General features: G+C 27.3%; 51 protein-coding genes and 1 pseudogene (1 of these 52 only partly in view). 35 read left to right on the forward strand and 17 right to left on the reverse strand.

Annotated features, from left to right (window positions below; genetic code table 11):
* Positions 1 to 510 carry the 5' portion of an ABC transporter substrate-binding protein gene (locus tag BFL38_RS10105; RefSeq protein ID WP_069726923.1) on the reverse strand. It extends 474 nt beyond the left edge of the window, so the window shows 510 of its 984 coding nt (coding positions 1-510); its start codon is at positions 508 to 510; its stop codon lies beyond the left edge, outside the window.
* Between the two features lie 177 nt (positions 511 to 687).
* On the opposite strand from BFL38_RS10105, the gene BFL38_RS10110 reads away from it, so the two are divergent.
* The 7 genes from BFL38_RS10110 (at position 688) to pta (ending at position 8669) form a co-directional block, all read left to right on the forward strand.
* Complete coding sequence (locus tag BFL38_RS10110; RefSeq protein WP_069726924.1) at positions 688 to 1731, forward strand: glycosyltransferase family 9 protein; 1044 nt, start codon at positions 688 to 690, stop codon at positions 1729 to 1731.
* 45 nt (positions 1732 to 1776) lie between these two features.
* On the forward strand, positions 1777 to 2535 hold the full coding sequence (locus tag BFL38_RS10115; protein ID WP_069726925.1) for an MBL fold metallo-hydrolase: 759 nt from the start codon (positions 1777 to 1779) through the stop codon (positions 2533 to 2535).
* A 79-nt stretch (positions 2536 to 2614) separates the two neighbouring features.
* Positions 2615 to 3283, forward strand: a complete 669-nt coding sequence (locus BFL38_RS10120; protein ID WP_069726926.1) for a hypothetical protein — start codon at positions 2615 to 2617, stop codon at positions 3281 to 3283.
* Between the two features lie 50 nt (positions 3284 to 3333).
* A complete protein-coding gene (gene mgtE, locus BFL38_RS10125) occupies positions 3334 to 4692 on the forward strand; it encodes a magnesium transporter (protein WP_069726927.1) in 1359 nt (452 codons plus the stop codon).
* A 104-nt stretch (positions 4693 to 4796) separates the two neighbouring features.
* Positions 4797 to 6434 (forward strand): ankyrin repeat domain-containing protein, encoded by a 1638-nt coding sequence (locus BFL38_RS10130; protein WP_069726928.1) that lies wholly within the window; start codon positions 4797 to 4799, stop codon positions 6432 to 6434.
* An 82-nt stretch (positions 6435 to 6516) separates the two neighbouring features.
* Positions 6517 to 7395 (forward strand): DMT family transporter, encoded by an 879-nt coding sequence (locus BFL38_RS10135; protein WP_069726929.1) that lies wholly within the window; start codon positions 6517 to 6519, stop codon positions 7393 to 7395.
* 266 nt (positions 7396 to 7661) lie between these two features.
* Positions 7662 to 8669, forward strand: coding sequence for a phosphate acetyltransferase (gene pta / locus BFL38_RS10140; RefSeq protein WP_069726930.1), 1008 nt, complete (start codon positions 7662 to 7664; stop codon positions 8667 to 8669).
* A gap of 100 nt (positions 8670 to 8769) precedes the next feature.
* On the opposite strand, the gene BFL38_RS10145 is transcribed toward pta, so the two are convergent.
* A complete protein-coding gene (locus BFL38_RS10145) occupies positions 8770 to 9792 on the reverse strand; it encodes a diguanylate cyclase (RefSeq protein ID WP_069726931.1) in 1023 nt (340 codons plus the stop codon).
* A gap of 181 nt (positions 9793 to 9973) precedes the next feature.
* On the opposite strand from BFL38_RS10145, the gene BFL38_RS10150 reads away from it, so the two are divergent.
* The 5 genes from BFL38_RS10150 to BFL38_RS10170 are packed head-to-tail and all read left to right on the forward strand — an operon-like array spanning position 9974 to position 15341.
* Positions 9974 to 10858: a toxin A gene (locus tag BFL38_RS10150; protein ID WP_069726932.1), complete on the forward strand. Its 885-nt coding sequence runs from the start codon at positions 9974 to 9976 to the stop codon at positions 10856 to 10858.
* A 16-nt stretch (positions 10859 to 10874) separates the two neighbouring features.
* Positions 10875 to 11969, forward strand: coding sequence for an FtsW/RodA/SpoVE family cell cycle protein (locus tag BFL38_RS10155; RefSeq protein ID WP_069726933.1), 1095 nt, complete (start codon positions 10875 to 10877; stop codon positions 11967 to 11969).
* Positions 11966 to 13039: a UDP-N-acetylglucosamine--N-acetylmuramyl-(pentapeptide) pyrophosphoryl-undecaprenol N-acetylglucosamine transferase gene (locus BFL38_RS10160; RefSeq protein ID WP_069726934.1), complete on the forward strand. Its 1074-nt coding sequence runs from the start codon at positions 11966 to 11968 to the stop codon at positions 13037 to 13039. Before BFL38_RS10155 ends, BFL38_RS10160 begins: the two co-directional genes overlap by 4 nt.
* 18 nt (positions 13040 to 13057) lie before the next feature.
* Entirely contained in the window at positions 13058 to 14446 is a 1389-nt protein-coding gene (gene murC / locus BFL38_RS10165) for a UDP-N-acetylmuramate--L-alanine ligase (RefSeq protein ID WP_069726935.1), read from the forward strand.
* The gene (locus tag BFL38_RS10170; protein ID WP_069726936.1) at positions 14415 to 15341 is read left to right on the forward strand and encodes a UDP-N-acetylmuramate dehydrogenase; all 927 of its coding nucleotides are present in this window, start codon (positions 14415 to 14417) and stop codon (positions 15339 to 15341) included. Before murC ends, BFL38_RS10170 begins: the two co-directional genes overlap by 32 nt.
* A gap of 226 nt (positions 15342 to 15567) precedes the next feature.
* Here the strand turns inward: BFL38_RS10170 and BFL38_RS10175 are convergent, their stop codons facing one another.
* Positions 15568 to 15894, reverse strand: coding sequence for a hypothetical protein (locus tag BFL38_RS10175; protein WP_368664528.1), 327 nt, complete (start codon positions 15892 to 15894; stop codon positions 15568 to 15570).
* A gap of 2 nt (positions 15895 to 15896) precedes the next feature.
* Positions 15897 to 17303 carry an HD-GYP domain-containing protein gene (locus BFL38_RS10180; protein WP_069726937.1) on the reverse strand — a complete coding sequence of 469 codons (1407 nt, stop codon included), beginning with the start codon at positions 17301 to 17303 and terminating at the stop codon, positions 15897 to 15899.
* A gap of 139 nt (positions 17304 to 17442) precedes the next feature.
* On the opposite strand from BFL38_RS10180, the gene BFL38_RS10185 reads away from it, so the two are divergent.
* On the forward strand, positions 17443 to 18117 hold the full coding sequence (locus BFL38_RS10185; protein WP_069726938.1) for a helix-turn-helix domain-containing protein: 675 nt from the start codon (positions 17443 to 17445) through the stop codon (positions 18115 to 18117).
* 23 nt (positions 18118 to 18140) lie between these two features.
* Here BFL38_RS10185 and BFL38_RS10190 read toward each other — a convergent pair whose 3' ends face one another.
* Positions 18141 to 19070: a tyrosine-type recombinase/integrase gene (locus tag BFL38_RS10190; protein WP_069726939.1), complete on the reverse strand. Its 930-nt coding sequence runs from the start codon at positions 19068 to 19070 to the stop codon at positions 18141 to 18143.
* Positions 19071 to 19434: 364 nt separating this feature from the next.
* Between BFL38_RS10190 and BFL38_RS10195 the strand changes: the two genes are divergently transcribed.
* The 9 genes from BFL38_RS10195 to BFL38_RS10235 all read left to right on the forward strand — a co-directional run bounded on the left by BFL38_RS10195 (position 19435) and on the right by BFL38_RS10235 (position 28881).
* Positions 19435 to 20523, forward strand: a complete 1089-nt coding sequence (locus tag BFL38_RS10195; protein WP_069726940.1) for a sialidase family protein — start codon at positions 19435 to 19437, stop codon at positions 20521 to 20523.
* A gap of 22 nt (positions 20524 to 20545) precedes the next feature.
* Positions 20546 to 21523, forward strand: coding sequence for an ABC transporter substrate-binding protein (locus tag BFL38_RS10200; protein WP_069726941.1), 978 nt, complete (start codon positions 20546 to 20548; stop codon positions 21521 to 21523).
* Between the two features lie 93 nt (positions 21524 to 21616).
* Positions 21617 to 22387, forward strand: coding sequence for an ABC transporter permease (locus BFL38_RS10205; RefSeq protein ID WP_069726942.1), 771 nt, complete (start codon positions 21617 to 21619; stop codon positions 22385 to 22387).
* Positions 22388 to 22425: 38 nt separating this feature from the next.
* Positions 22426 to 23211 carry an ABC transporter ATP-binding protein gene (locus BFL38_RS10210; protein ID WP_008725596.1) on the forward strand — a complete coding sequence of 262 codons (786 nt, stop codon included), beginning with the start codon at positions 22426 to 22428 and terminating at the stop codon, positions 23209 to 23211.
* 14 nt (positions 23212 to 23225) lie between these two features.
* Positions 23226 to 24173, forward strand: coding sequence for a DUF7916 family protein (locus tag BFL38_RS10215; RefSeq protein WP_069726943.1), 948 nt, complete (start codon positions 23226 to 23228; stop codon positions 24171 to 24173).
* A gap of 80 nt (positions 24174 to 24253) precedes the next feature.
* Positions 24254 to 25261 (forward strand): ABC transporter substrate-binding protein, encoded by a 1008-nt coding sequence (locus BFL38_RS10220; protein WP_069726944.1) that lies wholly within the window; start codon positions 24254 to 24256, stop codon positions 25259 to 25261.
* A gap of 109 nt (positions 25262 to 25370) precedes the next feature.
* The gene (locus BFL38_RS10225; RefSeq protein WP_069726945.1) at positions 25371 to 26564 is read left to right on the forward strand and encodes an ROK family protein; all 1194 of its coding nucleotides are present in this window, start codon (positions 25371 to 25373) and stop codon (positions 26562 to 26564) included.
* A gap of 79 nt (positions 26565 to 26643) precedes the next feature.
* Positions 26644 to 28356, forward strand: coding sequence for a DNA adenine methylase (locus BFL38_RS10230; protein ID WP_069726946.1), 1713 nt, complete (start codon positions 26644 to 26646; stop codon positions 28354 to 28356).
* Positions 28357 to 28428: 72 nt separating this feature from the next.
* Positions 28429 to 28881: a CAP domain-containing protein gene (locus tag BFL38_RS10235; protein WP_069726947.1), complete on the forward strand. Its 453-nt coding sequence runs from the start codon at positions 28429 to 28431 to the stop codon at positions 28879 to 28881.
* A gap of 1 nt (position 28882) precedes the next feature.
* Here BFL38_RS10235 and hflX read toward each other — a convergent pair whose 3' ends face one another.
* From hflX to BFL38_RS10250, 3 genes are all read right to left on the reverse strand, one after another.
* A complete protein-coding gene (gene hflX / locus BFL38_RS10240) occupies positions 28883 to 29995 on the reverse strand; it encodes a GTPase HflX (protein ID WP_069726948.1) in 1113 nt (370 codons plus the stop codon).
* Positions 29996 to 30016: 21 nt separating this feature from the next.
* Positions 30017 to 30586, reverse strand: a complete 570-nt coding sequence (yqeK, locus tag BFL38_RS10245) for a bis(5'-nucleosyl)-tetraphosphatase (symmetrical) YqeK (protein ID WP_069726949.1) — start codon at positions 30584 to 30586, stop codon at positions 30017 to 30019.
* A gap of 68 nt (positions 30587 to 30654) precedes the next feature.
* Positions 30655 to 31650 carry an ABC transporter ATP-binding protein gene (locus tag BFL38_RS10250; protein ID WP_069726950.1) on the reverse strand — a complete coding sequence of 332 codons (996 nt, stop codon included), beginning with the start codon at positions 31648 to 31650 and terminating at the stop codon, positions 30655 to 30657.
* Positions 31651 to 31802: 152 nt separating this feature from the next.
* Here BFL38_RS10250 and BFL38_RS10255 point away from each other — a divergent pair, with 152 nt between their 5' ends.
* The 4 genes and pseudogenes from BFL38_RS10255 to BFL38_RS10275 all read left to right on the forward strand — a co-directional run bounded on the left by BFL38_RS10255 (position 31803) and on the right by BFL38_RS10275 (position 35102).
* Positions 31803 to 31982, forward strand: a complete 180-nt coding sequence (locus BFL38_RS10255) for a hypothetical protein (protein ID WP_069726951.1) — start codon at positions 31803 to 31805, stop codon at positions 31980 to 31982.
* 539 nt (positions 31983 to 32521) lie between these two features.
* A pseudogene (locus BFL38_RS10265) lies at positions 32522 to 32872 on the forward strand (ankyrin repeat domain-containing protein); the annotation flags it as partial.
* Positions 32873 to 33288: 416 nt separating this feature from the next.
* Positions 33289 to 34218: a 1-phosphofructokinase gene (pfkB, locus tag BFL38_RS10270; protein ID WP_069726953.1), complete on the forward strand. Its 930-nt coding sequence runs from the start codon at positions 33289 to 33291 to the stop codon at positions 34216 to 34218.
* A 191-nt stretch (positions 34219 to 34409) separates the two neighbouring features.
* Positions 34410 to 35102: a hypothetical protein gene (locus tag BFL38_RS10275; protein ID WP_069726954.1), complete on the forward strand. Its 693-nt coding sequence runs from the start codon at positions 34410 to 34412 to the stop codon at positions 35100 to 35102.
* On the opposite strand, the gene ruvC is transcribed toward BFL38_RS10275, so the two are convergent.
* Both ruvC and BFL38_RS10285 read right to left on the reverse strand, forming a co-directional pair.
* Complete coding sequence (gene ruvC / locus BFL38_RS10280; protein ID WP_069726955.1) at positions 35095 to 35577, reverse strand: crossover junction endodeoxyribonuclease RuvC; 483 nt, start codon at positions 35575 to 35577, stop codon at positions 35095 to 35097. The genes BFL38_RS10275 and ruvC overlap by 8 nt on opposite strands.
* A 41-nt stretch (positions 35578 to 35618) precedes the next feature.
* Positions 35619 to 36362 (reverse strand): YebC/PmpR family DNA-binding transcriptional regulator, encoded by a 744-nt coding sequence (locus tag BFL38_RS10285; protein ID WP_008723281.1) that lies wholly within the window; start codon positions 36360 to 36362, stop codon positions 35619 to 35621.
* A 1104-nt stretch (positions 36363 to 37466) separates the two neighbouring features.
* Between BFL38_RS10285 and BFL38_RS10290 the strand changes: the two genes are divergently transcribed.
* The 6 genes from BFL38_RS10290 to BFL38_RS10315 all read left to right on the forward strand — a co-directional run bounded on the left by BFL38_RS10290 (position 37467) and on the right by BFL38_RS10315 (position 43731).
* A complete protein-coding gene (locus tag BFL38_RS10290) occupies positions 37467 to 38735 on the forward strand; it encodes an alcohol acetyltransferase (protein WP_069726956.1) in 1269 nt (422 codons plus the stop codon).
* A 5-nt stretch (positions 38736 to 38740) separates the two neighbouring features.
* A complete protein-coding gene (locus BFL38_RS10295; RefSeq protein ID WP_069726957.1) occupies positions 38741 to 39409 on the forward strand; it encodes a DUF6320 domain-containing protein in 669 nt (222 codons plus the stop codon).
* A gap of 34 nt (positions 39410 to 39443) precedes the next feature.
* Positions 39444 to 40400: an alpha/beta hydrolase gene (locus tag BFL38_RS10300; RefSeq protein WP_069726958.1), complete on the forward strand. Its 957-nt coding sequence runs from the start codon at positions 39444 to 39446 to the stop codon at positions 40398 to 40400.
* 110 nt (positions 40401 to 40510) lie between these two features.
* On the forward strand, positions 40511 to 41086 hold the full coding sequence (locus BFL38_RS10305) for a hypothetical protein (RefSeq protein WP_069726959.1): 576 nt from the start codon (positions 40511 to 40513) through the stop codon (positions 41084 to 41086).
* 337 nt (positions 41087 to 41423) lie between these two features.
* Positions 41424 to 42842 carry a cysteine--tRNA ligase gene (gene cysS / locus BFL38_RS10310; RefSeq protein ID WP_069726960.1) on the forward strand — a complete coding sequence of 473 codons (1419 nt, stop codon included), beginning with the start codon at positions 41424 to 41426 and terminating at the stop codon, positions 42840 to 42842.
* A 25-nt stretch (positions 42843 to 42867) separates the two neighbouring features.
* The gene (locus BFL38_RS10315) at positions 42868 to 43731 is read left to right on the forward strand and encodes a ribonuclease H-like domain-containing protein (protein ID WP_069726961.1); all 864 of its coding nucleotides are present in this window, start codon (positions 42868 to 42870) and stop codon (positions 43729 to 43731) included.
* On the opposite strand, the gene BFL38_RS10320 is transcribed toward BFL38_RS10315, so the two are convergent.
* Both BFL38_RS10320 and BFL38_RS10325 read right to left on the reverse strand, forming a co-directional pair.
* Positions 43728 to 44879 carry an iron-containing alcohol dehydrogenase gene (locus BFL38_RS10320; RefSeq protein ID WP_069726962.1) on the reverse strand — a complete coding sequence of 384 codons (1152 nt, stop codon included), beginning with the start codon at positions 44877 to 44879 and terminating at the stop codon, positions 43728 to 43730. The two genes, BFL38_RS10315 and BFL38_RS10320, sit on opposite strands and share 4 nt — an antisense overlap.
* Positions 44880 to 45327: 448 nt before the next feature.
* Positions 45328 to 46563, reverse strand: coding sequence for an RsiV family protein (locus tag BFL38_RS10325; RefSeq protein ID WP_069726963.1), 1236 nt, complete (start codon positions 46561 to 46563; stop codon positions 45328 to 45330).
* 165 nt (positions 46564 to 46728) lie between these two features.
* Between BFL38_RS10325 and BFL38_RS10330 the strand changes: the two genes are divergently transcribed.
* Positions 46729 to 48336 (forward strand): peptide ABC transporter substrate-binding protein, encoded by a 1608-nt coding sequence (locus tag BFL38_RS10330; RefSeq protein ID WP_069726964.1) that lies wholly within the window; start codon positions 46729 to 46731, stop codon positions 48334 to 48336.
* A gap of 18 nt (positions 48337 to 48354) precedes the next feature.
* Positions 48355 to 49956: a peptide ABC transporter substrate-binding protein gene (locus BFL38_RS10335; RefSeq protein WP_069726965.1), complete on the forward strand. Its 1602-nt coding sequence runs from the start codon at positions 48355 to 48357 to the stop codon at positions 49954 to 49956.
* A gap of 193 nt (positions 49957 to 50149) precedes the next feature.
* Here the strand turns inward: BFL38_RS10335 and BFL38_RS10340 are convergent, their stop codons facing one another.
* A complete protein-coding gene (locus BFL38_RS10340; protein ID WP_069726966.1) occupies positions 50150 to 51454 on the reverse strand; it encodes a Na+/H+ antiporter NhaC family protein in 1305 nt (434 codons plus the stop codon).
* A gap of 220 nt (positions 51455 to 51674) precedes the next feature.
* Between BFL38_RS10340 and BFL38_RS10345 the strand changes: the two genes are divergently transcribed.
* The gene (locus BFL38_RS10345; RefSeq protein WP_069726967.1) at positions 51675 to 53267 is read left to right on the forward strand and encodes a peptide ABC transporter substrate-binding protein; all 1593 of its coding nucleotides are present in this window, start codon (positions 51675 to 51677) and stop codon (positions 53265 to 53267) included.
* 74 nt (positions 53268 to 53341) lie between these two features.
* Here BFL38_RS10345 and BFL38_RS10350 read toward each other — a convergent pair whose 3' ends face one another.
* From BFL38_RS10350 to BFL38_RS10365, 4 genes are all read right to left on the reverse strand, one after another.
* Positions 53342 to 53662, reverse strand: a complete 321-nt coding sequence (locus tag BFL38_RS10350; protein ID WP_069726968.1) for a rhodanese-like domain-containing protein — start codon at positions 53660 to 53662, stop codon at positions 53342 to 53344.
* An 84-nt stretch (positions 53663 to 53746) separates the two neighbouring features.
* Complete coding sequence (locus tag BFL38_RS10355) at positions 53747 to 55639, reverse strand: GerMN domain-containing protein (protein WP_069726969.1); 1893 nt, start codon at positions 55637 to 55639, stop codon at positions 53747 to 53749.
* 172 nt (positions 55640 to 55811) lie between these two features.
* Positions 55812 to 57113, reverse strand: a complete 1302-nt coding sequence (locus BFL38_RS10360) for a tetratricopeptide repeat protein (RefSeq protein WP_069726970.1) — start codon at positions 57111 to 57113, stop codon at positions 55812 to 55814.
* A 22-nt stretch (positions 57114 to 57135) separates the two neighbouring features.
* Positions 57136 to 57420, reverse strand: a complete 285-nt coding sequence (locus BFL38_RS10365) for a hypothetical protein (RefSeq protein ID WP_069726971.1) — start codon at positions 57418 to 57420, stop codon at positions 57136 to 57138.
* Positions 57421 to 57671 lie beyond the last annotated feature (251 nt).

Below are 57671 nucleotides of genomic sequence, written 5' to 3' on the forward strand. Positions count from 1 at the left end.
TTTAGCATTTGGTAATAGTGTATGCATTAGTTCTATCTGTTTTTCTATAGGAGGGAGATTTATAACACCTGTTACATTTACATTCGGTTTATTTAAATTCGTTACTAGCTTTGCCCCTATAGGATCTCCTATGCCTGAAACTATTATTGGTATATCCTTCGTTAAATTAACAGCCGATTGTGCTGAAGGTGTGCCTATTGCTATTATTATGTCTTTTTTATCATTAACGAACTTTTGTGCTATTGTATTGCAGTTCGCCTGTTCTCCCTGAGCATTTTTATAATCTATATTTATCTTTTTATTGCTGTCTTTGTAATATTTATTTAATTCATATGTTATACCTTTATATATTAAATCTAATGCATCATGCTCTATCATCTGACTTATTCCTATTGTTATAACTTCATCAGTTTCGGTTTTTGGATATAAATACTTTTTACTTATAGTAAATGATGATGCCAATACAAATATTATTATCAATGTAAAAATTATAGTTTTATTTTTTTTCATTTTTCAATCCTTTTATATTTAATTTTGTTATTAATTACTTTATATAGTAATATTACTATATAAAGTAATTTTGTCAATACTGTTTATAGTATTTTTTATATATTTTTATTATTTTTTATTGATTATTATAAAAAAATATATATGATTGTATTATTATCTAATAAGGGCATTGCTATAATGAAGATACTTTTAATAAAACAAACATCGTTGGGAGATGTTTTGCATATTACTCCGGTTATAAGGGCATTAAAAAAATGGAAGCCGGATTGCACTATAGATATTGTTACAGATAAGAGAGCTTTAGGAATATTAGAAAATAATCCTTATATAAATAAATTGTATGTTTTGGATATATACAGATATGAAACTGAGATATTTAAATCTCCTTTATTATTTTTTTCTACTATAAGAGAGTTTTTTTCACATATAAAAGATGTAAGGAAAGAGCATTATGATATAGCTATGGATTTGCAGGGACTTGAAAGGAGCATTATATTTTTGTATTTATGTCATTCAAAAAAGAAATATGCCAAAGGTAAATGGTTAGGAGTAAAAAGCAATTACTATAAAGATATAAATGCTATAGTAGGGTTATTATCTTTTTTGAAGTTTATAGACTGTCCAGATGATGGTACAGATTTAGACTATTTTTTACCTAAGAACATAGATATAGATTTTGCTGAAAGGATAGAAAAGATAAAGTATTCTATAAACAGTAATTTTAATATAAATAGTGAATATATAGTTCTTTCTCCATTTTCAAGATGGGATACTAAAGACTTGTCTGTTAATAAATCAAGGGAAATAATAAAAGAAATACAAAAATTAAAAGATATACAAATAATAGTTTCAGCCACATCCGATTATAATGAAAAATGTTCTGATATAGTTAAGGGTTTTGATAATGTAGTTAATACTTCAGGGCTTTTTAATTTGTCTGAATTGGCTTATTTGATAAGAAATTCTAAAGGAATGATTACAGTTGATTCTTTTCCCATGCATACAGGATGTGCATTTCAAAAACCTCTTATAGCAATATTTGGTCCTACAAGCGAAGTGAGGGTAGGTCCAATAGCAAAAAATTCTGAAACTATAAGAGTAGAAGGATTAGAATGTGCAAGATGCTACAAAAGAAAGAACTGTCCCAATAATCATATATGTATGGAAAATATAGATGCTGCATTTTTAGCAAAAAGATTTATAGAAAAGATTAAGTATTGATATAAAAAATATAAATTATATAATATTATAAAGAGGAGGTATATCATGAAAATAACTTTTTTGGGTACAGGTACTTCTGACGGCGTTCCTATGATTGGATGCAAATGTAAAGTATGCAAAAGCAAAGATAAAAGAGATAAGAGAACAAGATCATCAATACTGATAAGACATAATGATAAAAATTATATAGTAGATACTTCAGCTGATTTTAGAGCTCAGATGTTAAGAGAAAAAGTTGATAGACTTGAAGCTGTATTTTATACACATTCGCATGCAGATCATACTTCCGGTATAGTTGATTTGAGATCATTAAATTTTATAATGCATTCAGCAATAGATTGTTATGGTAATAAAGAGACTATGGATAATTTGAGAGAGAAGTATGATTTCTTTTTTAATCCCGTTCAAGTAGGAGGCGGACTTCCTCAGGTAGTTTTTCATCATATAGAAAATGAAATGATTTTTGATGATATTAAAGTTATTCCTATTGCTGTAAAGCATGGGGTTCTCAATATACTTGGTTATAGATTTAATAATTTTACATATATAACAGATGCAAGCCATATAAGCGATGAGAGTTTGAAATTGATTGAAGGAACTGAAGTTTTAGTTTTAAATGGATTAAGATACAGGCAGCATCATACTCATTTATCTTTGCAGGAATCTGTAAATATAGCTGATAAATTAGGGGTGAAAAAAGCTTATTTTACTCATATGACGCATGATGTTTTGCATAGACATTTGGAAAAAGAGCTGCCTAAAAATATGTATCCTGCTTATGATGGGCTTAGTATAGAAATTTAATTATTTGACATTATATTTATTTTTTTATATTATAATTATAAAACATATATTATAAATAAGAAATTTGAGAGAGAACATTATGAAAAAATTAACAGCATCATTATTTTTTATTGTATTTTTTAGTATCAATGCATTTTCTCAGCATGGAGGCGGTGTTGCTTTATTTGTTCCATTAACAGGAAGTTTTGCATTTGCTGATTTGAGAGGATTAGATAACAGTAAAATTGACATACTAAAAGGAAGCAGTTCATTTGATTTCGGAGTATTAGTTCAGCCGGGATATTTTTATGATTTCGGCGGATTATTGGGTTTTGATGTTTTAGCTGATATAGGATATTATAGAAGTTCTTATAAATATATAAACTCTCAAGATGCCGGAATAGTTTCTTATACATTTGATACTTTAAATACAGGTGCTATGTTTAGAGTTACTTTTTTAGTTCTTTCTTTAGGTATAGGAGCAGGGGCAAAAATACCATTGGCTGCTGATTTGCAGGATGGGGATTATAATTCTAAATTAAATGCTGATGAAATAAAAAAGTCATTTACATCTGCTGTTATACCATATCTCAAGTTTACTATAGATTTTAAATATAATTTAAGCAGTTTTGCCGCTATTGCAGCGGGTTTATACTTTAATTATGATTTTGCTATGAATTACAAAAATCCTAATTATTCAAGATATAATATACATTCATTTGATTTTGGGGTACAAATAGGTACTTATTTGGTTGGAACTAGTTATTAATTTATTATCATACTTATTTTTTATATTATTAATAAATAGGATAAAAAAATATGCTTAAAGAACTTTTACAGCCGGAAATTGAGGACCTAATAGAAGAAAAAGAATGGGAAGCATTAAGAGATATACTTACTTTATGGCAGGAAGTAGAAACTGCCAATCTAATTACTTCTCTAAAAAATGATGATAAATATAAAGTTTTTAGTATATTGCCCAAAGATTATTATTATAAAGTATTTCCTGAACTTGCCCCTATAGATCAGCAGAGAATCATAGAGGATATGCAGGAATCAGATATTAAAGACTTGCTTGAAAATATTAATCCTGATGACAGAACATATTTTTTGGCATCTATTCCTGAAACTATGTCTGAAAATATACTAAAACTTTTAGGAAGTGAAGAGCGGGAAATAGCTTCATGGCTTTTAGCATATCCTGAAGGAAGCATAGGGCGTTTGATGACCCCTGAATATATAAGTATTAAACCAGATTGGACAGTAAATGAAGCATTTGAATATGTGAGAAGTAATATAGAGGAATCAGAAACATATACTACTTTGTATGTCATAGATGCAAAAAGAACATTGATTGGCTCTATTGCTTTGAGAAAATTATTTTTTACAGATAAAGACATATTAATATCAGAAATAACTGATAACTGTCCTTATATATCAGCCTATGAAGATCAGGAGAATGCTATTGATATAATAAAAAAATATAATCTTCATTCTCTTGCCGTTGTTGATGACAGACATTCTATGATCGGAATAGTTACTGTAGATGATATAATGGATATAGCAGAAGAAGAATATACAGATGATTTTCATAAAATGGCAGGAATAACTTCAAGTGAGGATCAGTTTGATGATAATTTGAAAATTACACCTATATCAACTCTTTATAAGCAGAGGATATTATGGCTTTTAATATTAGTATTTATTAATATATTTTCAGGCGGTGTTATAGGTATATTTCAAAATACTCTTCAAAAGCATATAGTTTTAGTTGTTTTTCTGCCTTTGCTTATAGGAAGCGGAGGTAATGCAGGAAGTCAGTCTGCTACACTTGTTATAAGATCTTTAGCTATTGGAGATGTGGTGTTAAAAGATTGGTTTTATATGCTTTCAAAAGAAGTATTAGTTGCTTCTATGTTAGGTTTAAGTATGGCAGCTGGGGCATATATATTAGGTTTAATAAGGAGCGGATTAGAAATAGCGGCTATTGTCTCTATATCAATGTTTAGTATAGTGTTTATTGGAAGCGTTATAGGTCTTTGTCTGCCTTTTATACTTACCAAATTCAATATAGATCCTGCTATAAGCGGAGCACCTATGCTTACTTCTATATGCGATATAGTTGGTACAGCTTTATATTGTTCTATAGCTACAATAGCTTTTATAATATTTTTTTGATAATTGTTAAATTATTATTAATATGTTATATTATGAAAGTAAAATATATTTGACTATTTATGCTTTTATATTACATTTAATATATGATATGAGGTTTATTATTTATGAGAGAAATTGAGATAGAATTACATGAGGCTTCTGCCAAAAATAATATATTAGCTGTTGAAATATTATTAAAAAATAAAGATATAGATGTTAATTTAAGCAACATATTGGGCTTAACTCCATTAATGCATGCATGTAAAGGCGGCTATAAAGAAATAGTTGAATTACTATTAAAGGCAGGGGCAGATCCTAATAAAGCAGATCAATTATGTATAACTCCTTTAATGACTGCTTGTGCTAATGGACATAGAGATATAGCAGAAATATTAATAAAAAATAATGCTTCTGTAAATTTGAGTAATTGTAATAATGAAACTCCTTTGCATTATTCATGTTCGGAGAATTATTTTGATATTATAAAATTACTTGTAGAAAATGGGGCTGATGTTAATGCGAAAACAGATATTAATATTACTCCTTTGATGTATTCATGTCAGAAATCAAATTTTGAAGCTGTTAAATTTTTAATAGATAATAAGGCTAATTTAGATGATGTTGATATATATGAGGAAACAGTATTATCCTATGCAATATCAAGCGGCAATATAGATATAGTAGAGTATATAATCAATAGAGGCGATATAGAAATACCTAAATATTCTCTGACAGTTGCGGCTATTAGCGGGAATTTATCATTAGTTCATTATATACATTCAAAATTAGGCTTAAATAAACATAATGTATTTTCAAGTGCTTTTATATCTGCTGCTTATAATGGGCATTTAGATGTTGTAAGATATTTTTTTGATAATTCAAGAAAGAAAGCTCCTAAAGCATTAGCTATAGCGGCATCTGCGGGTCATAAAGATATAGTTAAGTATTTTCTTATGAATAAAGTACAGCCTGACGGAGTCAATGATAATGGAAAATCTGCTTTAATATTGTCTATAGAAATAGAAAATAAAGAAATTATAGATTTATTAATAAAGCATAATGTTAATGTTAATCAGACTGATGATGATTATGTTACTCCTCTTATGTATGCATGCTATATTGGAAATATTGAGATAGTAAAAACTTTGCTTGATAATAATGCGGACATTTATGCTTTTGACAGTATAGAAAGAAATGCCATTGTTCATGCTATAATAGCAGGAAATATAGATATTGTTGAACTTCTGTTAATGTATGGAATGGATTTAAAAGGAGATGAAAAATCTATTACCTATTTGATGTGGGCTGTTATATATGATAATTTAAAGTCTGTGAAATATTTAATAGAAAAAGGTGCTGATATTTATCAGACGGATATTAATGGCTGGAATTGCTTTATGTTTGCATGTGCCAAGGGATATGATGATATAGTTAAATATATTTTAGAGCTTTATCCTGATATTATTAATAATAAAAATAAATTTGGTGAAACAGCTTTAATGATAGCGTCGGATAATGGAAAAACAAAGATAGTGGAGCATTTGCTCAAAAATAATGCTTCTATAAAAGAGCAGAATATGAATGGAGATACTGCTTTGTATATAGCTTCTTCAAAAGGTTATTTTGAAATATGCGAACAATTAATTAAATATTATGAAATAAATGATGTTAACAATAATATGTTTGAAAAAGAATATGATATTGCTAAAGAAAAGGGCTATATTAGTATTATAAATTTATTTAATAATAAACTTAAATCATAATTTAATTAATATACTTTGACATTTTAATCTAAATATTATATTATCTAATACTAATAAATTTAATTATTAGGTTAAGCGGTATATGGCTAATAAAGAGAGATTGGGTACTATAGGTATATTTTTAACAGCATTAATTTGGGGATACAGTTTTGTTGCTGTTAAGGTGGTAGTTAGAGAAATAGAACCTTTTTATCTTGTAGGTATTAGAAATTTAGCAGGAGGGATTTTTTTATCTCTTGTATTTTTCAAAAAAATGAAAAATGTTTCTAAAAAGGATATAATATTATCAATACCTGTAGGAATAGCATTATTTTTAGGCTTTTTTTTGCAGACTATGAGTTCCAAATTTATAACAGCCTCAAAGGTAGCATTTTTCACAGGTTCTTATGTTATATTTATACCATTTTTTTCTTGGATAGTGTATAAGAAAAGTCCTCATATTTCAGCCTTTATAGCGGCAGTGATTACAGTTGCAGGTTTATATTTGTTAAGTTCTTTTGAAGGCTTTTCTAGTATAGAGTCTGGGGATTTATTTGCTTTACTCTGTGCCGTTGTATTTGCAGTTCATTTAATGCTCATAGATAAAATGCTTGAGTATGTAGATGGTATTATAATGGCAGCATTGCAGCTTATTATAGCCGGAATAGTATCTCTTTCTGTAGGAGCATTAACTTCAACTCCATTCAATATTGATAATATTTCTAGTGAATCTATTTACTCTCTTATTTATTTGGCTATAGGAGCTACAGGAATTGCTTATTTACTTCAAACTGTATCGCAAAAGTATGTAAATCCTAGTAAGGCAGGAATTATACTTAGTTTGGAATCATTTTTGGGGGCTTTGGGAGGAGTTATTTTTATGAAAGACCCTGTTACTATAAATTTTATTGTAGGAGGCAGTTGTATGATAGCGGCAGTCTTTATATGTGAGATAGGAAGCAGCGTAAAAAAAGAAGCTTGAAGCTATTTCATATATATTTATTTTGTATAATTATAATCTAGTATGATTACTGCTATATGCATGTATAATTTTATAGTAGGTTTTATAGAGTAAAAGTGTAAATTTCAAATTGTGTATTTAATTAATACTGAAATATTACTTACATACGAATTAAAATTAATTATTTTTAGTAAAAATTATACTTATGCCTAGTATATGTTTGCAAAATTCTAATTTATGTATTAAAATATATAAACATAATTTTATTTTTTAAGAGGTTTTTTATTATGGCATCATTTATGGATAATTTAAAAGAAAAAGCAAAATCTAATCCAAAAACTATAATATTAGCAGAAGGATATGATGAAAGACATGTTAAGGCTGCTGTTATACTTGAAAAAGAGCAGTTAGTTAAAGGACTTATATTAGTAGGAGATACTGCTAAAATACAAAGTTTAGCTAAAGAAAATTCTTTGAAATTAGATGATGGTTTTGTCAGAATTTTCGATCCAGCAAAAGAAGCTAAAACAGAACAATATATTGAAATGCTTTTCAAAGCCAGAGAAAAGAAAGGTATGACTAAGGATCATGCTAAGGATTTAATTACAAACCATTCTATATATGCAGCAGCTGCTATGATTGCTGATGATGATGCTGACGGTATGGTAGGAGGAGCTGTTTATTCTACAGGTGAAATGCTTAGAGCTGCTTTATTTTTAATCGGACTTAAAAAAGGAATTAGAACTTTATCCTCTACATTCTTCCTTGAAAGCCCTGATAAATCTTTATTTACAAATGGTATATCTTGTTTTGCTGACTGTGCTGTTATACCTGAACCTACACCTGAACAGCTAGCTGATATTGCTAAAGCTACAGCTGAATCTTACAGAATTATGACAGGAAATGAACCTAAAGTTGCTTTACTTTCATTTTCTACTAAAGGTTCTGCAGAGCATGAATCTATTACTAGAGTTAGAGAAGCTAAAAAAATATTAGATTCGCAAGATGTTGATTTTGTTTATGACGGCGAAATGCAGTTAGATGCCGCTATGATTGAAAGAGTTGCTGCTCAAAAAGCTCCTGGCTCTCCTATTAAAGGTGATGCTAATGTATTTATATTCCCAGAATTAAATTCAGGAAATATTGGACACAAAATAGCTCAAAGAGTTGGAAAATGTACTGCTATAGGTCCTATGCTTCAAGGTATAGCTAAACCTGCTAATGACCTTTCAAGAGGATGTTCTGCTCAGGATATTGCTGATTTAGCGGTTATAACTTCTTTACAAGCTAAATAATTAATTTAATATATTATTATTGATGGCTGTCAATTAATTGGCAGCCATTATTATATAATGATATTTTATTTTAGATTGTATTAATATTTAATAAAATCAATTAATGTAATATTACTTTATTTCTTCCAAGATGTTTTGCTTCATACATTGCTGTATCAGCATTTTTTATGGTTTCTGCTATAGGTTTTTTGGATCTTCCTTTATGTTCTGCAATACCTATACTTACCGTTACATTTATAACAGCGGATTCATAATTAAATCTTTTCTTTTCTACTGTTTTTCTTATTCTTTCTGCTACTATATAGGCTTGTTCTTTCTTAGTATTAGGACATATAACAATAAATTCCTCACCGCCATAACGAATAGCTATATCGCTTTTTCTAAGTATATTCATATTATCAGAACTGTTGCTTAATAATCTTCCTATCTCATGAAGAACTATATTACCGCAATCATGTCCGTATATATCATTAATATCTTTAAAATGATCAAGATCCATAAATATAATAGATATGCTATGTTTATATCTTTTAGCCCTTTCTACTTCTTCTTCTATTATTTTGTTAAAATATCTCACATTGAATAAACCCGTTAAAGGATCTATAGTTGACTGTGCATGCAAAGTGTCAATTTCTTTCATTAATTTTTTTATTACTTTATCTTTTTCTATAGAAGATTTCTTTTCCACCTCATTAATAGCGATATTTATACTACGCATTCTTATTTTTATTATATTTTCATATATATCATATATATTAATAATCCCAATAGGATAATTATCATTATTTATTATTATTAGATAATCCATTTTTTTTTCTTTCATCATATCAAAAGCAACTGTAATATCATCTTCCGGATGTGCTATTACAAGATTCTTATTCATAAAAACTGATACCGCTTTATTAAAAATGTTTTTGGAATCTTTTTTATTGATATTTTTTAATATATTTACTAATAGTTCATTATAATTAATAATTCCAACTATTTTATCAAAATCATTAATAACGGCTAATATTTTATTTGAGGATTTAGATACAAGAGAAGCTACCTCTAACAGAGTAGAGTCTTTTTTTATAACTTCAATTCTATTTTCCATTACTGATTTTATAATATTTTTATACATTAAAAAATAACCTTGTATAATATACAAAATATGTCTTATATTATCATATATGAGCTTTTATTTCAATATGTTTTTATATGTAGTAATAGTTTATTAAAATAGTAAAATGATATTTTTTTATCTTGATTTTTTTATTTTATAAAGTATCATATTAAAAAGTTTTCATAATTTTGAGATTTGAATGAGAAAAATAAATATTCTTATAGTGTTAGTATTTATATTTTCAAATATTATTTTTGCAGATATAAGTACTATTTTTAATATGGATATATATGAAAGGAATTTACCAATTAATACCAATACGGGGATTTATAGTAATGAACTTTTTATAGAACAAACGGCTTTGGGGGGATATAACCACATAAAATTTAATTTAGAAACTAGATTATATTATAGATTATATTTTTATAAGAATGCTACAAATTTCTTGTTTAAATATACGAGAGTTGATTTTGGTATAGAGAATAATTTTTCATTGTCTTCTGATATGATTGGGCTGTATGTTGATGTGAAGCCATTATCTTTTCTAGGCGTTAGGGTGAGCGGATATGCTGATTTTATGTTTAATGCTATGAATTTTGGTTATGCCGGATTTGATAGTAAAGATGTCAGCTATTCTTTTAATGAATTATATGGCATGTCAAAGGGGAATGCTTTTGGATATATAATAAATGTTTCTCCGTATTTTATATTTAAATTTGATAATTTTATTTTAATAAATAATCTGAATATGTCTTATGTGAATGTTGGGGATAAAAAATATTATTATGATCCTAGAACTTCAATATTGCATGCTAAAAGTGAATTTGAATTAATCAATGATTTTTTCCTTTTAGGAAGAATAAGTATGTTCTATATAGGAGGATATTATGGGCTTACTTATTTAATTAATTCAAAACATTTATCTCATAAATTCGGCATGGCAGGTATTATAAACTTTAAATTTTTAAAAGAAACTTTAATATTAAACATAGGAGCATCGGCAGGACTGCATGTAGGACTTCCTCATTATAATAATACTACATTTATAGAATTGAAGATGTCTTTAGCTTATAAGATACTATAAAACTAAAAGAGTGTTTATGATAAATAGAAAATTGTTTCCTGATAAATATTTATTAATAATATATATAGCTTTACTTGTAGCTGGTTTGGTTTCCATATATGGAGCACAGACAATACATGAGCCCAATAGTGCATATTTTTCTAATCATTTGAAACTATTATCATTTATGTTTGTTCTTACTATTATTATGATGATAGTTCCTGATTTCTTTACTTTTTTGGATAAGATGGTTCCTCTTATTCTGATTTTTACTTTGCTGCTTCTTATATGGGTATGTTTATTTGGTATAACAGTTTCCGGAAGTTATGCCAGAAGATGGCTTCTTCTTCCTTTAGGTATTACTATACAGCCTTCAGAAATTGCTAAAATAACATGCGGTATATATTTTGCTAGTGTTTTGAGCAAGAAAGGAGAGAAATTAATTGATATAAAAAGAGGCTTATTCCCGCCGCTTTTGATTTTAATAATAGTATCAGGACTTATTTTGATAGAGCCGGATTCCGGAACAGCACTTTTATTTTCTATAGTTGGTTTTGCTATATTCTTTTACGGCGGCATACCTTTAAGATCTATATTACTTTCAGGCGTTTTTTTATTGATTCTTTTTGCCATTTTTATTTTTAATACGCCGTATATGAGAAGCAGAGTTGTATCATATTTAGATCCTCAGAGTCAGCCTGAAGAAGAAGTTTATCAAATTAGAAGGGCTAAGCTGGCATTTAATTATGGAGGAGTTACGGGAATTCCTGATGAATATATAGCCGATGTTAGTACGCATTTGCCTGCTGCTTTAACTGACTTTATATATGCTTCTGTATCACAAAGGTACGGATTAGTAGGGAATTTGATTATACTGCTTTTATTTTTATCATTTACTATTAGGGGATTTATAATATCGTCCCGCACTAAGGATCTGTTTTTAAAAAATCTTTCATTTGCTATTACGATGTTCATTAGTGTGCAGGCATATTTAAATATAATGGTGGCTACACTTATGCTGCCTACTACAGGTATGACACTTCCTATCATTAGTTATGGGAGAAATGCTTTAGTTGTTAATATGATAATGATAGGTATCTTATTAAAAATAACTCAAAGGAGAGAACAATGAATGTAATTTTATGCGGAGGCGGAACTGCCGGACATATAACTCCTGCTATTTCTATATATGATTATATGAAAAAAGAAGGACATAAACCTAGACTTGTTGTTGCTCAAAAGGATTATCATTTGATACCGGGAAATTATGATTTTAATACTATAAATATTAATTCTCCGGGTAATTTCTTTAAGAAAATAATATTTGCATTAAAATTTATACCTGCTTTATTAAAATCGTATCGTATAATAAGAAAGCATAATCCTGATTGTGTAATAGGTATGGGCGGTTTTGTATCATTTCCTATGCTTTATGCTGCTAAGACTAAAAATATACCTATATTTTTATGCGAACAAAATTCTATACCTGGTAAAGTTAATAGAATATTTTATAAAGATGCTAAAAGATCATATTTAACTTTTTCAAAGACTTTAGAGTTTATGCCTAATGGAAAAGTTTTTGGAAATCCTGTGAGAAATGATTTCTTTGTAGTTCATAGAGAAAGTGCCAGAATTGTTATGAAATTAAAAGAAGATGATAAACTTTTAGTTGTTATGGGAGGATCTCAGGGTGCTTTGAAATTAAATGAATTATTTTTTGAATGCATAAAAGATATAAAAGCTAAGGTTAATAATTTATATATAGTATGGCTTGTGGGACCTAAATGGGCTAATGATATGATTGCTAAAGTGAATAATGCTAAATTTGAAAATGTTTTTGTACATGGTTATTATAAAGATATGGCAAATTTACTTCATGCTGCGGATTTTGTTATATCAAGAGCAGGAAGCAGTTCTATCAGTGAGATATTAGCTGTTAATGTTCCTTCATTATTAGTACCATTTCCTTATGCGACAGATAATCATCAGTATTTCAATGCTTTGGATTTGCTTAATAAGGATATGGCATATTTGATAGAAGAATCTGATTTGGATAAAGAAAAATTAGAAAATGTTATTATAAATAATTTGAATAATGATGAAAGATTAAATAAGATGAGGGAAAATATTAAAAGTAATTGGAGTGCAAGAGCAGTATCTTCAATAGTTGATGATATAACTGAAGTTTTAGGAAAAAAATAATTAAATATTGAGGAATATATGTTTACAAAAAGAAAAGAAAAGATACATTTTATAGGAATCGGCGGAATTGGAATGAGTGCTATAGCAAGTGTATTAAATGCTATAGGCTTTACGGTAACAGGAAGTGATTTAGCTAAAACAGCGAAAACAGAATCTTTGGAATCTTCTGGAATAAAAGTATATTATGGGCATAAAGCTCAAAATATAGAAGATGATGTTACTGCAGTTGTAACTTCATCGGCTATAAGTCCTACTAATGAAGAAATTATAGAGGCAAAAGCAAAAAAGATAACAGTTATACCTAGGGGAGAAATGCTTGCAGAACTTATGCGTTTAAGATACGGTATAGCAATATCCGGTTCTCATGGTAAAACTACAACAACATCGCTTATAAGTCAGATAATGATGCATGCAGGACTTAATCCTGTTTGTATAATAGGAGGAAATCATTTTAATTTGAAAAGCAACGCTGCCTGTAATGATTTAAGCAGTGAATATATGGTATGCGAAGCAGATGAGAGCGATGGAAGTTTTTTAAGGCTTTCTCCTGTTATTAATGTAGTTACTAATATTGATAATGATCATTTGGATTATTATGGAAATGTTGAGGCTTTAAGAGTTGCTTTTTTAGAATTTATTAATAAAGTTCCTTTTTACGGATGTTCATTTTTATGTTTTGAGGATAATGTTGTAAAAGATTTATCAAAGAGTGCAAATAAAAAATATTATTCTTATGGTTTTTCAAAGGATTATGATTTTTATGTTGATAGGGATTCTATTAGGGTAGAAGCCCCTATAACATATTTTACTGCTTATCATGATAACAAATGTTTGGGAGAGTTTTCTGTTCCGCTTATAGGAATTCATAATGTATTGAATTCTTTAGCTTCAATAGGTGTAGGTATTCATTTGGGTATAGATATTGATGATATAAAAGAAGGCTTAAAAACTTTTGAGGGTGTAGGAAGAAGATTGAATAAGCTTTATGATAAAGAGATAACTTTATTTGATGATTATGCCCATCACCCAACAGAGATAAAAGCTACACTTTCATCGGTAAAAAATGCTTATAAAAACAGGAGAATAATAGCAGTATTCCAACCTCATAGATACAGCAGAACAGAACTTCTTCTTAATGATTTTGAGTCTGCATTTAATGATGCTGATGAAGTTATTATTAGTGATATTTATGCGGCAGGAGAAGCACCTATAGCAGGAATAAGCGGTGAAATTATATGCGATGTGGTGAAAAGACAGAATGAGCATATAAGATATGTTCCAAATATAGAAGATGTATTGCCGGTACTTGATGATATAAAAAAAGACGGAGATATAATATTAACTTTGGGAGCAGGCAATATAGTAAGGATTAGTAATGAATATGCAAGAAAATTACAAAATAGTTGAGAGCTTTCTCAAAGAAAAAAATATAGAATATTATAGAAATCAGGCTTTTAGTAAATTCAGCAGTTTTAATGTAGGAGGAAATATTGATTTATATATTATAATAAAAAAAATATCTGATTTTTTAGAACTTGCTGATTTCTTTTATAAAAATGTTATTGATTATTTTGTGATGGGAGATACTAGTAAGGTTATAGTTTCTGATAATGGTTATAATGGCATAATAGTTTCATTGGAGGGGGAATTTGAATCTTTTGAGTTTTTGGAAGATGGGGTTTTAAAATCCAATAGTTCTGCCATTTTAGAGAGACTTTCTCATGAATCAAGAATTAGAAATTTGTCAGGATTAGAATTTGTGGCTTTGGTTAATACTAGAATCGGTGCTGCTATATATGATAAGTTTGAATCTTTTGGTATATCACTGCTTAATTTTGTTAAATCTGTAAGATTATTTAATAAGCAGGATTGTACTGTAACAGAATTGAGTAAAGATGAATATTTAGCTTTAAGTGATAAAGAAAAAAGGTTTATAATTATATTGTCTTCAGTATTAGTATTGGAGAAAGATAGTCCTGAAAGTATTGATAACAGAATAGATTGGTTTAGATATATAAGAGGGTCTGTTGCTCCTACAGAGGCTAGTATAGGTCCTGTATTTGAAGATTTTTATGATGTTAAAGCTTATGAGATGGTGGAAAGGGTAGGCGGACTTGATATGAAGTTCGGAGCTATGAGATGGCATAGAAGATTTCCAAACTATATTATCAATGAATCATTATATGACTCTAAAAATGAAAGCACAGCTGAAGATGTTATTAATTTGATAGAGGATACAAGAAAAAAAATAGAACAGCATTATGCTTTCAATCCAAAAATTAATATTGTTTTACTTAGTTAATAGTTAAGTATTTATTTGAATATAAAATAAAACGGCTTATTTCTTAAGCTGTTTTATTTTTTATTTAAATGTATGGAGTCTATATAAAGTATAGATAAATTTGTTAAATCTTTATCATCTTCTATTTTAGTATATAAAGTATAGTATACATCATCTGATTTCCATAATGTGAATTTTTCATTGAAAGAAGTTACATTATCTTCTACATCTATTTTATATTTATTTTCTATGAAATTTTTATTTTCATCATTTTTATAATCTCCGTAAAGATATAGTAATGCCTCTTTATCTTTTGAAACTCTATATATATATAAGCATTATTCATATAATCAAATGCGGACTCTGCAATATTTTTATTAACTATGAAATATTTAGAATTTTGAGCATGTTCAGGAGCTGAAATACTTATTCCTAAAGGGATAAATGAATTTGGAGAATCAACTTGCACATAATCTAATATATTTTCTGAGGCAGTATTATTAATATTATTTGAATTATCTGAGCAGGAAATATTGAATATAATAATAATAAATAAAGCTGCAATAAATTTCATAATTATCCTTTGTATTTACTAGATAAATAGTTTTTAAAAATTGAAAATATTATATAATCTATTTTTACTTCATCTTTTAAAAAGTTATCATATATATAATCTATTATTTCTATATCTGTATTAATTTCATTTATACAAATATCATGTTTATATTTTAGAAAATCGTATAAATCCAATATTTCTATAATTTTAACAGGATAATATATGAAAGCGGTGAAATTAAATATATCTTTAGAATCAAAGCTAATCAAATATGGGTATTCAAAATTAGGTCTTTTAGTTCTCATAGCTTCGCATAATGTAACAGCAAGTCCATCTCCGTATCCATAGTATTCATGATGAACTCCTACGGCTAAATTGATATCCTGATTATTTGATATTGAATATTTTATATAATTATATGATTTAATGGAATGAGAGTATAGTTCATTATTTATATTAACATTTTGTGTCGGTAAATAATTAATTATTTCTGTTAATGTAATATCATGGAGAAATGCTGCTATAGACATATTTACAATTTCACTATAGTCAAATTGTCTTATTCCCAATTTGAATATATTATCTAATTTTGATATATCTTTTATAAATTTATTTTTATTTGATATTTTTGCATAATAAGGCATATAATCATTTTTCCATTTAGCTCTTATTTTTGAAAGTATTCCCATACTAATATTTTTATTATAGAATATCATAAATTCTATTGTATTAATAAATAATCTATTGCTATGATCTATTATATTGCAGCCTGTAAATCCTATTACATTGCTGAATATATCCGGCTTTTCATAATTTTTATTGAGCAATACAAATGAACTTTCAGCAACACTTTTCATTAATTCTTCATAGTTTGTATTATAGTTTTTAGATTTAAGATTTTCATTATTTTCAGATATATTTCCTATTACATTTATCCTTATCATAAGTCCCAATCTTACCAATATTTCTCCTAGTATGCCGGCAGCTTTAGATGTGAATTTTTCTCGGTTTTCTTCTATCTCTAATTCTATGATTAAGTTTTTTATATTTTCAACTCTTTGATATTCATTCATAGATAATATATTTTCAAGTATAGCTTCCTGAGCTTTTCCTGTATATTCTATAGGGTCCTTACAGTTCGTAAAAATAGAGTAGAAATAATCCCTATTATTTAATTCATTAGGGTTCATAAAAAACTCTATCATATCCAAATAGGATTTATATATATAATATTGAGCTTTGTTAAATAGAGGATTTTCTTCTAAATTATTATTAAATAAATAATCTATTTTATTATAAGGTATAACATTAACTATACCATTTTCATTTTTAGAAATAATTTCTATTTTATCCTTTAGTATTACTTCTTTATAATATTTTATTTTTTCTAAAGATATTGTTACATAATTATCTAAATTAATTCCCATTTAATTACCTATATTAGTTATTGTTGTTATAATTATACACATATAAAATAATAAAACAAATATTTTAGTTAAAAAAATTTGGAAAATATAAAAAAATTATTATATTATAACAGTATTAATAATAAGAATTGGAGAAGCAATGTGTAATTATATATACACCCAAGAAGATTTCAGCATATTAAATAGCTATAAAAATATTTCTATATCATTAGGAAAATATCTGGGAGATAATGTTGAGATAGTTATATATTCTTTTGAAAATAAGGATTACCCTATAGTTTTTATGGTCAATGAATATATGCATAATAAAAATATTGGTGATGCTATTTCCGATAAAGACAGAAGCATATTAAATGAAATGCTAGATAAACATAATAATAATAATAATTTTTTTAAAAATAATTTTATTGAAACTATTACAGGAGAATATCATAAAAAAAATTATACTATTATAGAAAATTCTAATGCTGTACCTATAGCTATGATGGTTATAGACTGGAAATTTGATGTTTCTTTAGTTAATACATTAAAAGTGTTTATACCGTATAATATAAATTCTGATGTAAAAGAAAATAAAAGCAGCAAATCAGAAGATATTATTATAGAAGTTCTTCAAAAAGTTATAGAATCTGTAGATAAAGATGAAGTAGGTCCTTCTGTTTACAACAAGACAATAATAAAAAAATTATATTCTCAAGGGATATTTGAGTTTAAAGAATCTGTTCAGCTAGTTGCTCATTATTTAAATATTTCACATCATACAGTATACTTACATCTTAGAAGTATAAAAAGATCTAAGAAAATAATAAAATAATAATTATTATTAAATATAAAAATTTAATTATTAGAATGAGGGTGAAATTTATTATATACCTCAAATAACCTTGAATTTGTAACATGAGTATATCGCTGAGTTGTAGCTATAGTTTCATGCCCTAATAATTCCTGAACTCCTCTTATTTCAGCATCGTTGTTAAGCAAATGAGTAGCGAATGTATGCCTTAATGTATGAGGAGAAAAATCTATAGATATATTTGAATTTCGTATTAAACGCTTCATAGATGTTCTTATACTTCTGTCGCTTATTGGTTTTCCGAATCTATTTATAAATAAATAGTCATTATTTTCAGAATATTCTTTTTGAATTATTCTTCTTTTTTCCATGTATATATCCCAATTTTCATATACAATAGGCAGTATAGGTATGTCTCTTACCTTTGAACCTTTACCGCATATTCTTAATGTTTCAGAACCTTTTTTTATCATGCTTAGTTTTAATGAAGCAAGTTCTGATACTCTTAATCCTATGGCATACATAAACAGAGCCATCATTTTATCTCTAATGAGTGTGAAGTCTCCTTCATCATCTATGGCTAATATATTGTCTATATCTTCTATAGATAAAAATTTGGCTATATGTTCTTCCCTTTTCGGACTTTTCATATCTACTATTCTATTTTTATCTGAGTAGCCGTTTCTTATTAAATATTTATAGAATTTTTTTATTGATGATAAATGTCTTGACATAGTAGAATTGGTTAAAGATTTTCCTTTTAAAAAAGTTAAATAATCCCTTACTGTATAATGATTAGCTTCATCTAATGAGATATTTTTACTATGCAGAAATTGGAAATACTCTTTTAAATCTTTATTATAACTATTAATAGTATGAGCTGCAAAATTTAATGTTTGCAAATAATCACTGAATTCTTCTAATAAAATATATATCTTATCATCATTGAAAACATAATCATTTTTCATATTCATAATAAAATCCTATAAAAATATATCTTTTAAATTATTATCGAAAGTTTAAATTATAAATTTATGAAGTATGTTAACTTGATATAAAAAATTAATTAAATTTTATTGCTTATTTATACCATATACTAGTATAGCTTTCTTGTTATATAAATATGCTGTCGTATGAGAATATCAAAGTGGGACTTGATGAGCTTTGGGTGTCTAGTCTAAGCAATTAATAAATAAAATTAGTTTTTAAACGAGCCTATTTTTAATTTTATGATAAAAATTATATTTGTAAAAAATATTTTTTTGGTAAAATAATTGATTTTAGTTAGTTAGTTTACTATACTAATTAATATACTAATTAAATATGAGGTGGAATATCATGACAAATTTAGAAAAAAAGCTAATGGAATTTTCTCTTAGATTAATAGATGAAAAAAAGGCTAAAATTATAGTACCTGTAACACCAGAAACAGGATATTGGTTCGGCGGCGGAAATATGGTAGAAGATAAAGACGGTAATTTATATATTTCAGGAAGATACAGAAATTCCGGAGATTCGAGAACAGGACTTGATTTAGGAGATAGAGGAGCGGAACTTGCAATATTTAAATCTTCAGATAAAGGAAATACTTGGACAAAAGTAAAAAGCATATTAAAAAAAGAACTTCCTAGAGGCGTATTATCTATAGAAGGTACTGCTTTGAGATTTAATAAGGATAATGAGGTTGAGCTTTATATATCTTCTGAGAAATCTGAAAATAAGTATCCGGATCATCTTAAAGAATATTTAAAACCGGGAACAGGAGTATGGGATATTGATGTTATAGTATCTGATAAAATTGAAAATTTAAATGCTTCCAATGTTAAAGAACTTATTAAAGGGGAGGATTCAAGATTTATACATTTGAAAGACCCTTTTGTATATGACAGTTATAACGGAGAAAAATATTTATTGTTCTGTACTCACCCATATAATTGGACTAGTTCAAATACAGGTTATATGTTAAGAAGAGGCGAAGAGCTTAATTTTGAAGCACCTGTATTTTATTTCTTTGAAAAGGGTCATACTTGGGATATAGCTATGACTAGAGGAACTTGTATTATTGATATGCCTCAGGTTGGAATATTGAGAAATAAAAGAATAAGTTTATTTTTCTATGACGGAGGAGAATGCGTAAGAAATTTAGATGAGCATGAAAAAGCTGTAAAAAGACCTAGAGGGTATTCATGCGAAGAATTAGGAGGAGCTGCATATATAGAGAATGGTTCATTTGCACATATTGAAAGAATAAGTAAAGAATTACCATTATTTGTAAGCCCTTACGGTACAGGCTGCTCAAGATATGTAGATGTATTAAGAACTAAAGACGGAATGTATGCTACTTGGCAGCAGTCTCAGGATAATAAATCTCAGCCTTTAGTTATGAATTTCTTAAGTAATGCAGAAATAGAAGATATATTAAATTAATAATATTAAATGGAGTAAGGGTATGAAAAAAATATTATTAATTTTTGTTTTGCTATTTAGTTTTTTGATGTCATGCGGTAAAAAGACAAATGAAAATTCAGGTAAAATAAGAGTGGCATATCATCCTAATGTAGGCGGAGCTTCTGCAATCATTACAGGCATACATCAGAATTATTTTAAAGATGAGGGATTAGATATAGAATTAGTAAAATTTACAAGCGGACCTACAGAAATAGCAGCTATGGTTTCAGGAGATATACAGATAGGTTATATAGGTTTTGGTGCACATACATTGGCAGCTGAAGGAAAGGTTCAGATAATAGCTACTGACGGAATAGCCGTTGTAGAAGGTATTAGAACATTAAAAACTTCAGGTATAAATTCAGTTGAGAAATTAAAGGGCAGAACTTTAATAACACAGTTGGGTACATCTGGAGAAACTATTATAGATCAGGTATTGGCAGGAACAGGGGTTAATAAATCAGATATAAATATACTTAATGCTGAAGTTTCAAGTGCTGTTGCTTCATTCTTGGCTAATAAAGTTGATGCTGTATCTGTATGGCCTCCTTATACTGTTGAAATAGACAATAGAATAGGATTAGATAATTTGTATATTATAAAACCTCAGGATGTTGGCGTTGATTCTACTGCAAGCTGGATAGTAACACCTGATTATTTAGAGGCTAATACTGATACTGTTATAAAGTTCACAAGAGCATTGTATAAAGCAATGGATTATAGAAAACAGCATTTAGATGAAGCTATTACAAATGTATCAAATCTTATAGGTTTGGATATAGCTACAGTTGCTCAGGAGAAATACAGTTCTGATTGGATGGATTCTCAAACAATGAAAAGCAGAATAGATGATGGAAGCATAAGCAATATTTACAGAAAACAAATAGATTATTTCTTGCAAAACAATAGATTAAATTCTGAGCCTGTTGCTGTAGACAAATATGTGAGAATTGACATTATAAAACAAGCATTAAACTGATTAAATTATAGTTTGCAGTTAAAATAAATAAATATAGTTTTAACTGTAAACTATACAATTATATGTTTGTATTTTTTATTAAGAGGTATAAAAATGAATAGTAAACATATGGGTAAAAAGAAATATATATTTACCGCAGCTTCCATTATCATAGCTTTATTAGTATGGCAGCTAGTATCATCTTCTGTGGCAGGAGCTGTTATTGCAAGCCCTGCTGATGTATTAAAGTCATTTATAAGAGAGATTACTAATGGTAAATTATTAAATCATATAGGTATAAGTTTATTTAGGGTATTATCTGGTTTCGGATTAGCCTTTGTTGTATCAATACCTATAGCATTTTTAATGGGTTGGTATCAGCCTGTACAATTATTAATAGAACCTATAATACAATTTGTTAGGAATATACCTGCATTAGCATATATACCTTTGGTTGTAGTTGCTCAGGGAGTTGGAGAAAGTGCTAAAATTACAGTTATATTTATATCTACTTTTTTGGTAATGATTATAACAGTTTATCAAGGGGTAAGAGAGGTTGATCAAACTTTAATAAAAGCAGCCAGAGTTCTTGGTGCCAAAGATAAAGATATTTTCTTAAAAGTTGTAATACCTGCTTCTGTACCTTATATATTAGTTGGTATGCGTTTAGGATTGGGGGCTTCTCTTACAACTCTTATTGCTGCTGAATTAACAGGTTCTAGTTCAGGATTAGGACAGATGATTCAGGAGGCAAGTCTTTACTTTAGAATGGATATAGTTATGCTTGGAATAATACTTATTGGTATTACAGGCTTAATATTAAATTTTATAGTAAGCATAATAGAAAACAAGTTAACAGTATGGCAGGAAAAGAAAAAAAGATAATAAGCTATATATAAAAAATTATATAAAAGAGATTAAATATGTCAAATAAAGAAGTAAAAGTAAAAATTTCTAATGTTAGTAAAATATATAAAGGTACAACTAAAGATGTTCATGCTTTAGATAATGTAAATTTAGATATATATAAAAATGAATTTGTATGTGTAATAGGTTCTTCAGGATGCGGAAAAAGTACATTGCTTAATATACTTGCAGGACTTGATACTCCGAATTCAGGCAGTATAGAAATAGACGGAAAACCTATAGAAGGTACAGGAGTTGACAGAGGTGTTGTGTTTCAGCAGTATGCTTTATTTCCTTGGCTTACTGTAGCAAAGAATGTGGCTTTCGGACTAGAGTTGCAGAAAAAATCTAAGTCTGAAATAAATGATATAGTAGATCATTATCTTAAGGCTGTAGGATTAATAGATTTTAAAAATGCTTATCCTAAGGAACTTTCAGGAGGTATGAAGCAGCGTGTGGCTATAGCTAGAGCTTATGCTGTTAACCCTAATATACTTCTTATGGATGAACCTTTCGGAGCTTTAGATGCACAGACAAGAGCCCAATTGCAGACTGAGCTTTTGAATACTTGGGATAATGAAAAGAAAACTTGTTTCTTTATTACTCATGATGTAGATGAAGCCGTATTTTTGGCTCAGAGAGTTGTTATAATGAGTCCAAGACCCGGAAGAATTAAAAGTATAGTAGAGGTACCTATAGCATATCCTAGAGTACCTGAGACTAAATTATCCAAAGAATTTAATGATATAAAAAATCAATTATGGCAGCTAGTATATCATGAATATTTAGAGGCTAAAAAATAGGGAGTAAATTGAGAATGAAGAGAATATTTGAATTAAATTATAATGATACATTTAATATGGATACTAATACATTGATAGAAACCATAAGAAATTCTGAAGGAAGAACATTAATGGCAGAATCTCTAATATATAAAAGACCATTGATAGAAAGAGTTACAGATCCTGAAATTTTGGCTGCTATGGGAGTTGACTTAATTACATTAAATATATTTGACTTACTTAATCCTTTCATATATGATTTAGATGAAGTTGAAGGTGATAATTCTATGCCTTTAGTAGAAAGGACTTTTAAAGGTCAGCTTAAATTATATGAATCTTCAAGAAAAAGAAATGATCATATAGAAAGAATAAAAAAGTATACAGGCAGATTTATAGGTATAAATTTAGAACCTGTAGGAGAGGGTGTAGATTATCCTGAGGGTTTAAAAGCTACCAAAGATAATTATAAAAGGGCATTAGATTTTGGAATAGATTATATAGTATTAACAGGCAATCCTCATACAAAAGTTTCTGTGGATACTATATCAAAAGCAGCTGAAGAATTAGCATCTATTGCCAAAGGTAAGATGATGATTATTGCAGGTAAAATGCATGGAGCAGGTGCCGGTAATACCGATACTTTAAGTACAGTAAAACAAATTGCAGATGCTGGGGCTGATGTTATAATGTTTGGTGCTCCGGGAACTTTACCCGGTTATACAGTAGAAAAAGTTCATGAGCTTATAGATGAAGCTAAAAGACTTGGTATGCTTACAAAAACAGCTATAGGAACTGCTCAGGAAGGAGCACCTATAGATACAATAAAACAAATTGCATTAATGTCTAAAATGGCAGGAGCAGATATAATGCATATAGGAGATGCAGGAGTAGGCGGTATATCAAGTCCTATGAATGCTATGGCTATATCATTGGTATTAAGAGGAGAGGTTCATACATATAGAAGAATGGCTTTGAGAAGATAATAAAATATATTGTTTAGTATTGATAAATTCTTTTTGATATGAATAAGTTTTTATAAAAAATAATTAAAAGGAGAATAAAAATGAAAAAAACTATGTTAGTTTCTATTTTATCAATAGCATTAATGGCTTTGATAATATCATGTTCAGGAGGAAACAATACTTCTTCTCAAACAAATGGTTCACTTGACAAAATAAGAGTAGCATACCTTGCAGATTTTGCAGGTACTTCTGCTGCGGCTATAGCACAGGAAAAAGGTTTTTTTAAAGAAGAAAATTTAGATGTTGAATTAGTTAAATTTTTAAATGGACCTTCTGAAGTTTCTGCTATGCTTTCAGGAGATATACAATTTGCTTATATAGGACATGGTGCACATTCTTTGGCTATTCAAGGTAAAGTCAATGTATTATTTCCTAATGGATTAAGCAAATCTGAACAAATTCTAGTTGGAAAATGGGCTAATATCAATGCTATTTCTGATTTAAGAGGTAAAACAGTAGGTACTCAGCTTGGTACTTCCGGAGAAATTTTATTGAATTTAGCTTTAGATAAGGCAGGTATAAATAGAGCGGAATTGAATGTTGTTAATATGGATGTAAGCGGAATAGTATCATCGATGATAGGTAAAAAAGTGGATGCTGTATCTGTATGGGCACCTTATACTTTTGAAATTAATAAACAGCTTGGGGATCAAGTAGAGTCTATTGCAACTATAATTGATTATTCTGATGAAGGTGTATTTCCTAGCAGCTGGATAGTTACTCCTGGGTATCAGAAAAATAATCCTGATATAGTTAATAGATTTTCAAAAGCTATATTAAAAGCTATGGATTATAGAGCTTCTAATATAGATGAGGCTGTTGAAATAGTTGCTAAGATAAATGGAACTCCTATAGAATCTGTATCTTTAGAAAAAGAAACTGCTTTATGGCTTACAGGAGAAGATATAAAAAATCATTATTCTGATGGTACTGCTGCTAAATGGTATGAAGCACAGCAAAAAATATTTATAAACTCTCAAGTTATAACAGAGCCTGTAGATGTTAATAATTATGTTCAATTTGAATTAATTAATAATTTATTTAAATAAAAAATATTGTTCTAAAATAATAATGATGCGTATAAAAATATATATGCATCATTTTTTATTATGAAATAAATATTATCATTAACACTTTAAGGTAAATTAATATATAAAAATGAAGAGATTAAAAGCTAAAAATATCAAAGAACAAAATTATATTGATATAGTAAAATTATTAAAAATAGGTCATTATTCAAGAGCTGATTTGGCTTATAATTTAGAATTAAGCAAGGCAAGTATATCCGTACTAGTAGATGATTTAATTAATATGGGAATAGTATATGAAAAATGTGATGGTGAGTCATCATCTTTAGGAGGTAAAAAACCTATATTATTAGATATAAATAAAAACTTAGGATATTTTATAGCTGTACATTTTAGAAGAGAATTATGCAATATAGCTATTGTTAATTTGGAAAATGAAATCATAGAAGAATGTTCATTACAAGTAAATATAAATGATGATTATAGAATAACATTTAATACAATAATAAAAAAAATTAAAGATTTAAAAAATAAATATAAAGATAAAAAAGTATTTTCTATAGGAATATCAGTACCCGGTAAGATAAGCAAAAAAAATAATAATATCCTTGTAGATTGTATGGGAATACCTGAATGGAAAAATATACCATTAAAAGAATATATAGAAGAGAATACTAATACTGATGTTATCATTGACAGATATGCATGTGCTATGCTTACATATAGTATGCTTGAAGAGATGAAAAAATCTATGCCTATACAAACTTCATCTGTATATATTTATTTAGGTAATTGGATTGGAGTATCTGTATCCAGCAACGGAGCAATTTTGTATGGTACGCATGACACAGCAGCTAACTATTCTCATACTATAGTAACCGATTCTAATTATATTTGTATGTGCGGAAAAAAAGGATGCTGGGAATCTGTTGCGAGCATTAATGCTTTTATGAATGAGCTTAGAAACAGAGATAATAAATATAAAAATATAAGCTATAATGAAATTATAAAAAATCATATTAATGATGATATTGTTATTGATACTTATAAAAACTTTTCAGCTTATTGGGTCTCTATAGGAATATACAATATAGTTAATACTTTTGACCCTGAAACTATATTTATAGGCGGAGAGATGCTTTATTTAGGTGAAGACTTTATTAATGAAATAAAAAATAATATAAAAAATAAATATAATTCTTATAACTTCCTTACTGAAATAAATTTTATTAATAATTTTAAAGATATAGAAATATATGCTGCTTCTTCTGTTGCTATATATGATTTTTATAATTTTAGTATGTATAAATATTTATCTAAATGAATATTTATTTAGATAATATTGATATTTTCTAAGTATTATGTTAATATTATTATGTAAACTATATTATGATAATAAGATTATGATAACTAATACTGAAGATAATGTTAAAGATAAATATTTAAAAGAAAATTTAATAGCATATATTGGAAATAAGAGAAGATTGCTTTCATTTATAAAAAATACTATTTCAGAAATATTGCAGGAAGATAGTAATATAAAAACAGCATTGGATCTATTTGCAGGAAGCGGAAGCGTTTCAAGACTTTTTAAAACTTTGGATTTGGAAGTTTATTCTAATGATTGGGAATATTATTCTTATATTCTAAACTATGCTCATTTATGTATAAATGAAGAAGACTTATCTAATATGTTTATTCATACAGGCGGGGCAGAGAATACAATAAATATGATTAATGATATTAGATATATTGATGATGAGGACAGATATATATCAAAATATTATGCTCCTTCAAGCGATGAAAATCCTGACTTAATAAATGAAAGACTTTTTTATACTCATTACAATGCTGAGAGAATTGATATTATAAGGCATAATATAGAAATGCTTTACAAAAATAATGTAATAAATGAAAAGGAATATTATTATCTTATAGCTTCAATTATATATGAATCAGCAACTCATACAAATACTTCCGGAGTTTTTAAAGCTTTTCATGCAGGTTTCGGCGGAAGAAATAAAGATGCATTGCATAGAATCATGGCCCCTATATCATTAAAGCAAATACCTTTATATAATGGTAAAAAATGCCATGTGAGTATGATTGATGCCAATGAGTTTGTTATAAAAAATAGAAATAAGCATTTTGATTTAGTATATTTAGATCCTCCTTATAATCAGCATCAATACGGAAGCAATTATCATTTGCTTAATACCATAGCTCTATGGGATAAGCCTGTAATTAATAAAAATATATATGTAAATGGTAAGAAAACGGACAAAGGCGGTATAAGAAAAGATTGGATAAAAACTAAATCTATGTACTGCTATAAAAAAACTGCTAAAGATACTTTAATAAATTTATTGGATAATATAGATTCTAAACATATAGTAATGAGTTATTCTACAGATGGTATAATAGAGTATGATGATTTAATATCAATACTTGAAAATAGAGGTAAATTAGATATTGTTACTTCTGAATATACTAAATACAGAGGTGCTAAAAGATCTATAGTTAATAGAACTAAAAACATAGAATACTTATTTGTAATTGATACTTCAAAAATAAATTACAGCAGTGTTAATAAAAAATTGAGGTATATAGATAATATCAGATTAAAAATGGATAATCCTTTAGATTGTTCTAAAGACAATATAATATTTGATTATGATAAAGATGATATTATAGTATTAAATTTAAAATATTCTGTTCATATAATAAATAAAGATGAGGTATGCAGCAAGCTTAAAGATAAAAGTTTGGAATATATAAAAGTATTCTCTATGTTTTTGGATAAATATATTAAAGATGATAATATTAATGCATTGAAAATTTATTCTTATCATATTAATGCTGCCATACTTGCTAATGATATAAGACTTATAAAATATTTTGGTGAATATATACTTCAAATTTACAGTAGATTATGTTCATCAAAATCTAATGAATACCTTATAGATATTACTAATAGTATTTTAGATATTTTATCATATTATAATTATGAAATAAGCATTATTTCTAAAATAAAACAGAGAATAATTTATAATATAAAACATTCAAATATTTCCGAATTTAATAAAAATAAATTACTTATTAGGCTTGAAAAATAATTAAAAAATATTATATTTATTTGTATGAAAATACTATTAGAGTAGTATAATTATTAATTAAGTGAAAAATATATGGTTAATATTATAATAAAAATGATATTTGTCATCATAGCTTCTTTTGGGTTTTTGTATGCTCAGGATTATAATAATGATGTCAATACTATGCTGAAAATATTTAATGAAATAAGGGATAATGAAAATTTATACCCATTTGAAATTGATGATAAATTAAATAATATTGCAGATATTAGAGCAAAAGAGCTTGCTATAAGTTTTTCTCATATTAGACCTAATAATACAAAGTATGATGAATTGCTTTATGAAAATAGAATAATTGTTTATTCATCTAATGAGAATATAGCTTACAGATTTAAGAATGCTGAAACTGTTGCTAGTTATTGGATGAATTCTAGTAAATATAAAGTAAATATTATAAGCGATAAATTTACTCATATAGGTGTCTCGCATTATTCTATTAATGGTGAGGATTTTTGGGTAGTTATATTTGCCCAACTAAGAAGATAATTTAATTACTATTTAATTCTAATATAATATCCAATACTTTCTTTCTTAAAGTTTCTATATTAGCATTATTTTTTGCACTTATAAATACAGCATCATCATAAGAGGTTAATATTCTATTTTTTTGTACTTCATCTATGCAGTCAGATTTATTGAATATAACTATTCTTTTTATATGGGAGGCATCTATTTCTTTTATTATGCTTTCTACATGCAGAAGTTTTTCATCTATATTTTCATCGCTTGCATCAGATAAATGCAAAAGTAAATCAGCTTCAACAACTTCAGATAATGTAGATTTAAATGAAGCTACTAAAGTATGAGGAAGTCTGTCTATGAATCCTACAGTATCACTTATTATTACTTCTACAGGCGTATCATCACTTAAATATAATTTTCTTGTATGAGTATCTAGTGTAGCAAATAATTTATCTTCAACATAAACAGATTCTTTACAAAGCAGATTAAATAATGTGCTTTTTCCTGAATTTGTATATCCAACTATTGCTATTCTAAAAGTATTTTCCCTTCCTTTTCTACCTGTGCTTGCAGATTTTTCTACCTTGCTTAATTGAGATTTTAATTTATGTATACGCTCTCTTGCTCTTCTTCTATCATATTCAAGCTGTTTTTCTCCTGCCCCTCCTCTTAATCCTATACCTCCTTTTATTTGGCTTAGATTAGTTCTTTTACCTTTTAATCTTGGGTATTCAAATTCTAAAAAAGCTAATTCCACCTGCATTTTAGCAGTCATAGTTTTAGCTCTCAAAGCAAATATTTCTAATATTATTTCGGTTCTTGTAAGTGCTGTTATATTAGAACCTTCTTCTATGGCATTTACCTGAGAACCGCTAAGCTCATTATCAAATATAAAATATTGCACATTATCAATAGCAGCACTTTCTTTTAAACTTTCTAATTTCCCTGTACCAATATAAGTTCCGGCCGTTATTTTTGGCTGTATGAATGAATATTTATTTACAACTTCATAACCTGCAGTATCGCATAGCATTGCAAGCTCATTAAGTATATTATCTATATTTATTTTAGTGTTTCTGTATTGTCTGCTGTCGGTTACAAAGATTATATATGCTTTTTTTATTTGATTATTATTCATAAAAAATTTTACCCAATATTATTATTTGATAACTAATGAATTATAAAGTTCTATTGTTTTGTCTGATAAATACTGTCTTTTAATCAAAACAAAATTTATAGATTCTAATACTACTTCTAAAAATGCATTATCAAAATCTGTAAAAATATTCTCTCTTATTTTATCTGCAGCTGGAATATTTCTTGCAGGCTCAAGATAATCTGATGCATATATTATTTTTTCAAGCATAGTCATATTTCCATGTCCTACAGTATGACTTTCTATTGCGTTTAAAATTTCTTTATCATTTATTGAGAATTCTTTTTCTGCGATTATAGAACTTACTCTTGCATGCAGTAAAGCACCTGTTATATAATTTGGGTATTCTTTATTATCATTTTCAAGTATTATTTTACGCATTTCATCATCTTTATATCTCTTTCCCAAATCATGGCATAATGCTGCAATAGAGGCTTTATTTGTATCTATATCATATTTTTCTGCTATTTGAATAGAAAGCTCTCTTGTGGAAAATATATGTTTTGCTCTGAAAGGTAAATATTTTTCTATATATTCAGCTATTTTTTTTTCTTTATCATTAAATTCTTTCATAATAATTCATTCCTATTTATAATTAATTGTTTTATTATACTGAAATTATTTTGTAATTTCAATATTATTTATTTTGCAAATAGGCATGAAATTAAATGATTTTCTGAAATTTTTTCAGCATTAGGAATATTATTTTTGCATTCTTCTTTAGCATATATGCATCTTGTATGGAATCGGCATCCTGAAGGTATATCGGAGGCATTAGGTATTTCGCCTTTGATAGGAAGTTCTTTTATTATATTAACTCTTCCTGAAGAAGCATCTGGAACTGCCGCTATTAAGGCCTTTGTATATGGGTGCTTAGGATTATCTATTATTTCATCAGCATCTCCAATTTCTACAATACTTCCCAAATACATAACTGCTACCATATCGGCAAAATATCTTGCTGTTGATAAATCATGGGTAATGTATATATAGCTTAAATTTTTCTCTATTTGAAGCTCTTTCATCATATAAAGAATTTCAGCCCTTGTGGATAAATCTATCATAGAAACAGGTTCATCAGCAACAACTAATTTAGGATTAAGTATTAAAGCTCTTGCCGTTGCTATTCTCTGACGCTGTCCGCCTGAAAGCATATGAGGATATCTTTCCATAAACTCTTCTGGAGGATTGATTTTTACATCTTTTAAAGCCTTGATAACCATCTCATCATAAACTTTTTCATCTCCATCAATATTATGAATATATAAAGGTTCTTTTAGTACATCTTTTATTTTAAATCTTGGATTCATAGAAGCATAAGGATCTTGGAATATCATTTGTACATTTCTTCTATATTTAGCGGTTTCTTCTTTATTAAAATTATTAATATTTTCATTTTCAAATATAATATTTCCTGATGTAGGATTTATTAATTTCATTACAAGTTTTCCTATAGTAGTTTTTCCGCTTCCGGATTCTCCTATTATTCCAAGTATTTTTCCTCTTTTTAGTTCAAAGCTAACATCATCAACTGCTTTAATCTCTTTAGACTTTTTCATTAAACTTTCTATAATATTGGCATGAGGATTAAAATATTTTTTTACATTTTCAAGTTTTAATATTATATCATTATCCATTTATAACTCTTAATCATTTTATTTTTTATAATAGTAATATATTATAATTCATAAATCAAGTATTTATTTTTTATAATGGCAAGTAATGAAATTAATTTGACTATTTATGTTTATAATAGTATAATTATTTAATGAGAATTATGAGCATATTTATGAAACAAACAAACAAACAAACAAACAAACAAACAAACAAACAAACAAACAAACAAACAAACAAACAAACAAACAAACAAACAAACAAACAAACAAACAAACAAACAAACAAACAAACAAACAAACAAACAAACAAACAAACAAACTTAGATCGGTTGATATTATTTATAGTGCTTTAAGATTTTATCCTGATAATAATATTGATTTGCCTTTTTTATTTAGTCTAGTTAGTGCAGATTCCTATAATATAGATGATTATAAAGAATTTGAAAGATTAGACTTCGGTGTTTTATTAGAAAATATTAAAGTAAAATTACCAGAACCTTTAAATAAAAGAGGCGTAGCATATTTATACTTGAGTATAAATATATTTTTAGCGAAGCAATTTTTATTTATAATAAATAGATTTCAGATTTAAAGAGGCTATAGTTAATTAATATATTTTATCTATTTATTTAATGTTTAATATACTTTACAAAAATTGCGTAGCATATTTATACTTTAGTATAAATATATTTTTAGCGAAGCAATTTTTATTTATAATAAATAGATTTCAGATTTAAAGAGGCTATAGTTAATTAATATTATTAAAAAATCGAGCGTCTAGCAAATTCATTTGCTAGAGCCTTAAAGCGAGATTTTTTAATTTTTTATAGAAAATAATTTGCTTTTATTGTATAATACTTCACAAATTATTAATTACTATACGGCGGTGTTTATGAAAAGAATAAAAGTGTTAAAAACTATATTGTTAATTTCTTTATTGTCAATTATTTTAATTATATCATGCAAGAAAAAAGAAGAGGCTAGTGTAAGCATAAGCAATAATTCTGTGTATGTAAGTAATCCTGATAATATTTATCATAAAACTTATACTAATGTTGTAAAGATACAGGGCAAATTTGTTAATATGAACTCTGCCTTATCCTATGCCAACAGGAAGGAAGGGGAATACAGTGAAGATTATGATATATTTGAAGCTATAGAAAATCATAGTTTAAAGAGAGTAATGGAATTAATAGAAGAAGGCGGAGATATTGATGAGTCTTATTATGGCGATGATATAATTAAAATAATTGACAATAAAGAAACATTATTGATACAATTAAAATTTATTATAAAAATGCATTTACCGTGCGTTAAATAGATTTTTAAATTAGATGACTTGTTTTAAACTCAATTTGTTAATACTCATATTTTTTTAGGCTTTGAACAAAGTACACTGCATGCTTTCGGCTGGAGAGAAGCTATACCATCGACAAGCTAGTATACGCTTCACGAAAGCCTGAGTATTTATATACTAAAATAATAACTTATATAACATATAAAATATCATGTTTATAATTATAAAACTAAATAATTTTCATAATTAATATTGTCGAGTAGTTTTGAAATAAGTCTATTTTATTTTTTTTATATATACGATATAATATATATATTAATATCACTTACTAAATGATAAACAATAAAGATAAGGGAGTTTATATGATTTATACTTTAACACTAAATCCTGCAGTAGACTATTATATGGATATGAATAAATTTGATGAAGGAGAACTAAATAAAGTAAATAATTCATACACTTTAGCAGGAGGAAAAGGAATAAATGTTTCTAAAGTATTAAAAAATTTTGGCATAGAATCTGCTGCTTTAGGATTTTGCGGCGGCTTTACAGGTGATTATATAAAAGCAGATTTAAATAAATATGGAATCAAAGATAATTTTATTTCTCTGACAGAAGATACTAGAATCAATGTGAAAATAAAAACAGCAAAAAAAGAAACAGAAATAATGGGCAAGTCTCCTAAAATATTGCAGGAGAATATAGATCAGATGCTTTATATTATAGATAATAATATTCAGGACAATGATATATTAGTTCTTTCTGGAAGTGTCCCTAGTTCTGTGAAAGAAGATATTTATAAAGATATTATACAAAAAACGAAATCAAAAAGTAATGTAAAAGTAATATTGGATTCAAGAGAGAATGCTTTTAAAATAGCGGTGAAAGAAAATGTTTTTCTTACAAAACCAAATAGAAAAGAATTATCTGAATATTTCGGAAAGGATATAAAAACTGTATATGATATCATAACTTATGCCAAGAAATTAGTAGAAGACGGAAGTGAAAATGTTATAGTATCATTGGGGAAAGATGGTTCTGCTTTAGTTAATAAAGACGGCTCTTATATAGGAAATGCTCCTGAAGGAAATCTCATTAGCTCTGTTGGGGCAGGAGATGCTATGGTGGCTGGTATTGTATATGGTATAAGCCAAAATTTAAATATACTTGATTCATATAAATATGCTATAGCTTCAGGAACTGCTACTGCTTTCAGTGAGGGACTTACGACATTTGAAAATATGAATAATTTATTGGATAAGATTCAAATAAAAGAGATTAATTTAAAATAAAAAAAATTATTTGTTTTATTAATTTTATTTATTTTATTGCAGCAGAAGGCTTAGTTTTTTGTCTTTCTGCTGTTTTTATTTTAATATGTAAACTAAAATCGTAAAAATTTTTTTTTAATTTTGTATTTATTATTGATTTTAATTGATAAAACTATCATAATATAACTATAGAAAAGTAGATGGAGCTTTTTATGAAAATAGTAAAACAAATCATTATTGTTATGATCTTTATTAGTTCTTCTTTATTGTATTCAGAGTATTATGCAATAGGTGAATGGCATTTAGTTGAAAAAATAGATCCTATAACAGATGAAAAAGAAATTTCTATTTTTATAAAAAAACAAGAAGAAAATATTTTAAATTTCAATACATTGATGATAAAAGTGAATAGTAATTCCATTAATATAAATTTATATACTCCTTCTTTGATTTTTAAACAGCGTTTGAATGACAATGATAAAATAGATATTATATACAGATTAGGTAAGAATGAGCCTAGAAATACATCATTAAATAAATATGGTGAAAGTGAATTTTATTCATTAACTAATTCTCAAACAGCAAGTCAGCAAAGTATAATTTTACTTAAAGAATTATTATATAATAATTCCTTAGCCGTTAGAGCTGTAGAAACTATCGGAAGTGCAAAATATACATACACTTATGTCTACGATTTGCAAAAATTAAAAGAGATCTTATTATATGCTGATTTAAGCGGCACTATATTAGAAAACTATCAATCAGAATTTGAATCTATAGTTGAAAATCAAATATCTAAAGATGAAAGTTCCGGAGATTCAGAAATATTAGAAACTCCTAAAACTAATCATAAAGATAATATATATATGATAGATGATATTAACTACGAAAAACCAATTATTTGATACTATTAAATATTCTATTTCTTGAAGCATGGGCTAAAGCTATGGCTACAGCATCGGCGGTATCATCTTGAATAATATTAGAAGCTGTAAATAGATTTACCATTTTCATCATAGCATCTTTATTTGCATTTCCATTTCCTGTTATTTGAGATTTTACTTCTTTAGGTTTGTATTCCTGAAATTCAATATTATTTAAAGTGAGAGCTAATATAATAACACCTCTGGCTTCAGCAACTTTTATTGCTGTTTTAGTATTTTTTGAAAAAAACAGTTCTTCTATTGCGGCATTGTTTGGGTTATATTTTTTGATAAGAGCATCTAATTGAGTATATATAAATGAAAGTCTTTGATTATATTCTTGATTTTGAAAAGTTTCAATAAGCCCGGAATTCACTATTTTGTATGATGAGTTTTTACTCTCTATAAAAGCATAACCGCATCTAGCAAATCCCGGATCTATTCCTAAAGTTATCATAAAGATATTAATTGCTTTTGATTATTTTATGATAAAATATATTATTCTTCTATTAAGTTATCAGTAATTTCTAAGTTAGTAGCAACTGCTGAAACATCGTCATGATCTTCAAATAAACCTATGATTTTCATAACTTTTTTAGCATCATTTTCAGCTATAGTCATAGTATTATCAGCAACGCGTACTATTTCAGCACTTTCAGGTTCAATGCCTTTAGCTTTTAGAGCATCAACTATAGATGATAATGCCTCCATAGGACCCGTGATAGTAAATACTTCTTCATCTTGTTCTATATCTTCAGCACCGGCATCTAAAACTATATCCATTAAACTCTCTTCAGTATTTCCTGCAGCAGGTATAATAACAACTGCTTTTTTCTTAAACTGCCAAGAAACTGCACCATTTTCTGCTAAGTTTCCGCCATTTTTACTGAATATAGATCTTATTTCAGCAGCTGTTCTATTTTTGTTATCTGTAGCAACATCCACTATGATAGCAACTCCTCCTGGAGCATAGCCCTCATAAGACATCTCTTCAATATTAGCACCTTCACCTGCACCAGCTCCTCTTTTTATAGCTCTGTCTATATTATCATTAGGCATGTTAGTACCTTTAGCTTTAACTATAACCATTCTTAATCTAGCATTCTGATCTGGATCTGGGCTTCCGCCTTCTTTTACTGCGATTGTTATTTCTTTTGCTATTTTTGACCAAATTTTACCTTTTTTTGAATCATTTGCGGCTTTTTTATGTTTAATACTAGCCCACTTGGAGTGTCCTGACATATTACACCTCTATTTTATTAGATTTTTTTATTTATAGATTATTTATTCGCTGTAATTATATATTAAAATACAACTATTGTCAACTTATAATATATATTTTGGTTAATTATAAATATTTGAAAATTTTATATTCCTAATTATTTTATTATTACATTTACGCACGCAGAATAAAATTTAAAATATAATATAACTATTGTATTATAATTGAAATAATTAATAAAAATATATTAAACGTGCGTTATGTGAGTTATAAATTTAAAAAAATCTAGGGTGGGTGATTTAATTTCTAATTGAGCTTTCAATATAAGAAATACTAAAATTTAAATTTTAGTAATAAATATTAAAGGGTGGGGTATGTAATATAAGTTTTAAAATTTAATTACATTTGCCCGCCCTTTAGACTTATAGTTTTAATCTGTAATATAAAATTAATCTTTTGTTATTACCAAATTAGATTTTTTAGCTGTCCGCCCAAGATTTATTTAAATTTAAGTATATAAATATCGTACGCAGAGTATAATTTTAAATATAGATTTATTAAAAATATAGTTTAAATTAAATATTAACAATATGTTCACCGTGCGTTAATAGAATTTTAAAACTTAATTTTTTATTTTAAACTATTTTTAGTATAATTATGTTTTTTAAATTTACTCACATTCCCCTCCCTCTAGATTTTTAAATTTAATGTCATTTTTGCACTGTTTTTCTTTTTTATTTTATTCTGTCATTTCTGCTTCCCACCCAAGATTTATTTAAATTTAAGTATATATATACCGCACGCAGAGAAACACTAGATATAAATATTTTATTGATAATTCAAATTTTTATTATATTGATAAATTGACTAACCGTGCGTTGAGTAAATTGTATATTTAAATAACATTTGGGCGGGTATTTTTAATTAGAGATGAAAACTTTAAATATTAATAAAATGATAATTGCAAAATAAAGCATAAAATATAAGGGGCGGGTCTATAAAATTTGATCATTAAGAACTATATATTGCTAAATACTCTTTTTATAAAAATTTAGTTATTTTTAATCATTGAAAAATAAAAAAGATGATTTAAAATATTAATATAAAATTATGGTGATATGAGTATGAAACATCTTTATAAATTAGATAATGCAGCTAAACTTTTTGTTTCTATAAAAAATAAAAAAAATATACCAATATTTAGAGTATCAGCAGTTCTTAATAATGAAGCAGTTAATCCTGATATACTTCAGCAGGCATTGGATATCACTATAAAAAGATTTCCTACTCTTTCACTTATGATAAAAAAGGGGCTGTTTTGGAATTACTTTGAAGAAAATCATAGAAAATTAATTGTAGCAGAAGACAAATATTATCCTTGCTATAATATAAACAGTAAATTAAATAATGGCTATCTTTTAAGAGTGGGATATTATAAATACAGAATATTTACAGAAGTTTATCATTCTCTTGCGGATGCTTCATCTCTAATAAGTTTTTTAAAATCTTTGCTTTATCATTATTTTGTTTTATCAGGAAAAAATATTGATGACAAGAATGATGATATATTTAAAGATACTGTTCCGATTACAGCCGACTATGATGACAGCTTTTATGTTCATACAAAAAATAAAATAAAAACTAAAAAAGAAAAAAAGATAAAAAATATTTATTTGATTAAAGGAAAGCCTTTAAAATTTTATGGTGATAATGTTGTGCATGGCATATTAAGTTTGAAAAGGATAAAGGAAGAGAGCAAAAAACATAATACAACTATCACATCTTATATAATATCAGTTTTAGTTTATTCTATTTATGAAACTAGAATAAAAAACAGATTTGATGGAAAAAATATAGTTATGTGCGTTCCTGTTAATTTGAGGAATATATTTCCTTCAATATCATTAAAAAATTTCTTCGGCATTGCTAATGTAGTTATTCCTACAGATAAAGAATTAACTTTTGATGATATTATAATAATTACAAATAAAGAGATGAAAGAAAAAATTAGCAAGGAAAAACTTCAGAATTTTATATATGAAAATACAAAATTAGAAAATAATATATTTGCTAAATTTATACCATTAGTTATTAAAAATTTTGCAGTTAATTTAGCCTTTGAACTTTTTGAAGATAAATTAAAAACTATGACAGTATCCAATTTCAGTAATATATCATTGCCTGATGATATGAAAAATTATATAAGACATTTTGAAGCCATTGTATATCCTACAATAAACAGTCCTTTAAATTGCGGTTTATGCAGTTTTGAAGATAAATTGTCAATTACATTCAATAGAACTGTGATAGAAACAGATATAATAAAATATTTTTTTAATTATATATCCAATATTACAGAAGTTGAAATTTATTCTAATGATTTTGGGGTGTAAATAATATGTCATATTGTAATAACTGCAGACTGAAAATAAAAACTAATAGAAATATATGTCCTTTATGTCTGAAAGAATTAAATAAGAATGATAATATGATAATAAATGAAGAATATCATTCTTATGAATGGTTTTATAAAATGCAGAAAAAAATTAATTCTAAAAAAATAGTTTTGCTTTCCTCATTAACGATGATAATAGTTTTGATAATAGTAAATATTTCAACTAATTCAAAATATAATTGGGCTGTAATATCTGTTATATCCATATTATGTGCATATTTTACATTTATATGTTTTACAGCAAATACTTTATATTTAAGGCAGAAATTGATTATAGAATTTTTTATACTTATGCCTCTTGTTATTGTGGTAGATATATTTAGCGGTTTTCATAAATGGTCATTTAATTATGTTATTCCATTTTTAGCTCTTGGATTAAATATAGCTATGTTTTTAATCGCCGTTATAGATAGAAAATATTTTAATGAATATGTTTCTTATATAATGTCTTCCTCTTTTATATCAATAATGATTATAATTCTGCCGTTGTTTCATTTTGTACTTTGGAGCAGTTTATCGGCTTTGGGAGGAGGTATTATAATTATTTTAGCTATGCTTATATTATTTAGAATTGATTTTATTTCATCTATAATAAAAATTTTTCATATATAAAAAATATGTATTAAAATAGTTAAGGAGTATTTTTATGGAAGATAAAAAGAATGCTGAAAAAGAGCAGATAAAACTTGAGAAAGAAAAAGATAAGTTAGAGATAAAGAATAAAAAAATAGAAGAAAAGATAAGAAGAAAAAATTTACTTGGAGAATATTTAAGTTATCCAAGTATGGCTTTAAATTTTATAAGGTCTGACAAGAAAATAAAGCCTGAAAAGTATATATTCGATAAGGATAAGGCTCAATATATATTATATTTTGCTCCCCAATTAAAAGAAAATGAAAGCCCTAAGAAGCAGGTTATAGTTTATCTTTATGGAGGCGGCTGGCGAGAGGGTAATGCCAATTTATACAGATTTGTAGGGAGAAGATTTGCAAAAGAAAAATTTCATACTATTTTGCTGGGTTATAGACTTAGTAAAAAATATAAATATCCGGCTCAAATAGAAGATGTATTCTCAGGGTTTAATAAGGCATTGGAGGTTTTAAAAAATAAAAATATTGATTATTCTAATATTGTAGTAATAGGTTCATCAGCCGGGGCACATTTAGGAGCTTTGCTTGTATATTATAAAGAAATGCATAAGAAGTATAATGTAGATTCTAATATTTTTAAAGGTTATGTATCACTTGGCGGTCCTACTGATTTAAATGTATGTACTAATGATATAATTACTCCTATGCTTAATCAATTATTTGAGGAAGGCTATAATAGAGAAGAAGCTAATCCGTATAATCATATAGACGGAAGTGAAAAAACAAAGGTATTATGTGTTCATTCAGAATTGGATCCTATTTGCGATGTTAAGAATTCTATTAATTTTTCTAATAAAGTTAATAGTTTTCATAATGGTTTAGCTGATTGTATTGTATTTGATAATAAAAATATTTATCATAATAATTTAGTTAATGGAATATTCTTTGAATCTATGGACAGCGAGCATATATTGGATAAAGTATTCAAATGGATTGAAAGAATTGATAGTTAAAGATGCCGTTTTTGAGTTTTTATTTATCATTAAAAACAAAATAAAAATGTATTGACAAATTAATTGATGACGATAATAAATAAAACTAAATTATAAATTGGATATATTTTATGAAAAAAATTTATTTGCTATTAGTTTTATTTATTTTTATATCTATTAATGTTTATAGTCAGGATAATGCTGCTTCTATGGTGAAATCTATGCAAATAGAAGAAGTTGCCGATATATCTATATCCGATGAAAACTCAACTATGACATTTCAGCAATTAGCAGAAAATTATGCAGATATTATAATGAACAAAAATGCTTCACCTGAACAATTAGAGGCATTAGGAAGTATAATTAAATTATGGATGGATACTTTATCAGATAATTACACAAAAGATGAAATGTTTAATGAGTACAGCAGAATCACATCCACTTTATCATGTATGTCTATACATTTGATATTAAGAATAGCAATAAAAGATAATAATATTCCTACAGAATCAGCCCAGAATAGTATATATAATTCTATTAATAATAAATTTATACCATCATTTGCCGAATTTAAAAATGACGGTTGGAAGACAGAATTTAATTTTTATGTTATTAATATGTCAGCAGCTGTATGCAAATGGTATGAAGATAAATCTAAGAAATTAGACTATCCGGACTTTAAAGTTTGGAGAGACGGCAGCTTCTAAAAGCATTATTCATTATTCAAGGAGGAATTAAATAATGACACAAACAGAAGATAAGGTAAAACAAGACCTTAAAAGTCTAATATCTAAATATAAGGAGCAGGCTACTGTGGTAATAAAAAAAAGCAAGGCTGTTTGATTTTTATTATTTTGGTTTATATTTAGAAAATTATTTTATTTATTTTAATAAATAAAATTTGAGAATCCTTCCTAAAATTTTTAGGAGGGATTTTTTATTAATACAGTATAAAAAACATTTGTAAAAAATGAATAATAATAGCTTGACAAATAAAGTCTTTTAAGTACAATGTTAATTATATTTTAAGGAATACAATTTAATATGAAAGATATAGTATTTTATAATTCACTTACTAGAGAAAAAGAGGTGTTTAAACCTATTAATTCCAATGAAGTTGGTATGTATTCATGCGGACCCACTGTATATAATTATGCTCATATAGGTAATTTTAGAGCTTATGTATTCAGCGATTTGCTTAGAAGGGTTTTAGAAGATTATGGATATAATGTTAAGCTAGTTATGAATTTAACTGATGTTGATGACAAAACTATAAAAAATTCTAAAGAGAATCATATATCTCTTAATGATTATACAAAGAAGTATAAAGAAGCATTTTTTGAAGATATAAATACATTAGGAATAAAAAAGGCTTCAGTAAATCCTGCAGCCACTGATCATATAAAAGAGATGATTGATATTATAGAACTGCTCAAAAAAAATGGTCATACTTATGAGGCAGACGGTTCTGTATATTTTAAAATAAGCACTTTCCCTCAATACGGAGAGCTTGCCAATTTAGATAAGCAGGAGCTTCTTGAAGGAGCTTCAGGACGCGTTCTTAATGATGAGTATGATAAAGAAAATGCAAGCGATTTTGTACTTTGGAAGGCATATACTGAAGAAGACGGAGAGGTTTATTGGGATTCTCCTTTTGGAAAGGGAAGACCGGGCTGGCATATAGAATGTTCTGCAATGAGTTGTAAATATTTGGGTAAGCATTTTGATATACATACAGGAGGAATTGATAATAAATTCCCTCATCATGAAAATGAAATAGCACAAAATGAAGCTGCTTTCAATGAAAAGTTCGTTAATTATTGGCTTCACTGCGAGCATTTGATAGTTGACGGTGAGAAAATGTCTAAATCTAAAGGTAATTTTTATACTTTAAGAGATTTGCTTGATAAAGGACTTTCTCCTGAAGCTATAAGATATTCGCTTATAAACTCTCATTACAGAAAGCAGTTAAATTTCACTATAGAAGGAATTAAACAGGCTCAAAGTGCTATTGACAGAGTTAATGATCTTATATTCAGATTGAAAGATATAAGCAATACTGAATCTAATGAAGTTAATGATAATTTATTAAAAGAGTTAGAGCTTTCTAATGAAAAGTTTTCAGACTCTATTTATAATGATTTAAATATATCAGAGGCACTTGGTATATTATTTACTTTAGTTAAAACAGTAAATACTTCTTTTGATTCTATTAATGTTAATACAAGAGATTCTGTATTAAAATTTATAGAGAGAGTAAATAATATTATAAATTGTTTTAATATGGGTGATACTGATAAAAAAGAAGATAATGAAGAAGAAATTAATAAATTAATAGAAGAGCGAACTCTTGCTAAGAAAGAGAAAAACTATCAAAAAGCAGATGAGATAAGAAATCAGTTATTGTCTATGGGAATAGAGATAATGGATACACCTCATGGTGTTAAGTGGAAAAGAAAATAAAAAACGAAAAATATAAGGGAATTATGTGGATTTGATAAAAAAAACATTTCAGCATATAGAAGGTATAGGTCCAAAAAAAGAAAGTCTTTTATGGGAAGAAGGTGCTGTTGATTGGGAAGATACTTTAAAAAATATAAATTATTATGCTATGCCTGCAAGTATTAGGGAATCTTTGAAAGATGAACTTCCAAGAAGTATATATAATTTAAAAAATAAAAACTATAATTATTTTTTGAAAAAATTTCCTTCTTCTATAGTATATAGACTTTATCCTATACTTATGGATAAAACTGTTTTCCTAGATATAGAAACTACAGGAATAAAACCTGCTAAAGCCCATGTAACTGTTATAGGCTGTTATGACGGCAAGGAAATGAAAGTTTTTGTACATGGCAGAAATGAGCATGAATTTTTGGATTATATAAAGAATTATTCTATAATAGTAACATTCAATGGATCTTGTTTTGATATACCATTTTTGGAGAGATATTTTGCCACAACTATAAAATGTGCTCAGATAGATTTGCGTTTTGTACTTAAAGATTTAGGATATACAGGCGGATTAAAGAAAATAGAGCAGGATGTAGGTATTTCCAGAGGCGATGATATGGAAGGAGTTAATGGATATACTGCAGTTTTATTATGGAATTATTATCAAGATACTAAAGATGAAACCGCTATAGATTCTCTGATACACTATAATCTGCTTGATACTATCAATTTGGAATATCTGCTTTATTTGGCATATAATAAATATGCTGAAAGCTGTAACTGTCAGCTTTTGGAATATAAGGATTTACCTTCTGTTGATCATTACAAGCCTAATAAGAAATTAATAGATGCTTTACATAAGAAACCTTATAAATATGCTCCTAAAAGTGAAGATTAATAAGCCTGATCCAATATTGTCATTATTGAATCAAAATTCATAGTTCTAGGGAGCTGATCCATACCTGGATATTTTAATGCTAATTCTGCAACTTTATCAAATTTACTTCTGTCTATATTTATTTCATTAAGTCTTGTAGGCAAGTTTATATTATGAAGAAATTGTTTTATATGCTGTGCAGATTGGTTAGCAATTTCAAAAGGAGTCATTTCCGGATCTATTCCGTCTATAACATTTGAAAGTACAACATATTTATCAGGTGCTACAGTGATATAATATTCCATAATATGAGGAAGCAATATAGAACATACCATAGATTTATTAACGGCATATACACTATTTATGGCAATAGACAAAGCTCTTATAGCACCTAAACTGCTGTGGCATGCAGAAGTAGCACATAACATATTTGCTGTAGCTAAAGTTGCTATATTATCTATATTATTACTTTCAGATATAAGTTTTTTTAATCCCTGCATACTTACTTTCATAGCATGTACTATTAAAGGCTCTGTTATGCTTGTAAGAGTATTGCTCATATATATGTCAAATGATAAAGCAAATACTGATAAAGCACTGCTTATAGTATATTTTACAGGTACAGTGGCATATAAAGTAGGATCTATAATACAATTAGATGAGTATATATTAGCTTCATTATTTTGTTTATTTACCTCATCATATTTATCATATAAACATATTCCTGTGGCTATTTCTGATAAAGAACCTAATATTGTAGGCACTGCTATAATAGGTAAAGGTTTATGGTATACAGGCTGCCCATTGATATAGTCTGAAGCTTCACCGCTGTTTGTTACTACAATGGCTGCTCCTTTAGCAGTATTTTGTATTTTGAAGCCGCCTACTGCTACTATGGATTCTGCTCTGCTGTATCTTACCAGATTGGCAATAATATCGGCAGCATCGCTTGTACTTGTAGAATTTACATCAGAATAAACCATTACATTAATGAAGTTATCATTAAGTTTATTTACTATTTGATCTATTAATCCGGTTTGATTGAATGATGCCCCATCTGTAACTAATACAGTTCTTCCGCCGTATTTCTTTATTGTATCGGATAAGCAGTCAAGAGAATCAATGCCGAATGTGATTTTTGTTGGTATATTAAATTCTATTATAGCCATAGTCTTCTTCTATATATGTATTTTTATATTTCTTATTATATATCTTCGGAAATATTAACCTTAATTTTTAATTTAACATTCAATTAATTTTATACATTTTATCATATTTACACCTGCCCGCCCTTTTTCTTTACTGTTTTTATGTATAAATTCATTTTTATTTTCTTTATTATCTATAAAGAAATTAAAGCTGCCCGCCCTAGGTTTTGTTAAGTTTTTAATCTCTTTAACGCACGGTTAGCAAAATTTTATATATAATTAAATTATTATTTTTATTAATCAATTTATATTTATAGTTCAGCTCTGCGTGCGGTAGGGAAACAATAAATTAAACACAATTTGGGTGGGGGGGTAAAATTTCGGTAAAGATACTAAAACTAAAATGATTATAAATTTAAAATAGATAATAAACCTAAAGGGTGGGGTTCAAAATAAATCAAAAAACAGATTATTCTATTATGTATAAATATTCATCTTTTATGAACGGTCTAATTTCATCAAAGCTCAAAACTATTTCTGTTTCACCTAAAACATAAGCAGTTATAGTATATATAGGCCATACAAAATGCACGCCGTCAGCATAGATGTAAAAAGATGTATCAGCTAAAGTTATTTCATCTAAAGGAACTAAATAATCTTCTTCTGTTCTATTATCTATTGATAAAAGTTTATCTCTCATAATGCTTCTTAATTCATCATCATCAAAATCTTTTATAAAATTAGTAACTTCTATTTTTTCACCTGTTTCTAATGAATATACTAAATTATAATTATTGTACACTCCATGTGCTCCGCCTAAATATAATGTTGAAGTTCTTCTTATAGATATAGTTTTATCATTAAAATAAGTTATGTTGATAGATTTACTTGATTCATAGCTGTCAGCTGAATTTGTTAACCATTCATCATAAGGATCACTCATATCGTTTTCAAATAATTTTGATATGCTTCCCTTTTTATCCTCAAATTCTAAATTTTCATTTCTTTTTAGATTATTTAGATTAAAACCTTCATTTATATCAAAAGAAATTTTATCATATACTTCTAATTTGTTAGTGTCATCAGGTATAAGCAAAAATATAGAATCTTTATATGAGAATGTTGATGCACTTCCATATTCATTAGTTTCAGAAACATCTGAATATGCATAGTTATATACTGCTGCTTTTAATGATGAAGCTGCATTTATTTCTTTTGATGAACTATTTAATGATTTTGAAGTCATTTTAAATGATGTAATATTTGAATATGTACTCTCTATACTGTCGCCGTTTTCAGCTTCTGCATATATTCTATTATTTGTTATATCAAGAATGCTTTTTTTATCATAAAATTGATTTATATCATTTAAATTTTTATAATTAAAAGCTGCCTTTATTTTTTCATAATTAGGCATTAATTCAGAGTTATTTTCAGGCCATCTGTCATTTAAATAAACTGAAAAGAAATCTCCTTTATCATTTTTTATATAATAGTGATGAGATATCCATTCTATATTTTTTTGTGTATGAGAAGTATCATTTTTTGTATTATTATTGTTTAATTCTTCGGCTTGTTTTAATTCATTAGTTTGGGTTTCTATTGTATTAGTATTGGTTTGATTATTATTAATGTTATTATTTTTATTATTTGAACATGATATTATTAAAAGTATAAAAGATAATGTAAGGATATTTCTAATCATAATTGTTTTCCTAAATTTAAAAGTCTAGTAAACATAATATTTTACATTGCTGTTTTTGTCAATATGAAAAATATTACTATATAGAGAAGTTTTTTATTGACATTATAAAAGTTTATGATATAACATAATTTATAACTTTATAATTTTTTATATAGGGGCTGTATTATGAAAAAGATATTTATTGCTTTTTTGATGATGTTTTTGATTGTAATATCATGCGGTAAAAAATCAGAAACAAGTAGCGGAGCGGTTTCATCTGTATCAATAAATTTGGGACCTGAACCTAAGACTATGGATCCTACATTAAATTCTATCAATGTTGTATCATCTTATATACTTCATGCTTTTGAAGGCTTAACAAAGATAGATTCAAATAATAATGTAAGACCTGGTATGGCAGAAACTTGGGAAATATCAGACGATGGTTTGGTATATACATTTCATATAAGAAAGAATGCAAAGTGGTCTGACGGTAAGCCTGTAACAGCACATGATTTTGAATATGCATGGAAAAGGGCAGTTGATCCTAATACAGCAGCTGAATACTCATACATGATGGAAATAGTAAAAAATGCTAAAGAGATTAATGCAGGCAATATGGATTATAATAGTTTAGGAGTGAGAGCTATTGATGATTATACATTTGAAGTACAGCTTGAAAATCCGGCTATTTATTTTATAGATTTTATAGCTTCTACAGTAGTATTTATGCCTGTTAGAAAAGATATTATAGAACAATATGGAGATAGATGGACTTTAACTCCTGAAACATATATAGGCAATGGTCCTTATAAAATGAAAGAAAGGGTGATAGATGAGAGAATAGTTTTTGATATTAATACTAATTATTATGATGCTGATAAGCAAGCGGCTAAACAGATTAATTTTGTACTTATGAGCGATCCGAATACAGCTATTGCCGGAATCAGAGGCGGCACTATAGATTTTTCTGCATTAGAACCTCCGGCAGCTGAAATAGAAACATTAAAAAATGAAGGTTATATAGTAGCAAATAATGCTTTAGGTACTTATTATATAGAATTAAATATTACGAATAGGGCTTTTGCAGATAAAAGAGTAAGACAGGCTTTATCACTTGCTATAGACAGAAATTATATAGTATCAAATGTTACTAAAGGCGGACAGATTCCTGCAGGTGCTTTTGTGCCTACTGAAGTTAGAGGATTAAACACTACATTTAGAAAAGAAAATAAAGAATATATAAATGTTAATGATTATGAGAATAATGTTAAAAAGGCAAAAGAGTTGATGGCTGAAGCAGGTTATCCTAATGGTGTAAATTACCCTGTAATAGAATTAAAAGTGTCTCCTGGTATTTATGTGTTAATCGGAGAGGCTTTGCAGCAGATGTGGAAAGAAAATTTGAATGTTAATGTATCTTTGGTACAGGAAGAGTTTCCTATAACACTTCAGACCTTACTAGAAAAAGATTATCAAATGGCTAGAATGGGCTGGACAGGTGATTATAATGATCCTATGACTATGCTTGATGTTATGGTAAGCGGCGGCGGAGTAAATCATACAGGATTTGCTAACAAAGAATATGATGATAAAATATTGACAGCTAAACAAAGCGAAGATAATAAGATAAGAATGGCAGCTATGGCTGAAGCTGAAAATATACTTATGGATGAGATGCCTATTATACCTTTATATTATAGAGCAGACTCATTTATGAAAAATCCTAAATTAGAAGGTGTGGTATTAAATCCTTTAGGAAGACATAAATTTAATTATTCATATATAAAATAAAATGTTAGGAGAAAGAATATGAAAAAAGTAATGGCTATATTTTTAATATTAAGTTCTTTATTTCTTCTGTCATGCTCAGGTAATTCTGGAAATAAAAATGATACTATAGTTATTAATATGGGGGCAGAACCTAGAACTATAGATCCTAGCTTAAACAGTTTGAATGTTGTTTCTGCTATGTTATTTCATTCATTTGAAAGTTTGACAAGAATAGGTCCGGACGGAAAACTTACAAATGGTATGGCAGAAAGCTGGGATATATCCGAAGACGGAAAAGTTTATACTTTTCATTTAAGAACTAATGCTTTATGGTCTGACGGTAAGCCTGTAACAGCACATGATTTTGAATACGGCTGGAAAAGAGTTGTTAATCCTGATGTGGCAGCTCAATATGCTTCTTTATTAGAAATAATTAAAAATGCTAAAGAGATTAATGCTGGTACTATGGATTATAATGAACTTGGAGTAAAAGCTTTAGATGATTATACATTTCAAGTAGAACTAGTTGATCCTGCAGCTTACTTTTTAGAGTTTATGACTACAGTAGGAGTTTTTGCTCCTATAAGAAAGGATATTATAGAGCAGTATGGAGATGATTGGACTTTATCACCTGAAACTTATGTATGTAATGGTCCTTATCAAATGACAGAAAGGGTTATGGATCAGTATATAGTTTTTGAGGCTAGAACAAATTACTATAATGCTGAAGAGACTGTTGCTAAAAAATTAAAATTCCTTTCTATGGCAGATCCTAATACAGCTATTGCCGGAATCAGAGGAGGAACTATACATTTTTCAGCATTGGAGCCTCCTTCAAGCGAAATAGAAAAATTAAAAGCTGAAAATTATATTGCTCTTAGAGATGGAGCTGGTACTTTCTACTTATCTCTTAATATTACGAACAATGCTTTGAAAGATAAAAGAGTAAGACAGGCTTTATCTCTTGCTATTGACAGAAATTATATAGTATCTAATGTTACTATGGGCGGACAAGCACCAGCTCAAGGATTTGTACCTCCTACAATAGATGGTATTAGTAATTCATACAGAGCTGAGGCTGGCATATTAATAGATACTGATAATTATGCTGCAAATGTGGAAAAAGCTAAGGCATTAATGGCTGAGGCTGGATATCCTAATGGCGAAGGTTTTCCTGTATTAGAGATAAGAGTTTCTCCGGGTCTTCATATAATAGTTGCTGAGGCTATACAGCAGATGTGGAAATCTAATTTAAATATTGATGTAACATTGAAAAATGATGAGTATCCTCTTGTACTTCAGTATTTAGTAGAGAAAAATTTTGATATTGGTTCTATGGCTTGGAATGCTGATTACAGGGATCCTATGACTATGCTTGAAATAATGCTTACAGGAAATTCATTTAATTATGGTTCATATTCTAATCCTAGTTATGATGTTTTGGTTAATAGTGCTAGAAAAACTGCTGATGCTTCTGTGAGAATGAAATATATGATGGATGCAGAAAAAATATTAATAGATGATATGCCTTTTATACCTCTTTATCATAGAGCATTTACTTTAATGGTTAGTCCTAAATTGAAAGGTGTAGTATATAATACTTTGGGAAAACATAAATTTAATTACTGCTATATTGAATAGGTTAATTAATAATTGAATTTGTTAACGAGGGCTATATTATATCCCTCGTTTTTTTATTATATATGTTTTATGATTATATATATTAGACTTGCTAAAAACTACTTGATAAAATTATTTAATTACAAATTTAGTGTTGAAACAAGTCTAATATAGAAAATAATTATCAAAATTTTTATCTTTTATATACCAAATTCTATTTATCTTTTTTTATAAAATGCGGATAGCCTATTATTATTTCTATAATGCCAAAAATTATCATAAGTATACAATACCATACATAAGGTACAATAGATATTGGAGATATTTTTGCTAAACCTCCTGCAACTAATAATTGTCCTGCAAATGGTGATATTCCATTAAATGCTGATGAAAATAAATCTAATATACTAGCTGTTCTTTTTCTTGATATTCCAAATTTATCTGCTATATTTGCCGCTATTGGTCCTGCTGCTATTATTGAAACTGTATTATTAGTAGTAGATATATCTATAAGACTAACTAAAGCAGCTATACTCAATTCCCCTCCTTTAGAAGTTTTTGTATTTTTAGACAAAGTATATAAAATCCAATCTATACCGCCCAAGTGTTTCATAAGTGCTACAAGTCCGCCTACAAATACAGCTATTATTGCCATATCCTCCATACCCATCATTCCATTATGCACTATTTTAAATGACTCTACAAGTGTAAAACTTCCATTGAATATTCCTATAATAATAGCTATTATAATACTTATACTCATTGTTATAACAACATTTATACCTGATAAGGATAAGCCTATAACAGCAATATATGGTATAATATTAATTATTGAAAAATTACTATGATTACCAATATCTATAGTACCTACAGGCTGGAACATTAATAATATTATATTTACTATAATAGCAGGTAAAACCATAAATATATTCTCTTGAAATTTTGATTTCATGCTAACTTCTTGTGTTCTAGTAGCTGCTATTGTTGTATCAGAAATAAAAGATAGGTTATCACCAAACATAGCACTTCCAACAACTACACCGGCTATCAAAGGCATATTTATATTTGTTTTATTAGCTAAATCTATAGCAATGGGCATTAATGCAGATACAGTACCCATTGAAGTTCCCATAGAAAAGCTAAGTATGCAGCCTATAACGAATATACCAGGTAATATTAAATTGGCAGGTATGATACTTAGTCCCATATTAACGATAGAAGATACAGCTCCCATTTTTGAAGCAGCTCCGGAAAAAGCCCCTGCTAAAATAAATATCAAAACCATTAAAATCAATGTTTTTTCTCCGCCGCCTTCACAGTACATATCAACTTTAGTTTCAAATTTTTTCTTATCAGATTTCTTATTTAATAATAATGCCGCACCAGATGATATTAAAATACCAACCATAAGAGGCATATTCTCAAAGCTGCCTGTGTATAATCCTGAAAACATATAGATAGCCAAAAAAATGATTAATGGTATTAATCCTAAAAAACTCCCTTTGTTTTCTTCTTCCATACTAATCTCCTTACTAATCATTATTTTTCTAAATTAAATTACCTTAAAGTATACTAATAATATATAAATTATCAATAATCAAATTTTATAATTTTTTATAATAATTAATATATAGTAAATTCATTATGAATTATAAAATATAAATTTATATTATTGACAAATATTTATATTAGAGTATAAATAGAATGTTAACATAATATTTTTGTATTTGGATAAAGCTATGAAAAAAATAATCTATTTATCAATTATCATTATTTTATTATTATTAAATGCCTGTAAAAATAAAGATTTATATAATGAAAGCATAAGAGTAAGCATAGGAGCTGAACCTCAAAGTATAGACCCATCATTTTTATCGGCAATAGACAGTATGATTTATGCAGTTCATGTATTTGAGGGACTGACATCAAAAGATAAGGACGGAAATATAATAGGAGGAGCGGCTGAAAGTTGGGATATTTCTGAAGACGGACTTACTATTACATTTCATTTAAGGGAAAATGCTAAATGGTCTGACGGTAAAAATGTTGCTGCTGATGAGTTTGTGTATTCATTTAGAAGGCTTGCCGATCCTAAAACAGCATCTTCATATAGTTTTTTAATATCACCTGTAAAAAATGCTGATAAGATTCTCAAAGGGGAACTACCTATAGAAGAACTTGGAGTAGAGGCATTAGATGACAAAACTTTTGCGGTATATTTTGAAAGTCCTACAGCGTACTTTTTGGAATTAGCGGCTGTTCCCATATTTTCACCTCTTAGAAAAGAAGTTATAAGCGATAATTGGACTTATTCTCCTGACACATATATAGGTAATGGTCCTTACAAAATGATAGATAGAAAACCTGATGAGATAATATCTTTAGAATTAAATACTAATTATTGGAATAAAGATGCCATAATAGCTAAGAGAATAGATTTTGTTATGTTTTCTGATGTATCTACGGCTTATGCTGCTTTAAAAGAAGGCTCTATATTATATTCATATAAGATACCTACTTCCGATGTAGATTTACTAAGAGAGGAAGGATATTTAGTTACAACACCTTCTTTAGGAACAGCATACTATGCTTTGAATAATACAAATGAAGTTTTAAAAGATAAAAGAGTAAGAAGAGCATTATCGCTTGCAATAGATAGGAATTATATAGTAGAAAATATTACTAAATTAGGAGAAATACCAGCAGCTGCTTTTATACCTTATGGCTTAAAAGATGTAAATTGGGATTTTAGAGAAAACGGCGGCGGATATTACAGCGTTAAAAAAGAAGATTATAAAGCAAATATTGAAGAGGCTAAAAAACTTTTAGAAGAAGCAGGCTATACTAATGGAGAGAATTTTCCTGTATTAGAGTTTAAAACTAATCCCGGAACAGGTGTTACAATAGCTGAAGCAGTTCAGCATATGTGGAAAGAAAATCTCAATATAGATATGATTATCACTCAGGAGGAATGGTCAGTATTCCAAAGAAACAGGCAGACAAGACATTATGTGGTATGCCGTGCTGATTGGTTAGGAGATTATATGGATCCTATGACTTTTGCTGATCTATTTGTGAGTACAAGTGCTGGAAATAGAGTAGGATATAATAATCCTGAATATGACAGGCTTATATTAGAGGCTAAAAATACTATTGATAATAAAATAAGAATGGCTAATATGCATAAGGCTGAAGATAAACTTATAGGTGAAGATATGGCTTTTATACCTATTTATCATTATACTTCTTCTTCAATGCAAAACCCAAAATTGAAAAATGTTTTAGTTGATACTTTAGAAATAAGAAGATTTTTCTATTCGTATATAGAATAAAATTATGTTTTATAGTATTAATAATAAAAAAGTTAGTATTTAATTTTTTTGAATACTAACTTTCATTATTATTATTAATTATTTTTCAAGGCCATTGCTAATTGACTATACCCGCCGTAAATTAGATTATAGATTTCTTCAAATCCTTTTTTCTCCATATAATGAGCTAAAGCTTCTGCTCTTGCACCTGTGGCACAATAAAGAAGATATTTTCCTGATTTATCTAAGCTATTAACTAAATTTTCAGCTTTAGGATCATTCAAATCTATTAATATGCTTCCTTCTATAGTACCTGTCATATTAATTTCCATTTCGCTTCTTACATCTAATATTTTTATATCATTATTAGACTTTATCAAATCAGCGGCCTCTTTTGCATTTAAAGATTTTAACATTATAACACCTACTTTTTATATATACATATTATGGGTATATAATAACATGAATATATATAAAATCAAGATTATATTTTTATTAATTTACTCAAATCTGCTGAAAGGCATATTCTCTATAGCACCTTCTGCACCTATAGTTTCATTTAATTGTCCATTAATGAGGAATATAACATTGTCTATACCTTCAAATTGAGTAGCTGTATATACAAGCTGATAAATCTGTACCATAGTTCCTTCATTTCCAAGAGGATTAAATTCAAAATTTTCATTGAAGTTCAAATATACTGTATTATTTTCAATGAATATATCAAGCAATTCAGTATCTTTAGGTATGCAGCTTATTATATTTCTATTATTCTCTTCATCAGTAGCACCTATCAATAATTCTTTTATAGCTTCCTCTACAGAAGATTTATTATTAAATTTTCTTTCTCTGAATATCAATGTAATAGAACCTGTTGATTCGCTGTATTCAACTAAATATATTCCTTCATTACTATTTTCTTTGAGTTTTCTCTCTTTTAAATCTCTAGTTATATTATTATTAGCTTTTTTTATATTATAATTATTAATATCATTTTGAGCTTTTTTAATAATTTCTTTTTTATATTCTGCATTATTATTCTTTACAATACTATTATTTTTTAATTGTGAAGTTTCTTTTATATTATCTTTTAATATGCTTTCTCTGACTTCTTTTATATTGTTTTTTTCTTCTGAAGGCTTATTTATTATTGAATTATTATTTGCTTCTTTAATATTATTATTTCCTCTATTATTATTAACTGTATTATTATTATTATTTTCTCTTACAACATTATTATTGTAATTCGGATTAACCATATCATTTATTACTCTGTTATAATCAATATTAGATTTATCCAGAGAATTAGTTATAGTATAAATAGATGATTGTATTATATCTTTTCTATTTGGTACTGTATTATTATTATTTACTGTATTATTGTTTAAATCTTTTTTAGCATCAGAATTTAGATTTTCTTTGGTATTATTAACTTGATTATTATTAGCAGTTATTTCTTTATTATTATTCAAGTATTTATCAATATTAAAATTATAATTTTCATTTGTATTTGAATTATTTTTTTTAGTATTTTCTATATAGCTGGCAGGGGCTCTTGTACTGAAAGTAGTAGTTGATGCCGGCTTCATAGTTGTAGTTTCTCTTTTAGTAGTATTATCTTTTGGTTTTAGAATATCATCAAATATACTTTTTTTAGTTTCAGTATTATTTTGTTTATTAGCAGCATTTGTATTTTTTTTAGTATCCTGAGTATTAGTATTATTGTTCTGTCTGTTTTCTAATATCATTTGCTCTAGGTAATTATGTGTTTTTTCTTCTTCAGGCGGATTTTCCATATCTGCAGCAATAATATTTTCTTCACTATTATTTGTAATATTATTTTCAGGTATTCTATTTAATGTATTCATTTTGTTTGATAATATTACTGATTCATGATTATTTCCGTAATCCACATATCCGCTGTCATAGAGTATAGAATTATTGCTTCCGCTATTATTAAAGAAAGGAAGTAAAGATTCCTTTGTTATTATACTAGAATTTGTAATATTTTCAGACATCATATCCAAAGATGTTTCTATTTTTGAATTTGTTTCATAAGCCATTACGGATAGAGTTTCATTTGTATCGGTTTTTATAAAGAACTTGAATAATGGTATATTGTTTAAGAAACTCATTTTATTTTGATCTTCTGTAATTCCATCGCTTTCCAATACTAATGCTTCTCTATGATTGATTGAGAAGAAATCTTTTATTGCTATATCCACCATAGGAGAATATTTTTTTACAACTGTAAATATCAAAGCTGCTGCAATGATAAAAGCTATTGAGATTATGAATGGTTTTTTTAGATTTATTTCTTTACTTTCATTTTTAATTTGTCTTGTATATGATATACTTTTAGATTTAGATTTAAGCTGCTCGTATCTTGGCACTTGTTCACTCCGGAGTATTATGTATCGTTTAAATTATCGATAAAAATGGGAATGCTATTAGAATTTATTTTATAGAAGAGTTTTAGAGAATTATTTTCATAAAAAACCCTTTTAGAAAAACTGTATTTCTAAAAGGGCTATTATTATTTCTTATTTAATTATTTTTATTATTCTATTGTAAGTGAACAGCATTACGAGATAAGAAATTTTTTCTGTCATTAGCATATTTAGCTTTAGAAGAAGTAGGATATTCAGCTAAATATTGATTATAAGTTTTATAAGCTTTTTCAAAATCTCTTATATTGTTATTTCCTTTTTCATATATTTCAGCTAGAAGAAGTATAGAATCTCCTCTTTTAGAAAATTTTACATTTTTTTCTAAAGATTTTTCTAATATATCAGCACCATCAGATATTCTTCCAAGCTGTTTCAAGCTGTCCGCTATTTCATAAACAGCATTGCCGTATAAAGGAGTTTGAGAATAATTGTTCATTACATCATTGAAGTATACAATAGCTTCATCATGTTTATTTTCAGATTTTTTCATAATACCCATAGAATATATGGCAGCTGCTTTTTCATTATTATCAGCATTTTTTAATTTGGAAGCTTCATTATACATATTAAAAGCATTGTTATAATCTTTTTTTTGATTATAGATATCTCCTATTCTAAAATGACTGTATACAGAATATTTAGAATTTGGATATGAAGTTATAACATTACTGTAAGCGTTAACTGCATTACTGTAATCTTTAATATTTTTTAGTTCTTCTGCTGAATTAAATAATGCTATTATTTCAGGATTAGTTTCAATTGTTTTAGCAGGTTTTTCAGCTTCTTTTTTTATTATTGAACTTTGAGCATTATTAGTAGCTGCTGTCTGATTAGTTTGATTTGCATTGTTATTAGGTACTGCTTCATTTGTATTAACTGTATTAGTAATTGTATTATTAGTATTCATCATATCATTGGTCATAACATCATTAGTCATCATGTTATTAGTAGTCATACTGTTAGTTTCATTATCAGGATCCAATATAGCATTAGTTTCCATAGAAGCTATGCCTTGACTATTAGTTACAGTTATAGTATAGAAGTATTTTCTTATTATGCTTTCTTCATTATCAACTTGAAAATTAAGTTTTCCTATACCTGCTGTTAATGTTCTGAAAGTAAGGAAAGCATTAGTTTTATCTCTTGTGAATCTTACAAAATCAAGGTTAGTAGAATAGCTTGTTATACGAATATATCTGTCGAAATTAGTAGCATTTAATTTTATTGAGAAAAGAGTATTTTCAGCTAAATCTACAGATTTAATCAAATCATCTTCTAATGGTCCGCTTTTTATACGGCCTGAAGAAGCATTAGTTACCACTTTATCATCGGGCTGTACAGTGATTGTTTCCTGAGCAAATGCAGCATTAATTATAATGAACATTGCTATAACAGAAGAACATAAAAAAACACGCATAATTCTCTCCTAAAAGTTAGTGTTATTTTTTTCGGCTTTCTACAAAATTTCTTGAGTATTCTAAATCCTCAAAACTTAGATTGTCTTTCGTAGAAAGCATTTCACCTTTTATAATTTTTTCTTCATCTTCTTTAAGAATATTAATAGCTTTTGAGTTTTCTTCTTCTGGTGTCAATGGTATAACTTTAGGTTTTGAACAAGAGCCTATTAATATTCCTGATAATATTGTTAATAATAACCAAACAAATAGAATTATAAAAAATAAGATCTTTTTTGTTCTATAAAAATCTTTTACTTTTTCAAGCATTAATTTATACCCCATAGTTAAATTATAAAATATAGTAAAAAAATTGCAATGAATTTATTTAGAAAATGCAGTTGAAACTTATCGTATGATTTAAATAAATGTTTAGTATAAAAAATAATCATGATTGTATAATTTTAAATAAATAATAATTTTTAAGCACTAAAGAGCTAAATATAAAAATTGTGAGCGTATAGTAATTCATTTGCTATACATTTTTAGCGAACAATTTTTATTAGCAATAATAAAAAATA

The sequence above is a fragment of the Brachyspira hampsonii genome, assembly GCF_001746205.1.
GTDB classification, from domain to species: Bacteria; Spirochaetota; Brachyspiria; order Brachyspirales; family Brachyspiraceae; genus Brachyspira; species Brachyspira hampsonii_B.

Coding starts and splice junctions, on each gene's coding strand:
- BFL38_RS10115 (WP_069726925.1), top strand. CDS start 1,777: ATGAAAATAACTTTTTTGGGTACAGGTACTTCTGACGGCGTTCCTATG.
- BFL38_RS10345 (WP_069726967.1), top strand. CDS start 51,675: ATGAAAAAAATAATCTATTTATCAATTATCATTATTTTATTATTATTA.
- BFL38_RS10215 (WP_069726943.1), top strand. CDS start 23,226: ATGAAGAGAATATTTGAATTAAATTATAATGATACATTTAATATGGAT.
- BFL38_RS10295 (WP_069726957.1), top strand. CDS start 38,741: ATGTCATATTGTAATAACTGCAGACTGAAAATAAAAACTAATAGAAAT.
- BFL38_RS10110 (WP_069726924.1), top strand. CDS start 688: ATGAAGATACTTTTAATAAAACAAACATCGTTGGGAGATGTTTTGCAT.
- BFL38_RS10255 (WP_069726951.1), top strand. CDS start 31,803: ATGAAACAAACAAACAAACAAACAAACAAACAAACAAACAAACAAACA.
- BFL38_RS10200 (WP_069726941.1), top strand. CDS start 20,546: ATGAAAAAAATATTATTAATTTTTGTTTTGCTATTTAGTTTTTTGATG.
- BFL38_RS10250 (WP_069726950.1), bottom strand. CDS start 31,650: ATGGATAATGATATAATATTAAAACTTGAAAATGTAAAAAAATATTTT.
- BFL38_RS10275 (WP_069726954.1), top strand. CDS start 34,410: ATGAAAATAGTAAAACAAATCATTATTGTTATGATCTTTATTAGTTCT.
- BFL38_RS10210 (WP_008725596.1), top strand. CDS start 22,426: ATGTCAAATAAAGAAGTAAAAGTAAAAATTTCTAATGTTAGTAAAATA.
- mgtE (WP_069726927.1), top strand. CDS start 3,334: ATGCTTAAAGAACTTTTACAGCCGGAAATTGAGGACCTAATAGAAGAA.
- BFL38_RS10155 (WP_069726933.1), top strand. CDS start 10,875: ATGATAAATAGAAAATTGTTTCCTGATAAATATTTATTAATAATATAT.
- BFL38_RS10150 (WP_069726932.1), top strand. CDS start 9,974: ATGAGAAAAATAAATATTCTTATAGTGTTAGTATTTATATTTTCAAAT.
- BFL38_RS10230 (WP_069726946.1), top strand. CDS start 26,644: ATGATAACTAATACTGAAGATAATGTTAAAGATAAATATTTAAAAGAA.
- BFL38_RS10340 (WP_069726966.1), bottom strand. CDS start 51,454: ATGGAAGAAGAAAACAAAGGGAGTTTTTTAGGATTAATACCATTAATC.
- BFL38_RS10175 (WP_368664528.1), bottom strand. CDS start 15,894: ATGAAATTTATTGCAGCTTTATTTATTATTATTATATTCAATATTTCC.
- BFL38_RS10365 (WP_069726971.1), bottom strand. CDS start 57,420: ATGCTTGAAAAAGTAAAAGATTTTTATAGAACAAAAAAGATCTTATTT.
- murC (WP_069726935.1), top strand. CDS start 13,058: ATGTTTACAAAAAGAAAAGAAAAGATACATTTTATAGGAATCGGCGGA.
- BFL38_RS10145 (WP_069726931.1), bottom strand. CDS start 9,792: ATGTATAAAAATATTATAAAATCAGTAATGGAAAATAGAATTGAAGTT.
- pfkB (WP_069726953.1), top strand. CDS start 33,289: ATGATTTATACTTTAACACTAAATCCTGCAGTAGACTATTATATGGAT.
- BFL38_RS10305 (WP_069726959.1), top strand. CDS start 40,511: ATGAAAAAAATTTATTTGCTATTAGTTTTATTTATTTTTATATCTATT.
- BFL38_RS10335 (WP_069726965.1), top strand. CDS start 48,355: ATGAAAAAAGTAATGGCTATATTTTTAATATTAAGTTCTTTATTTCTT.
- BFL38_RS10160 (WP_069726934.1), top strand. CDS start 11,966: ATGAATGTAATTTTATGCGGAGGCGGAACTGCCGGACATATAACTCCT.
- BFL38_RS10120 (WP_069726926.1), top strand. CDS start 2,615: ATGAAAAAATTAACAGCATCATTATTTTTTATTGTATTTTTTAGTATC.
- BFL38_RS10235 (WP_069726947.1), top strand. CDS start 28,429: ATGGTTAATATTATAATAAAAATGATATTTGTCATCATAGCTTCTTTT.
- ruvC (WP_069726955.1), bottom strand. CDS start 35,577: ATGATAACTTTAGGAATAGATCCGGGATTTGCTAGATGCGGTTATGCT.
- BFL38_RS10360 (WP_069726970.1), bottom strand. CDS start 57,113: ATGCGTGTTTTTTTATGTTCTTCTGTTATAGCAATGTTCATTATAATT.
- pta (WP_069726930.1), top strand. CDS start 7,662: ATGGCATCATTTATGGATAATTTAAAAGAAAAAGCAAAATCTAATCCA.
- BFL38_RS10185 (WP_069726938.1), top strand. CDS start 17,443: ATGTGTAATTATATATACACCCAAGAAGATTTCAGCATATTAAATAGC.
- BFL38_RS10195 (WP_069726940.1), top strand. CDS start 19,435: ATGACAAATTTAGAAAAAAAGCTAATGGAATTTTCTCTTAGATTAATA.
- BFL38_RS10220 (WP_069726944.1), top strand. CDS start 24,254: ATGAAAAAAACTATGTTAGTTTCTATTTTATCAATAGCATTAATGGCT.
- BFL38_RS10130 (WP_069726928.1), top strand. CDS start 4,797: ATGAGAGAAATTGAGATAGAATTACATGAGGCTTCTGCCAAAAATAAT.
- BFL38_RS10225 (WP_069726945.1), top strand. CDS start 25,371: ATGAAGAGATTAAAAGCTAAAAATATCAAAGAACAAAATTATATTGAT.
- BFL38_RS10170 (WP_069726936.1), top strand. CDS start 14,415: ATGAATATGCAAGAAAATTACAAAATAGTTGAGAGCTTTCTCAAAGAA.
- BFL38_RS10190 (WP_069726939.1), bottom strand. CDS start 19,070: ATGAATATGAAAAATGATTATGTTTTCAATGATGATAAGATATATATT.
- BFL38_RS10300 (WP_069726958.1), top strand. CDS start 39,444: ATGGAAGATAAAAAGAATGCTGAAAAAGAGCAGATAAAACTTGAGAAA.
- BFL38_RS10330 (WP_069726964.1), top strand. CDS start 46,729: ATGAAAAAGATATTTATTGCTTTTTTGATGATGTTTTTGATTGTAATA.
- BFL38_RS10320 (WP_069726962.1), bottom strand. CDS start 44,879: ATGGCTATAATAGAATTTAATATACCAACAAAAATCACATTCGGCATT.
- hflX (WP_069726948.1), bottom strand. CDS start 29,995: ATGAATAATAATCAAATAAAAAAAGCATATATAATCTTTGTAACCGAC.
- BFL38_RS10325 (WP_069726963.1), bottom strand. CDS start 46,563: ATGATTAGAAATATCCTTACATTATCTTTTATACTTTTAATAATATCA.
- BFL38_RS10135 (WP_069726929.1), top strand. CDS start 6,517: ATGGCTAATAAAGAGAGATTGGGTACTATAGGTATATTTTTAACAGCA.
- BFL38_RS10205 (WP_069726942.1), top strand. CDS start 21,617: ATGAATAGTAAACATATGGGTAAAAAGAAATATATATTTACCGCAGCT.
- BFL38_RS10350 (WP_069726968.1), bottom strand. CDS start 53,662: ATGTTAAAATCTTTAAATGCAAAAGAGGCCGCTGATTTGATAAAGTCT.
- BFL38_RS10180 (WP_069726937.1), bottom strand. CDS start 17,303: ATGGGAATTAATTTAGATAATTATGTAACAATATCTTTAGAAAAAATA.
- BFL38_RS10290 (WP_069726956.1), top strand. CDS start 37,467: ATGAAACATCTTTATAAATTAGATAATGCAGCTAAACTTTTTGTTTCT.
- yqeK (WP_069726949.1), bottom strand. CDS start 30,586: ATGAAAGAATTTAATGATAAAGAAAAAAAAATAGCTGAATATATAGAA.
- BFL38_RS10285 (WP_008723281.1), bottom strand. CDS start 36,362: ATGTCAGGACACTCCAAGTGGGCTAGTATTAAACATAAAAAAGCCGCA.
- cysS (WP_069726960.1), top strand. CDS start 41,424: ATGAAAGATATAGTATTTTATAATTCACTTACTAGAGAAAAAGAGGTG.